The 54,400-nt window shown below is 72.4% G+C and carries 50 protein-coding genes, 1 tRNA gene and 2 pseudogenes; 24 read left to right on the plus strand and 29 right to left on the minus strand.

Translation table 11 applies throughout. The features are described from left to right. Positions 1 to 592, minus strand: a 592-nt coding sequence (locus EAO73_RS30635; RefSeq protein WP_147975394.1) for a LysR family transcriptional regulator, incomplete at its 3' end; no start/stop codon positions are given. A 104-nt stretch (positions 593 to 696) separates the two neighbouring features. Between EAO73_RS30635 and EAO73_RS30640 the strand changes: the two genes are divergently transcribed. Next, positions 697 to 1,440: an SDR family oxidoreductase gene (locus EAO73_RS30640; RefSeq protein WP_147974771.1), complete on the plus strand. Its 744-nt coding sequence runs from the start codon at positions 697 to 699 to the stop codon at positions 1,438 to 1,440. A gap of 69 nt (positions 1,441 to 1,509) precedes the next feature. Here the strand turns inward: EAO73_RS30640 and EAO73_RS30645 are convergent, their stop codons facing one another. The 7 genes and pseudogenes from EAO73_RS30645 to EAO73_RS30675 form a co-directional block, all read right to left on the minus strand. Next, complete coding sequence (locus EAO73_RS30645) at positions 1,510 to 2,574, minus strand: CU044_5270 family protein (protein ID WP_147974772.1); 1,065 nt, start codon at positions 2,572 to 2,574, stop codon at positions 1,510 to 1,512. Next, positions 2,571 to 3,134, minus strand: coding sequence for an RNA polymerase sigma factor (locus EAO73_RS30650; RefSeq protein WP_147974773.1), 564 nt, complete (start codon positions 3,132 to 3,134; stop codon positions 2,571 to 2,573). Before EAO73_RS30650 ends, EAO73_RS30645 begins: the two co-directional genes overlap by 4 nt. Positions 3,135 to 3,252: 118 nt before the next feature. Beyond that, on the minus strand, positions 3,253 to 4,029 hold the full coding sequence (locus tag EAO73_RS30655; protein ID WP_147974774.1) for an SDR family NAD(P)-dependent oxidoreductase: 777 nt from the start codon (positions 4,027 to 4,029) through the stop codon (positions 3,253 to 3,255). A 75-nt stretch (positions 4,030 to 4,104) separates the two neighbouring features. Beyond that, positions 4,105 to 5,265 (minus strand): serine hydrolase domain-containing protein, encoded by a 1,161-nt coding sequence (locus EAO73_RS30660; RefSeq protein WP_147975395.1) that lies wholly within the window; start codon positions 5,263 to 5,265, stop codon positions 4,105 to 4,107. 105 nt (positions 5,266 to 5,370) lie between these two features. Next, the gene (locus EAO73_RS30665; RefSeq protein ID WP_147974775.1) at positions 5,371 to 6,144 is read right to left on the minus strand and encodes an energy-coupling factor ABC transporter ATP-binding protein; all 774 of its coding nucleotides are present in this window, start codon (positions 6,142 to 6,144) and stop codon (positions 5,371 to 5,373) included. After that, positions 6,141 to 6,902 carry a cobalt ECF transporter T component CbiQ gene (gene cbiQ, locus EAO73_RS30670; protein WP_147974776.1) on the minus strand — a complete coding sequence of 254 codons (762 nt, stop codon included), beginning with the start codon at positions 6,900 to 6,902 and terminating at the stop codon, positions 6,141 to 6,143. The genes EAO73_RS30665 and cbiQ overlap by 4 nt, the downstream gene beginning before the upstream one ends. 1 nt (position 6,903) lies before the next feature. Then, positions 6,904 to 8,014, minus strand: a pseudogene (locus EAO73_RS30675) (energy-coupling factor ABC transporter permease). A 198-nt stretch (positions 8,015 to 8,212) separates the two neighbouring features. Here EAO73_RS30675 and EAO73_RS30680 point away from each other — a divergent pair. Further along, positions 8,213 to 8,566 carry an SsgA family sporulation/cell division regulator gene (locus EAO73_RS30680; RefSeq protein WP_147974777.1) on the plus strand — a complete coding sequence of 118 codons (354 nt, stop codon included), beginning with the start codon at positions 8,213 to 8,215 and terminating at the stop codon, positions 8,564 to 8,566. A gap of 127 nt (positions 8,567 to 8,693) precedes the next feature. Here the strand turns inward: EAO73_RS30680 and EAO73_RS30685 are convergent, their stop codons facing one another. Together EAO73_RS30685 and EAO73_RS30690 are read right to left on the minus strand one after the other, a co-directional pair. Next, the gene (locus tag EAO73_RS30685; RefSeq protein ID WP_147974778.1) at positions 8,694 to 10,922 is read right to left on the minus strand and encodes an MMPL family transporter; all 2,229 of its coding nucleotides are present in this window, start codon (positions 10,920 to 10,922) and stop codon (positions 8,694 to 8,696) included. Positions 10,923 to 11,046: 124 nt separating this feature from the next. Then, positions 11,047 to 11,619, minus strand: a complete 573-nt coding sequence (locus tag EAO73_RS30690; RefSeq protein WP_018524847.1) for a TetR/AcrR family transcriptional regulator — start codon at positions 11,617 to 11,619, stop codon at positions 11,047 to 11,049. Positions 11,620 to 11,813: 194 nt separating this feature from the next. On the opposite strand from EAO73_RS30690, the gene EAO73_RS30695 reads away from it, so the two are divergent. Then, the gene (locus EAO73_RS30695; RefSeq protein WP_147974779.1) at positions 11,814 to 15,098 is read left to right on the plus strand and encodes a S41 family peptidase; all 3,285 of its coding nucleotides are present in this window, start codon (positions 11,814 to 11,816) and stop codon (positions 15,096 to 15,098) included. Between the two features lie 12 nt (positions 15,099 to 15,110). On the opposite strand, the gene EAO73_RS30700 is transcribed toward EAO73_RS30695, so the two are convergent. Continuing rightward, on the minus strand, positions 15,111 to 16,817 hold the full coding sequence (locus EAO73_RS30700) for a sel1 repeat family protein (RefSeq protein ID WP_147974780.1): 1,707 nt from the start codon (positions 16,815 to 16,817) through the stop codon (positions 15,111 to 15,113). A 141-nt stretch (positions 16,818 to 16,958) separates the two neighbouring features. On the opposite strand from EAO73_RS30700, the gene EAO73_RS30705 reads away from it, so the two are divergent. From EAO73_RS30705 to EAO73_RS30715, 3 genes are all read left to right on the plus strand, one after another. Further along, positions 16,959 to 17,846: a MerR family transcriptional regulator gene (locus tag EAO73_RS30705; RefSeq protein ID WP_147975396.1), complete on the plus strand. Its 888-nt coding sequence runs from the start codon at positions 16,959 to 16,961 to the stop codon at positions 17,844 to 17,846. 99 nt (positions 17,847 to 17,945) lie between these two features. Continuing rightward, positions 17,946 to 18,419 (plus strand): carboxymuconolactone decarboxylase family protein, encoded by a 474-nt coding sequence (locus EAO73_RS30710; RefSeq protein WP_147974781.1) that lies wholly within the window; start codon positions 17,946 to 17,948, stop codon positions 18,417 to 18,419. A gap of 27 nt (positions 18,420 to 18,446) precedes the next feature. Beyond that, a complete protein-coding gene (locus EAO73_RS30715) occupies positions 18,447 to 19,370 on the plus strand; it encodes an RNA polymerase sigma-70 factor (protein WP_147974782.1) in 924 nt (307 codons plus the stop codon). A gap of 3 nt (positions 19,371 to 19,373) precedes the next feature. Here EAO73_RS30715 and EAO73_RS30720 read toward each other — a convergent pair whose 3' ends face one another. Next, complete coding sequence (locus tag EAO73_RS30720; RefSeq protein ID WP_147974783.1) at positions 19,374 to 19,958, minus strand: DinB family protein; 585 nt, start codon at positions 19,956 to 19,958, stop codon at positions 19,374 to 19,376. Between the two features lie 175 nt (positions 19,959 to 20,133). On the opposite strand from EAO73_RS30720, the gene EAO73_RS30725 reads away from it, so the two are divergent. From EAO73_RS30725 to EAO73_RS30740, 4 genes and pseudogenes are all read left to right on the plus strand, one after another. Beyond that, complete coding sequence (locus EAO73_RS30725; protein ID WP_147974784.1) at positions 20,134 to 20,916, plus strand: polysaccharide deacetylase family protein; 783 nt, start codon at positions 20,134 to 20,136, stop codon at positions 20,914 to 20,916. Between the two features lie 75 nt (positions 20,917 to 20,991). Further along, a complete protein-coding gene (locus EAO73_RS30730; RefSeq protein WP_147974785.1) occupies positions 20,992 to 21,600 on the plus strand; it encodes a dihydrofolate reductase family protein in 609 nt (202 codons plus the stop codon). A 32-nt stretch (positions 21,601 to 21,632) separates the two neighbouring features. Then, positions 21,633 to 22,205: a dihydrofolate reductase family protein gene (locus EAO73_RS30735; protein WP_147974786.1), complete on the plus strand. Its 573-nt coding sequence runs from the start codon at positions 21,633 to 21,635 to the stop codon at positions 22,203 to 22,205. 49 nt (positions 22,206 to 22,254) lie between these two features. Beyond that, positions 22,255 to 22,317 (plus strand): annotated as a pseudogene (locus EAO73_RS30740) (DUF397 domain-containing protein); the annotation flags it as partial. Here the strand turns inward: EAO73_RS30740 and EAO73_RS30745 are convergent. Continuing rightward, positions 22,304 to 22,744, minus strand: a complete 441-nt coding sequence (locus tag EAO73_RS30745) for a nucleoside deaminase (protein ID WP_147974787.1) — start codon at positions 22,742 to 22,744, stop codon at positions 22,304 to 22,306. The pseudogene EAO73_RS30740 and the gene EAO73_RS30745 overlap by 14 nt on opposite strands. Further along, positions 22,741 to 23,592: a TIGR03619 family F420-dependent LLM class oxidoreductase gene (locus tag EAO73_RS30750; protein ID WP_147974788.1), complete on the minus strand. Its 852-nt coding sequence runs from the start codon at positions 23,590 to 23,592 to the stop codon at positions 22,741 to 22,743. The genes EAO73_RS30745 and EAO73_RS30750 overlap by 4 nt, the downstream gene beginning before the upstream one ends. Positions 23,593 to 23,686: 94 nt before the next feature. Here EAO73_RS30750 and EAO73_RS30755 point away from each other — a divergent pair, with 94 nt between their 5' ends. Next, positions 23,687 to 24,151, plus strand: coding sequence for an Lrp/AsnC family transcriptional regulator (locus EAO73_RS30755; protein ID WP_147974789.1), 465 nt, complete (start codon positions 23,687 to 23,689; stop codon positions 24,149 to 24,151). Positions 24,152 to 24,218: 67 nt separating this feature from the next. On the opposite strand, the gene EAO73_RS30760 is transcribed toward EAO73_RS30755, so the two are convergent. The 4 genes from EAO73_RS30760 to EAO73_RS30775 form a co-directional block, all read right to left on the minus strand. After that, on the minus strand, positions 24,219 to 24,431 hold the full coding sequence (locus tag EAO73_RS30760; protein WP_147974790.1) for a hypothetical protein: 213 nt from the start codon (positions 24,429 to 24,431) through the stop codon (positions 24,219 to 24,221). 86 nt (positions 24,432 to 24,517) lie between these two features. Beyond that, positions 24,518 to 25,411 (minus strand): SDR family oxidoreductase, encoded by an 894-nt coding sequence (locus EAO73_RS30765; RefSeq protein WP_147974791.1) that lies wholly within the window; start codon positions 25,409 to 25,411, stop codon positions 24,518 to 24,520. Then, on the minus strand, positions 25,408 to 26,388 hold the full coding sequence (locus tag EAO73_RS30770) for an alpha/beta fold hydrolase (RefSeq protein ID WP_147974792.1): 981 nt from the start codon (positions 26,386 to 26,388) through the stop codon (positions 25,408 to 25,410). The genes EAO73_RS30765 and EAO73_RS30770 overlap by 4 nt, the downstream gene beginning before the upstream one ends. Further along, positions 26,385 to 27,911 carry a flavin-containing monooxygenase gene (locus EAO73_RS30775; RefSeq protein ID WP_147974793.1) on the minus strand — a complete coding sequence of 509 codons (1,527 nt, stop codon included), beginning with the start codon at positions 27,909 to 27,911 and terminating at the stop codon, positions 26,385 to 26,387. Before EAO73_RS30775 ends, EAO73_RS30770 begins: the two co-directional genes overlap by 4 nt. A 194-nt stretch (positions 27,912 to 28,105) precedes the next feature. Between EAO73_RS30775 and EAO73_RS30780 the strand changes: the two genes are divergently transcribed. Then, positions 28,106 to 28,750 (plus strand): MerR family transcriptional regulator, encoded by a 645-nt coding sequence (locus EAO73_RS30780; RefSeq protein WP_147975397.1) that lies wholly within the window; start codon positions 28,106 to 28,108, stop codon positions 28,748 to 28,750. A gap of 271 nt (positions 28,751 to 29,021) precedes the next feature. Next, positions 29,022 to 29,438 (plus strand): hypothetical protein, encoded by a 417-nt coding sequence (locus EAO73_RS30785; RefSeq protein WP_147974794.1) that lies wholly within the window; start codon positions 29,022 to 29,024, stop codon positions 29,436 to 29,438. A gap of 67 nt (positions 29,439 to 29,505) precedes the next feature. Here the strand turns inward: EAO73_RS30785 and EAO73_RS30790 are convergent, their stop codons facing one another. Together EAO73_RS30790 and EAO73_RS30795 are read right to left on the minus strand one after the other, a co-directional pair. Then, entirely contained in the window at positions 29,506 to 32,544 is a 3,039-nt protein-coding gene (locus EAO73_RS30790; protein WP_147974795.1) for an AfsR/SARP family transcriptional regulator, read from the minus strand. A 208-nt stretch (positions 32,545 to 32,752) separates the two neighbouring features. Then, the gene (locus tag EAO73_RS30795) at positions 32,753 to 33,568 is read right to left on the minus strand and encodes an exodeoxyribonuclease III (protein ID WP_147974796.1); all 816 of its coding nucleotides are present in this window, start codon (positions 33,566 to 33,568) and stop codon (positions 32,753 to 32,755) included. 50 nt (positions 33,569 to 33,618) lie between these two features. Here EAO73_RS30795 and EAO73_RS30800 point away from each other — a divergent pair, with 50 nt between their 5' ends. Continuing rightward, the gene (locus EAO73_RS30800; RefSeq protein WP_147974797.1) at positions 33,619 to 34,113 is read left to right on the plus strand and encodes a GNAT family N-acetyltransferase; all 495 of its coding nucleotides are present in this window, start codon (positions 33,619 to 33,621) and stop codon (positions 34,111 to 34,113) included. A gap of 13 nt (positions 34,114 to 34,126) precedes the next feature. On the opposite strand, the gene EAO73_RS30805 is transcribed toward EAO73_RS30800, so the two are convergent. After that, positions 34,127 to 34,543, minus strand: a complete 417-nt coding sequence (locus EAO73_RS30805) for a hypothetical protein (protein WP_147974798.1) — start codon at positions 34,541 to 34,543, stop codon at positions 34,127 to 34,129. A gap of 155 nt (positions 34,544 to 34,698) precedes the next feature. Here EAO73_RS30805 and EAO73_RS30810 point away from each other — a divergent pair, with 155 nt between their 5' ends. From EAO73_RS30810 to EAO73_RS30825, 4 genes are all read left to right on the plus strand, one after another. Further along, the gene (locus EAO73_RS30810) at positions 34,699 to 35,946 is read left to right on the plus strand and encodes a sensor histidine kinase (protein WP_147974799.1); all 1,248 of its coding nucleotides are present in this window, start codon (positions 34,699 to 34,701) and stop codon (positions 35,944 to 35,946) included. Further along, complete coding sequence (locus EAO73_RS30815; protein ID WP_147974800.1) at positions 35,931 to 36,578, plus strand: response regulator transcription factor; 648 nt, start codon at positions 35,931 to 35,933, stop codon at positions 36,576 to 36,578. Before EAO73_RS30810 ends, EAO73_RS30815 begins: the two co-directional genes overlap by 16 nt. A 171-nt stretch (positions 36,579 to 36,749) precedes the next feature. Then, positions 36,750 to 38,864 (plus strand): FUSC family protein, encoded by a 2,115-nt coding sequence (locus EAO73_RS30820; protein ID WP_147975398.1) that lies wholly within the window; start codon positions 36,750 to 36,752, stop codon positions 38,862 to 38,864. Continuing rightward, the gene (locus tag EAO73_RS30825) at positions 38,851 to 39,975 is read left to right on the plus strand and encodes a PP2C family protein-serine/threonine phosphatase (RefSeq protein ID WP_147974801.1); all 1,125 of its coding nucleotides are present in this window, start codon (positions 38,851 to 38,853) and stop codon (positions 39,973 to 39,975) included. The genes EAO73_RS30820 and EAO73_RS30825 overlap by 14 nt, the downstream gene beginning before the upstream one ends. A gap of 61 nt (positions 39,976 to 40,036) precedes the next feature. Here the strand turns inward: EAO73_RS30825 and EAO73_RS30830 are convergent. The 7 genes from EAO73_RS30830 to galU all read right to left on the minus strand — a co-directional run bounded on the left by EAO73_RS30830 (position 40,037) and on the right by galU (position 45,445). Beyond that, positions 40,037 to 40,110: transfer RNA gene (locus tag EAO73_RS30830), tRNA-Ala, on the minus strand. Between the two features lie 97 nt (positions 40,111 to 40,207). Continuing rightward, entirely contained in the window at positions 40,208 to 41,332 is a 1,125-nt protein-coding gene (gene glpR / locus EAO73_RS30835) for a gephyrin-like molybdotransferase receptor GlpR (protein ID WP_147974802.1), read from the minus strand. Positions 41,333 to 41,469: 137 nt separating this feature from the next. Then, the gene (locus EAO73_RS30840; RefSeq protein ID WP_147974803.1) at positions 41,470 to 42,081 is read right to left on the minus strand and encodes a GNAT family N-acetyltransferase; all 612 of its coding nucleotides are present in this window, start codon (positions 42,079 to 42,081) and stop codon (positions 41,470 to 41,472) included. Between the two features lie 17 nt (positions 42,082 to 42,098). Next, on the minus strand, positions 42,099 to 42,608 hold the full coding sequence (locus EAO73_RS30845) for a molybdenum cofactor biosynthesis protein B (RefSeq protein ID WP_147974804.1): 510 nt from the start codon (positions 42,606 to 42,608) through the stop codon (positions 42,099 to 42,101). After that, positions 42,605 to 43,105, minus strand: coding sequence for a cyclic pyranopterin monophosphate synthase MoaC (moaC, locus tag EAO73_RS30850; protein WP_147974805.1), 501 nt, complete (start codon positions 43,103 to 43,105; stop codon positions 42,605 to 42,607). The genes EAO73_RS30845 and moaC overlap by 4 nt, the downstream gene beginning before the upstream one ends. Positions 43,106 to 43,227: 122 nt before the next feature. Beyond that, the gene (gene glp, locus EAO73_RS30855) at positions 43,228 to 44,538 is read right to left on the minus strand and encodes a gephyrin-like molybdotransferase Glp (protein WP_147974806.1); all 1,311 of its coding nucleotides are present in this window, start codon (positions 44,536 to 44,538) and stop codon (positions 43,228 to 43,230) included. Positions 44,539 to 44,542: 4 nt separating this feature from the next. After that, the gene (gene galU, locus EAO73_RS30860) at positions 44,543 to 45,445 is read right to left on the minus strand and encodes a UTP--glucose-1-phosphate uridylyltransferase GalU (RefSeq protein WP_147974807.1); all 903 of its coding nucleotides are present in this window, start codon (positions 45,443 to 45,445) and stop codon (positions 44,543 to 44,545) included. 107 nt (positions 45,446 to 45,552) lie between these two features. Between galU and EAO73_RS30865 the strand changes: the two genes are divergently transcribed. Continuing rightward, positions 45,553 to 46,158: a 5-formyltetrahydrofolate cyclo-ligase gene (locus EAO73_RS30865; protein ID WP_191134289.1), complete on the plus strand. Its 606-nt coding sequence runs from the start codon at positions 45,553 to 45,555 to the stop codon at positions 46,156 to 46,158. Between the two features lie 4 nt (positions 46,159 to 46,162). Here the strand turns inward: EAO73_RS30865 and EAO73_RS30870 are convergent, their stop codons facing one another. Then, complete coding sequence (locus EAO73_RS30870) at positions 46,163 to 48,916, minus strand: penicillin acylase family protein (RefSeq protein ID WP_147974809.1); 2,754 nt, start codon at positions 48,914 to 48,916, stop codon at positions 46,163 to 46,165. 242 nt (positions 48,917 to 49,158) lie between these two features. Between EAO73_RS30870 and EAO73_RS30875 the strand changes: the two genes are divergently transcribed. From EAO73_RS30875 to EAO73_RS30895, 5 genes are all read left to right on the plus strand, one after another. After that, positions 49,159 to 50,802, plus strand: coding sequence for a potassium/proton antiporter (locus tag EAO73_RS30875; RefSeq protein ID WP_263576323.1), 1,644 nt, complete (start codon positions 49,159 to 49,161; stop codon positions 50,800 to 50,802). 316 nt (positions 50,803 to 51,118) lie between these two features. Beyond that, positions 51,119 to 52,402, plus strand: a complete 1,284-nt coding sequence (locus tag EAO73_RS30880; RefSeq protein ID WP_147974811.1) for an MFS transporter — start codon at positions 51,119 to 51,121, stop codon at positions 52,400 to 52,402. Between the two features lie 67 nt (positions 52,403 to 52,469). Next, positions 52,470 to 52,820 (plus strand): FmdB family zinc ribbon protein, encoded by a 351-nt coding sequence (locus tag EAO73_RS30885; RefSeq protein ID WP_147974812.1) that lies wholly within the window; start codon positions 52,470 to 52,472, stop codon positions 52,818 to 52,820. A gap of 109 nt (positions 52,821 to 52,929) precedes the next feature. Continuing rightward, positions 52,930 to 53,763 (plus strand): S-methyl-5'-thioadenosine phosphorylase, encoded by an 834-nt coding sequence (locus EAO73_RS30890; protein ID WP_147974813.1) that lies wholly within the window; start codon positions 52,930 to 52,932, stop codon positions 53,761 to 53,763. Between the two features lie 172 nt (positions 53,764 to 53,935). Beyond that, positions 53,936 to 54,400, plus strand: a 465-nt coding sequence (locus EAO73_RS30895; RefSeq protein ID WP_412075619.1) for a hypothetical protein, incomplete at its 3' end; no start/stop codon positions are given.

Raw genomic sequence — 54,400 nt, forward strand, 5'->3', positions numbered from 1 at the left:
GGAGGGGGAGGTCGGGGAGGTCGGTGACCTCGGCGAGGCTCAGGTGGGGGCGGAGGCTGAGGGGGTGGCCCGCCGGGAGGACCGCGACCTGGCCCTCGGTGTGCAAGTCCTCGGTGTCGAAGCCGGCCAGGTCGTCGAACGGCCGGTGCAGCAGGGCCACGTCGGCCCGGCCGTCCCGCAGCACCCCCGCCTGCTCGCCCGGCCCGCACAGCAGGACGTCCACGGTGACGGCACCGGGCTCGGCGGCGTACGCGTCGAGGAGCTTGGCCAGCAGTTCGCCGGAGGCGCCCGCCTTCGCGGCGAGGACCACGGTGGGCTGACCGGCCGCGGTGAGAGCGGCCCGGCGGGTACGGCGCTCGGCGGCCTCGACGGCGTCCAGCGCCGCCCGTGCCTCCCGCAGCAGCACCGCCCCGGCCGGGGTCAGGGTGATACCCCGGCTGCCGCGTTCCAGGAGCAGCGCGCCCAGTCGCCGTTCGAGTCCGCCGATCGCCCGCGACAGCGGGGGCTGGGCGATCCCGAGCCGTTGTGCGGCCCGGCCGAAGTGCAGCTCCTCGGCGACCGCGACGAAGTACCGCAGTTCACGTGTCTCCACCCCGCCAGCGTAACCGGGCCGGCCAGGGGCGATACCCCAGCGGTATCGCCGCCCACCCGGTCGGTCTTGGACGCCCCGCCCGGTGCGGGAGAAGTATCGGAGTCATGACTGAGACGAACACCATGAACCACCCCAAGGTCGCGCTGGTGACCGGGGCCAACAAGGGCATCGGATACGAGATCGCCGCCGGACTCGGCGCGCTCGGCTGGACCGTCGGCGTCGGCGCCCGGGACGAGGAGCGGCGCGAGGCCGCCGTGGCCAAGCTGCGCGCGGCCGGGGCCGACGTGTTCGGCGTACCCCTGGACGTGACCGACGACGCGAGCGTGACCGCGGCGGCCCGGCTGGTGGAGGAGCGGACCGGGCGGCTCGACGCGCTCGTCAACAACGCGGCGATCACCGGCGGCCACCCCCAGGAGCCCACCACGGTCGACGTGGACCGGGTGCGGGCAACCGTGGAGACCAACGTGATCGGCGTCATCCGCGTCACCAACGCCCTGCTCCCGCTGCTGCGCCGCTCCCCCTCGCCGCGGATCGTGAACGTGTCCAGCAGCGTCGGCTCCCTCACGCTCCAGACCACTCCGGGCGCCGAGACCGGCCCGATCTCCATCGCCTACGCGCCGTCCAAGAGCTTCCTCAACGCCGTCACCGTGCAGTACGCCAAGGAGCTGGCCGACACGAACATCCTGATCAACGCCGTCTGCCCCGGCTACACCGCGACCGACCTCAACGGCTTCCGCGGGACGCGCACCCCGCAGCAGGGTGCGACCTCCGCGATCCAGTTGGCCACCGTGGAGGACGGCGGCCCGACCGGCCGCTTCTTCAGCGACGAGGGGGAGATCCCCTGGTAACGCGCTTCCGGTGCACGATGTCATGGAACGCGCCGAGCGACGCTGAAGCCCGTTGGCGAGCGGGCCCTCTCAGCCCGTGGTCTTCGCCGGGCCGACGCTCAGATACGTCTCACGCTGCACGACGTGGCCGGGGTCGTCGTCCGGGTCGCTGTTGACCTCCAGGACACGCCCGTCGGACGGGGAGACGATCCAGTTCGAGCGGAGGGTCGGGGCGGACTCCAGCTTGAATCCGGTGGGTGCGTCCTCGCCCTTGGGGCTGCCCGCGTCCTCGGGGCTGTCCACGTAGTAGTTCGGCCAGAAGCCCCAGTCCTTCGGCTTCTGTTCGTTGAAGTGCTTGGCCCATTTCCAGGAGATGCGGGTGCCGGAACGGCCCTTCGCGTCCTTCGCACCCTCCTTCACCGTGGCCCCGGGTGTCTTCGCCAGGACGCGGAAGATCGCGGCGCGCAGCTCGGGGGACAGCGGGGCGTCGGTCAGCAGTTGGCCGGCCTGCTGGACGGTCTGCTCGGCTGCGTCGTCGGCCCCGTGGGAACCCTCTGCCAGTTTGCGTCGCAGTGCGTCGGGCTCGGTGGGCAGGTCGTCGAGACCTTCCCAGGTCACCGACCCCTTGCCGACCGGCCAACTGGCGCGTCCGGGGATCCTCTTGGTGAAGGTCCGGCCGTCCGCGGTCTTGATGGTCACCGAGTCATGACTCAGGTAGCGGGTGTCCGTGCGGGGCTTCTGGCCATCGATCCACGTCTCCACCGTGCTCTTCCAGTACGCCGACGACCTGATCTGCCCGGTGATCATCCCGCCGTGGGCGCCCTTGGCGACCGTCAGGTGGTCCGCCATGCTCGTGAACACCTCTGACGCCGACGCGCTCGCCGCCGGGCCGTCGCCTCCGACGTCGGTGACCGGGACGATCGCCGCGCCCACCGCGATGGCCGCGACCGCCGCCGCGAGGGCGAACACCCGGCGGCGTCCGAAGCGGGGCCGCACGACGGGGGCCGGAGCGGCGTCCGCCGCGATCGCGTCCAGGATCAGCGCGTGTGCGCGGGCCTGGACCGCCGGGTCGAGCGGTTCGGTGCGGCCGGCGCGCTCCAGGGCGGCGGCGCCGGGGAAGTCGAGTACGTCGGTGTGCTGGTTCTCGTGCGTCATGCGAAGTCTCCCGTCAGGGTCGTACGGGTGGGGCCGGTCAGTCCGTCGCGCAGGCGGGCGCGGGCCCGGTGCAGGCGGGAACGGGCGGTTCCGGCGGGTATGCCGACGGCGGCGGCCGCCTCGGCGGGGGTCAGCTGCTCCCAGGCCACGAGCAGCAGCAACTCGCGCTCGGTCGAAGGGAGTTCCGCGAGTTTGCGGCGCAGCTCGGGTGCGACGGACGCGGCGTCCAGCCGCTGGTCGACCGCCTGCCAGGGGTCGGCCGTCGTGGCGTCGGGCTCCGGCTCGGTGCGGGCCGCGGCGCGCGCCGTGGTCTGCCGGTGGCGGGACAGTACGTTGCGGGCGACGCCGAACAGCCAGCCCCGGGCGGAGCCGCGCGCGGCGTCGAACGTGCCGCGATGGGCGTACGCCTGGAGCCACACCTCGGAGAGCAGGTCGTCGGCGGCGGCCGGGGCGCGGCGTACGAGGTAGCCGTGCAGGGCCGCCGAGTGCCGGGCCACCAGCGGCTCGAAGGCCGTGGGTTCACGTGCGGAACGGGCGAGCAGGTCCTCGTCCGGGTCCATGAAGTCTCCTGTCCGAGGCCGCCGGGGCGGCGGTCTCACCCCGTACTTGCACACGGGCGGGGCGAGCGTTCGCGGAGGAGGGGAGCCGGGGCGTGGGCCGTCCGGCCGGCCCGCCGCGCTACTCCGAAACCGCCGCCCGGAACCCCGTGTTCACCGCCGTGAGCCCCCCGTCCACGCACAGAGACGTGCCCGTGATCCACTCCGCGTCCGACGACGCGAGGAAGGCGACGGCCTTCGCGATGTCCTCCGGCTCCCCGACCCGGCCCAGCGGGTACAGCGCGCTGACCCGGTCCAGTTCCGCCTCGCGGCCCGCCCAGGCGTCGGTGCGGATCGTGCCGGGGACGACGAGGTTGGCGCGGACGCCGCGCGGGCCCGCGTGGCCGGCGAGGGTGCGGGTGAGGCTCGCCAGGCCCGCCTTCGCGGCGCTGTAGGCGTGGTTGCCGAAGTCCTGCATGCCGTTGACGGAGCCGATGGAGACGATCGCGCCCCGGCCGGACGCGGCGAGGTGCGGCATCGCGGCGCGCGCGCAGCGGTAGGCGCCGCCCAGGCTGATGTCCAGGTCGCGGTGCCAGGTCTCGTCCGGCTCGTCCTCGAAGAGCGTGCTGTCCAGGCTGCACGCGTACGCGTTGTTGACGAGGACGTCGAGCCCGCCGAAGGTCTCCACGGCGTACGCCACGGCCGCCTCGACGGCGGCCCGGTCCGCCACATCGCAGACCTGTGCATCGGCCGTGAAGCCGGCCGCACGGATCTCCGCCGCCACGGTCTTGGCCCGGTCGCCGTCCAGGTCGGTGACGAGCACGCGGGCGCCCTCGGCGGCGAGCAGGCGGGCGGTGGCGGCACCGATGCCCCGGCCCGCACCGGTGATGAGGACGCCGTATCCATCGAAGCGAGTCATAGCGCCGACCGTACCGCGCGGATCAGGGCCTGGGCCCGGGGCAGCCGGCGGCAACTCCCCCGAAGCACACAGCGGTCACAGCACCGACCGCACCGCCCGCACCAGGGCCTGGGCCCTGGGGTCGGCGGTGACTCCCTTCTGGAGGCCGTTGGTCACGTATCCGAAGGCGATCCCGGACTCGGGGTCCGCGAAGCCCAGCGAACCGCCGCGGCCCGGGTGCCCGAAGGAGCCGGGGGCGAGCAGCGGGCTGGCCGGGCCGTGGAGCATGTAGCCCAGGCCGAAGCGGGTGCTGACGACGAGGACCCGGTCCGGGCCCGCCGACTCCTCGGTACGGGCGAGCGTCAGGGTGGCCGGGGCGAACAGCCGGTGGCCGTCGACCGGGCCGATCATCGCGGCGTAGCAGCGGGCCAGGCCGCGCGCGGTCGCGGTGCCGTTGGAGGCGGGGAGTTCCGCGGCCCGGTATCCCCCGTCGTTCTCGTCGGGCAGCGGGTCGATCGCACCGAACGCCCGCCGGGTCAGCGACTCCGGGTCGCGGTAGGCGTCGACGACCGACCGCTTGGGCCGCACCCGCAGCGCGCCGGTGTTCTCGGCGGCCGGTGCCTCCACGGGCCCGATGCGGCCGACCCGGTGGGCCTCGTCGTCCGGGATGCCGAACCAGAAGTCGAGGCCGAGCGGGCGGGCGATCTCCTCGGCGACCCAGCGGCCGACGGTGCGCCCGGTGACGCGGCGCACGAGTTCGCCGATGAGCCAGCTGTAGGTCTGCGCGTGGTAGCCGTGCGCGGTGCCGGGCTCCCAGGCCGGGCGCTGGGCGGCGACGGCCCGCGGCCCGCTCACCCCGTCCGCGGCCTCCTTTGGGGTCAGCGGCCGGTCGAGGGCCGGGACGCCGGCCCGGTGGGCGAGGAGGTGGCGGACGAGGACGCGTTCCTTGCCGTTCGCCTTGAACTCCGGCCAGTACGTGCCGACCGGGGCGTGCAGATCGATCTGGCCGCGCTGGTGGAGCAGCAGGGGGACGGCGGCGGCGATGCCCTTGCCGGCGGAGCGGACGACCTGGACGGTGTCGACGGCCCAGGGTTCCCTGCCGTCCACGTCTCTGGTGCCGGCCCACAGGTCGACGACCTTGCGCCCGTGCCGGTAGACGGTGACCGCCGCTCCCCGGTCCCCGCGCTGTTCGAAGTTACGGACGAAGGCGTCCCGGACCGCTTCGAATCCGGGCGCCGCCGTGCCGCGTACGTCCACCCCTGCTGCCGCACTCCCGCTCATGCCCCCATGGTGCACGGCGTCGCAGGCCGCGGGTGGGCCGGGTCACCTCACGTTCACGATGCCGGAACGCGGGGCGCCGTTTCACGGGGCCTGGACGGTCACCGAGCGCGGGTCGAAGCCGAAGGGGAGTTCCAGGCGGTGGGCGCGCATCAGGGCCTCGTCGCACAGGAGTTCCTGGGTGCGGTCGTCGGCGGCGATGACCCCGTCGCTGAGGATCACCGCGCGGCCGCACAGCTCCAGCGCGTACGGCAGGTCGTGCGTGACCATCAGGACGGTGACGTCCAGGGAGCGCAGGATGTCGGCGAGTTCGCGGCGGGAGGCCGGGTCCAGGTTGGAGGAGGGCTCGTCCAGGACCAGGATCTCGGGCCGCATGGCGAGGACCGTCGCGACGGCGACGCGGCGGCGCTGCCCGAAGGAGAGGTGGTGCGGCGGCCGGGCCGCGTACTCCTCCATCCCCACCTGCTTCAGCGCCTCCATGACCCGCTCCTCCAGCTCCGCGCCGCGCAGTCCGCCGGCGGCGGGTCCGAAGGCGACGTCCTCGCGGACGGTGGGCATGAAGAGCTGGTCGTCGGGGTCCTGGAAGACGATGCCGACGCGGCGGCGGATCTCGGCCATGTTCCGCTTGTCCACCGGCATCCCGGCCACGCGCACCGATCCGGCGCCCGCCTCCAGGATGCCGTTGAGGTGGAGGACGAGGGTGGTCTTGCCGGCGCCGTTCGGGCCGAGCAGCGCGACGCGCTCGCCGCGCCCGACGGTCAGGTCGACGCCGAAGAGCGCCTGGTGGCCGTCGGGGTACGCGTACGCCAGGCCGCGGACCTCCAGGGAGGGCGGTACGGGGGCGGGGTCGGTGCTCATACGGTCCATCCCACCAGACACACGGCGAGGGCGAGCAGCGGGAGGGCGGAGGCGTACGCCCATTGGGTGCGCGAGGCGGTCACCTCGTCGATGACGGGCATGGATCCCCGGTAGCCCCGGCTGACCATCGCGAGGTGGACGCGTTCGCCGCGTTCGTAGGAGCGGATGAACAGGGCCCCGGCCGACTTGGCGAGGACGCCCCAGTGCCGTACGCCGCTCGCCTCGAAGCCGCGCGAGCGGCGGGCGACGGACATGCGGCGCATCTCGTCGGTGATCACGTCGCCGTACCGGATCATGAAGGACGCGATCTGGACGAGCAGCGGCGGGAGCTTGAGGCGCTGGAGGCCGAGCAGCAGCTCGCGCAGCTCGGTGGTGGAGGCGAGGAGCACGGAGGCGGCGACGCCGAGGGTGCCCTTGGCCAGCACGTTCCAGGCGCCCCAGAGGCCGGGGACGCTGACGGAGAGGCCGAGGACGTGGGTCTGCTCGCCGGGCACGACGAACGGCATGAGCAGGGCGAACGCGACGAACGGCACCTCGATCAGCAGGCGCTTGAGCAGGAAGCCGGCCGGGATGCGGGCGAGCGCGGTGACGCCCGCGATGAGCAGCGCGTAGAGACCGAAGGCCCAGACGGCCTCGCGCGGGGTGGAGACGACGACCACGACGAAGCAGAAGACGGCGGCGAGCTTGCAGTGGGGCGGCAGGTCGTGGACCGGTGAATGCCCGTGCCGGTAGAGCTTGTGCGCGTGGCCGGCGCCCATGTCAGACCTTCTCGTCGGTGCGGCTGTCGGCTTCGTCCTGCGTACGGCGGCGGCGCGAGACCACGTAGAAGGCGCCGCTGCCCACGACGAGGGTGGCACCGACGCCGATGATGCCTGCGAGGCCGCCGGAGAGCCGGGCGTTGGAGACGTCCTTGACGCCGTAGTCGGCGAGCGGGGAGTCCTTCGCGGCGTGCTCCTTGGCCTCCTTGTCGATGCCCTTGTCCGTGGCGACCTTCTCCAGGCCGTCCGGGTTGGCGGAGGCGTAGAAGGAGACGAACCCGGCGAGCACGAGGGCGGTGACCAGGCCGGTGGCCCAGAGGCCGCGGGTGGGGCGGTGGGGGTCGGTCTCCGTACCGGCCGCCGCCTGCGCCTTCACGCTGATGTACTGGATCGGCGGGACCACCGACATCCCGATCGGCAAGGTCTTCACCGCCATGGTCGGCGTCCACGTCCTCATCGGCATCGGCGAGGCCCTTCGCGCCGTGGACCAGGTCCGGGCGGACGGCGAGGACGGCGCCGACGGTGAGCGCGGTGATCACGGCCTCGCCGATGCCGATGAGGACGTGGACGCCGACCATGGCGGTGAAGACCTTGCCGATCGGGATGTCGGTGGTCCCGCCGATCCAGTACATCAGCGTGAAGGCGCAGGCGGCGGCCGGTACGGAGACCAGCGCGGCGACGAACGAGGCGGCGGTCATCGAGCGGCGGGTGCGCGGCAGCACGCCGACCAGACCGCGGAAGAGGGCGTACGCGACGACGGTGGTGACGATGCCCATGTCGAGGACGTTGACGCCGAGCGCGGTGAGGCCGCCGTCGGCGAAGAGGATGCCCTGCATCAGCAGGACGACGGATATGCAGAGCACGCCTGTGTAGGGCCCGACGAGTATCGCGGCCAGCGCCCCGCCGAGCAGGTGACCGCTGGTACCGGCGGCGACCGGGAAGTTCAGCATCTGCACGGCGAAGATGAAGGCGGCGACGAGCCCGGCCAGCGGCGCGGTGCGCTCGTTCAGTTCCCGGCGGGCACCCCGGAGGCTGACGGCCACGGCACCGGCGGCGACGACGCCCGCGACGGCGGAGACAGGTGGGTTGATGAATCCGTCGGGTACATGCATGGGGGAGGCTCCGCTTCCTGCGTTCTCGCGTTGCTGCGCCGGGTGCGCGGGGTCGTGAACCTCTCGATGATACGGGCCTCCTGCGAAGGGTTCGCAAGAGCGGTGCAGGCTCAACTACACAGGGTTCCCATAATGCCGTTTACATAAAATATGGGACATTGGATAACAAAGTTGCATAAACAGGAGGAGAGTCGGCCCATGTCCCCCGTGATCCATGAACATGCCCGAGCCCGGCTCGTCACCGACGCCCGTGACCTCCCCGTCGTCCCGGTCGAGCTGCGGTTCGACGGCGCGGACAGCCCCGCCACCGTCCGCGTCGCCTATCCCGGGGGAACCGAGTGGGCCGTCGACCGCGAACTGCTGGAACGGGGTCTGCGCTACCCGGTCGAGCAGGACGGCTGGCGGATATGGCCGTGCGGCCGGGTCCAGGTGGTCGTGGAACGGCACGACGCGGCGGGCGTGGACGTGGTGCAGTTCGACTGCGCCCCGCTGGTCCGCTTCCTGCGGCGTACGCACCAGGAGACGCCGAAGCCCGAGGCCGCCCGCGCGTGACATGCCGAGAGCCCCCGTGCGCATGCACGGGGGCTCTCGTCGCCCCGGCCCCCCGTCCCCACAGGTAACCCGGGCTCCCGGGGCCGCGCTCCGCTCAGACGCGGCCCCGGAGTTCAGTCCGCGCGGTTCACACGCGGATCAGTTCGCGCTCGTCGCCGGACTCCGGGCCGCCGTCACCGGCGGCGGGCTCGTCCAGTTCCTTGCGCAGGCCCTCGCCCTCGACGTCCACGTTGGGCAGCGCGCGGTCCAGCCAGCGCGGCAGCCACCAGGCGCGCTTGCCGAGCAGCGCCAGGACGGCGGGCACGATCGCCATGCGGACGACGAACGCGTCGAAGAAGACGGCGATGGCGAGCGAGAAGCCGATCATCTTGATCATCTGCTCGCTGGAGCCGATGAACCCGGAGAACACCGCGATCATGATCACGGCCGCGGCCGTGACGACCCGCGCCCCGTGCTTGAAGCCGGTGACGATGGCCTGGCCGGGCTTCTCGCCGTGGACGTACGCCTCACGCATCCGCGTGACGAGGAAGACCTCGTAGTCCATCGCGAGGCCGAAGACCACGCCCACCATGAAGATCGGCATCATCGACATGATCGGACCGGTCTGCTCCACCCCGAAGAGCGAGCCGAGCCAGCCCCACTGGAAGACCGCGACGACCGCGCCCAGGGCCGCGACGACCGAGAGCAGGAAGCCGAGCGCCGCCTTGAGCGGCACCAGCACCGACCGGAAGACCACCATCAGCAGCAGGAAGGCGAGGCCGACCACGAGCGCCAGGTAGGGCAGCAGCGCGTCGTTCATCTTCTGCGAGAAGTCGATGTTCATCGCGGTGGCACCGGTGACCAGCACCTCGGCGCCGGTGTCGGACTTGATGTCCTTGCCCGCGTCGCGGATCGCGTGGACCACGTTCTCCGTCTCGACGGAGCTGGGGCGGTCCTTCGGGACGACGGTGATCATCGCCGCGTCGCCGGCCTTGTTGAAGGTGGCCGGGGTGACGGCGACGACGCCCTTCATGCCGGAGATCTGATCGCCGACCTGCTTGGCCGCGGCCTTGCCGTCGGAGCTGTTCTCGGTGTCGACGACGACGAGCAGCGGCCCGTTGAAGCCGGGGCCGAAGCCGTCCGAGAGCAGGTCGTAGGCGCGGCGCTGGGTGGTGCTGGTGGGCTGGGAGCCGTCGTCCGGCAGGCCCATCTCCAGCGAGGCGGCCGGTACGGCGATGGCGCCGAGGCCCAGGACGCCGACGAGCAGCACCCAGACCGGCTTGCGCAGCACGAACCGGGCCCAGCGGGTGCCCATGTTCGGCTTCGCCTCGGGCTTGTTCTCCGCCTCGGCGGCCTTGCGCGCCTTGCGTCCCACGATCCGCTTGCCGACGAAGCCCAGCATGGCGGGGACGAGGGTGAGCGCGATGAGGACGGCGATGGCGACCGTGCCGGCCGCGGCGAAGCCCATCTTGGAGAGCATCGGGATGTTGACGACGGCCAGGCCGACGAGGGCGATGACCACGGTGAGGCCGGCGAAGACGACCGCGGACCCGGCGGTGCCGACCGCGCGGCCCGCCGCCTCCTCGCGTTCCCGGCCCTCGGCCAGTTCGGCGCGGTAGCGGGAGACGATGAACAGCGCGTAGTCGATGCCGACGGCGAGGCCGATCATCATCGCGAGCGTGGAGGTGGTGGAGCCCAGGTCGAGCACGTTGGCCAGGGCGGTGATCGTGGAGACACCGATGCCGACGCCGATCAGGGCGGTGAGCAGCGGCAGCCCGGCCGCGATGAGCGAGCCGAAGGTGATGACGAGCACCACGGCGGCCAGCGCGATGCCGATGACCTCGGTGGCGCCGGTCTCCGGCATCACCTGGAGCGCGTCACCGCCGATCTCGACGGTCATCCCGCTCTTCTGGGCGTGGGTGCCCGCGTCCTCCAGCGCGTCCCGGGTCCCGTCGGTCAGCTCCATCGAGTTGACCTTGTACGACACCGAGATGTACGCGGTGGAACCGTTCTTGGAGACGGCGTTGCCGGTGTACGGGTCGGTGACCGAGGCGATCTGGTCGGAGCCGTCCTTCAGCTCCCGGGTGATCTTCTTGACCTCGGCCTTGTTGGCCGGGTCCGTCATCTTCTCGTGCGCGGGGGCCTTGAAGACGACGCGCGCGGTGGCGCCGTCCGCACTGGCGGCCGGGAAGCGCTGTTCCAGCAGGTCGAAGGCCTTCTGGGCCTCCGTACCGGGGATGGAGAAGGAGCTGGAGGTCGCGGTGGCTGCGGAGGACGCGCCGAACCCGGCGAGCGCCAGCAGTGCCACCCAGATCAGGGCGACATAGCGGCGGCGCCGGAAGGCGAGCCGTCCGAGCTTGTAGAGGAATGTGGCCACGGGGGCGTACTCCCGGTCAGGTCGTTGAGTGGAAATGGGCGTGAGGAACCAGCCCGACGACGAGAGCGGCGTGTCAGGTGGGGCTTGGGGAGGGGGCCGTGCGGGAAAGCGCGGGGACCTGAGGTCAGACGCCGAGAGCGGGGAGGATCACGGAGTCGACGTAGTCGAGAAGGAATGCCTGGTCGACGGGGCGGTCCTCGACCAGCTGCCGAGTGGCGAAGGCGCCGATCAGCATGTGCGGTACGTATCTGAGCGCCGGGTTGTCCGGGCTCACCTCTCCCCGGTCCACGGCCCGGCGCAGCAGCGTGTCGAGACCGGTCATCTCCGGTTCGACGAGCAGTTCGCGCAGGGCCTGGAGCAGGTCGGGGTTGTTGTGGACGGCATGGCTCAGACCCCGCATCAGCGCGGCGTCCTTCTCCATCTGACAGTCGTCACTGCGGCTCAGTACGGCATGGAAGTCACCGCGCAGCGAGCCGGTGTCGACGTCGCCGAGGGTGCCGGGTTTGTTGTGCCGCAGGGCCGTGACGACCAGCGCCGGCTTGCTCCCCCACTGGCGGTAGAGGGTGGCCTTGCTGGAATGCGTACGCGCGGCGACGGCGTCCATCGTCAGGGCGTCGTAGCCGACCTCGCGGAGCAGGTCGAGCACGGCGGCGTACAGCTCGCTCTCACGCTCGGGCGTGAGCCGTGTGCGTGCCATGGGTCGACCTCCTGTTCCCGTGGGCCCGGCCTGCCGCGCATAAGCTGCGCATAAGCAAATCGAACGAAACTGTTTCGTACAGCAGAACGGTACCCCGCCCACCTAGCGAAACGAAACAGTTTCGCTTGTGTCCCGCACCACAAAAGCCGTCCCTCTGAGTTGCCGGGCCCCCTTCGCGCGGAAAGCATTGGGGGGTGAGTGACGACGTCTCGTATCTCCGGTTCCCGCACCTCCACGAGGATCTGCTCTGCTTCGTGGCCGAGGACGATCTCTGGGTCGCCCCGCTCGCCGCCGAGGGGGAGCGCCCCGGACGGGCCTGGCGGGTGACCGTCGACCGCACCAGAGCCGGCCATCCGCGCTTCTCCCCCGACGGGACCCGGATCGCCTACACGTCCTGGCGCAGCCTCGACCCCGAGATCCACCTCGCCCCGGTCTCCGGCGGACCGTCCCGCCGGCTCACCCACTGGGGCTCCACCGACACCCGGGTCTGCGGCTGGACGCCCGACCCCGGCGACGCGGCGCAGATCCTCGCCGTCTCCTCGCACAACCAGCCGTTCTCGTACTTCTCCTGGGCCTACAGCGTCCCCACCGACGGCGGCCCCGGCGGCAAGCTCCCCTGGGGCCCGGTCTCCGACATCGCCGTCGCCGACATCGACGGCGAGCGCCGCACCCTGCTGCTCACCGGCACCCCGCCGCACGAACCGGCCGCCTGGAAGCGCTACCGGGGCGGGGCCATGGGCCGGCTGTGGCTGCACGGCGAGCGGCTGCTCCCGGACATCGACGGGCACCTGGACTGCCCGATGTTCGTCGGCGGCCGGATCGCGTTCCTCTCCGACCACGAGGGCGTCGGCAACCTCTACTCCTGCCGGCCCGACGGCACGGACCTGCGGCGGCACACCGACCACGACGCGTTCTACGCCCGGCACGCGGCGAGCGACGGGCGCCGCGTCGTCTACCAGTGCGCGGGCGAGCTGTGGCTCGTGGACGACCTGGAGACGCCGGACGCCGTGCCCCGCAGGCTGGAGGTCCGGCTCGGCGGCCCGCGCGCCGGGCGGCGGTCGTACCAGGTGCCCGCGTCGAGCAACGTGGACGCGCTGTCCGTGGACGAGACCGGCCGGGCGAGCGCCGTGTCGGTACGCGGCAGTCTGTACTGGCTCACGCACCGCGACGGGCCCGCCCGCACCATCTCGGACACCCCGGGCGTACGGGTGCGGCTGCCGGAGATGCTGGGCAGCGGGGGCCAGGTCGCGTACGTCACCGACGCGGAGGGCGAGGACGCGGTCGAGATCGCCCAGCTGCCGCGCGCCAGCGGCGACCGCCCGGTCCGCCGGCTCGCCTCGGGCCTGATCGGCCGGGTCCAGGAAATGGTCGCCGACCCGGACGGCGAACGCCTCGCCCTCGCCTCGCACGACGGCCGCCTGCTGCTCCTGGACACCGACGAGGAGACGGCCACCGGCGAGCCGGTCGAGCTGATCCGCTCCGTCAACGGCCCGGTCCGCGATCTGGCGTTCTCCCCCGACGGCGCCTGGCTGACCTGGTCGCACCCGGGCATCGGCCGCTCGCTGCGCAAGATCAAGCTGGCCCGGATCGGCGGTCCCGGCGAGCCCGCGATCGTGGACGTCACCAACGGCCGCTTCGAGGACGAGAACCCGGTCTTCACGGGCGACGGCCGCTATCTGGCGTTCCTGTCCTGGCGCGGCTTCGACCCGGTGTACGACGTGCACACCGGCGACCTGTCCTTCCCGCTCGGCTGCCGCCCGTACCTGGTGCCGCTCTCCTCGGCGACCCCGTCCCCCTTCGCCCTGCTCCCCGACGGGCGCCCGGCGGCGGGCGGCCTGGACCCGGTCGACACCGCCGAGGCGGGGATGACGGAGGGGTCGACGGTCACCGTCGAGTTCGAGGGCCTGGAGAGCCGGGTCACGCCGTTCCCGGTCTCCGCCTCCAAGTACTCCGCGCTGGCGCCGGTGAGCGGCGGCGGTCTGGTGTGGCTGCGCTGGCCGATCTCCGGGGCGCTCGGCGAGACCTTCGCCAACCCGGCGGACATGTCGGGCCGGCCGACCCTGGAGCACTTCAGCATCGCCAAGGCGAAGAAGACCGAACTCGTCGGCCATCTCGACTGGTTCGAGGTCAGCGGCGACGCCTCGCGCCTGGTCGTGATGGACGACGGCGAACTGCGCGCGGTCCCCGCCACCGAACCCGGCGACAACGACTCCACGGTCTACCTCGATCTGCGCCGCATCCTGCACGAGGTGGACCCGGCGGCGGAGTGGCGGGGCGCGTACGACGAGGCGGGCCGCATCATCCGCTCCTACTTCTGGGAGCCGGACATGTGCGGCATCGACTGGCCCGGGGTCCTGGACCAGTACCGCCCCCTGGTCGAACACGTCGCCACCCCGGACGAGTTCGCCGACCTGCTGCGCGAGGTGCTGGGCGAGCTGGGCACCTCGCACGCCTACGTGTCGCCCGCGCGCCGCAACGAGGGCCCGCCGCACTACCAGCGCGCGATCGGCCTGCTCGGCGCCAACTTCGCGTGCCGGGACGGCGACTGGACCCTGCTGCGGATCCTGCCCGGCGACTCGTCGGACTCCAAGGCCCGCTCCCCGCTGGCCGGTACGGGCATCCGCGAGGGCGCGGTGCTGACCCATGTCGACGGCCGCCCGGTCGACCCGGTCACCGGCCCCTACCCGCTGCTGGCGGCGGCGGGCGGCACCACGGTGGAGCTGACGTTCCGCCCGGCGGAGGGCGAGGGCCGCCCGCGCCGCATCGCGATCGTCCCCCTCGTCGACGAACGCCCCCTGCGCTACCAGGACTGGGTCGCCAAGCGCCGCGAGGTGGTCCGGGAACTGAGCGGCGGGCGGTGCGGCTACCTCCACATCCCCGACATGGGCGGCTCCGGCTGGGCCCAGTTCAACCGCGACCTGCGCATGGAGGTCTCCCGCCCCGCGCTGATCGTGGACGTACGCGGCAACGCCGGCGGCCACATCAGCGAGCTGGTCGTGGAGAAGCTCACCCGCACGATCCTGGGCTGGGACCTGACCCGCAACGCCCAGCCCGTCTCGTACGCCTCCAACGCCCCCCGGGGCCCGGTCGTCGCCCTGGCCGACGAGGCGACCTCCTCCGACGGCGACATGATCACCGCCGCGTTCCGCCTGCTGAAGCTGGGCCCGGTCGTCGGCCAGCGCACCTGGGGCGGCGTCGTCGGCATGACCGGCCGCCACCGCCTGGGCGACGGCACGGTGATCACGGTGCCGATGAACGCGGCCTGGTTCGACACGTACGGCTGGTCGGTCGAGAACCACGGCGTCGAACCGGACCTGGAGGCGCTGCGGACCCCGCTGGACTGGGCGGAGGGACGCTACGCGGTGCTGGACGACGCGGTCCGCGTGGCGCTGGACCTCCTGGCGGCGCATCCCCCGGCGACCCCGCCGACGTACGACTCGGCCCCGGACCGCAGGAGGCCGCCGCTGCCGCCGAGGTAGCCGGGAGGGGGCTCACTCCTCCTCGTCGTCGTCCTCCTCCGACTCCGCGTCCAACTGCTCGTCCAGCGCGTCCAGTTCCTTCTGCGGGTCGATCATCCGGGCCAGGACGTCCAGGTCGTCCGTGTCGTAGAGGCGGAGGACGTCGCGCCAGCCCTCGACGGCGGTCGTCAGGAGGGTCATGGCCTCGGCGAGGCGGTCGAGGTGGCGCAGGGCGGTGCCGTAGTAGCCGGCGGTCTCCGTGCGGAAGGCGTCGTTGTCGTCGCCCTCCTCCCAGGCTCGGCGGAGGTACGGTTCGGCCTCCGCGTACGCCCCGCGCTGGACCATCAGCTTGCCCGCGAGCATGGAGTCCAGGCGGGAACCGAGACCGGCCGCGCGGGCGTACCAGCGCTCGGACTCCTGGTAGTCGTGGTGGTGGTCGGAGAGCCAGCCCATGTGGTGGCAGGAGTGGCGGTCGCCCCTCTCGGCGGCCACCCGGTGCCACTTGTCGCGGTCCGTGAAGCGGCGCAGCTTCGCGCACAGCTGCGCCAGGTCGTACGCCGCCTCCGGGTCCCCGGCGCGGGCGGCGGGCTCCAACCAGGGGATCAGGTAGCGGGCGTTCTTGCCGCCCCAGTCGTTGAGCATGTCGGCGTACTCGTACCCGGCCCGTACGTCCCCGGCCTCCGCCCGCTCGCGCAGTACGGGCAGCAGCCGGTAGTCGGGCTCGTCGGCGGCGCGGGGGCCGCCCTCGCGGAGCGCGGCGATCCGGGCGAGCTGCTGAACGGCGTCCCGGTCGTCGTCGCCGAACTCCCGGAACCAGCGCTCGGCCTCGTCGTACCGGCCGAACCGCAGGCACAGCATCCCGAGGTTCCACTTGGGCGCCTCCTCGCCCGCCTCGACGGCCAGGAGGTGGGCGCGCTCGGCCTCCGCCATCTCGCCGCGCTGCTCGCACTTGTTGCCGAGGAGGGCTGCGGCCTGCGGGACGCCCTCCTCACGGGCCCGGAGCAGCAGCTCGATGGCCTCGGGCCAGGACTCCTCACCGGTCTCGGTGAGGAACATCGCGTAGTACATCCCCGCCTCGGCGCTGAGCGCGGAGCCCCGGCGGTAGAGCGCGTCGGCGCGGGGGGCGAGCCCCGGGTAGTCCGCGAAGTGCGCGTCCAGCTCGAAGAGTTCGCGCACCGCCGCCAGGGCGGCAGCGCCGTCCTCGTCGGCCTCGGCGGTGTCGAGGGCAGCGGCGACCCGGTCGAAGACCTCCACGAACGAGTCGAAGAGCTGTGACCAGCGGAAGACCGCGATGTCTCCCAGCTCGGTGTCGCTCATCAGGAACGCGGAGGCCTCGGCGGGCTGCCCCTCTGCGGCCATGAGCTTCCCCAGCTCGATCTTGCAGTCGAGGTGCCGCCCGTTCTCCCACCCCCGCCGGAACCACTCGGCGGCCTCCTCGGTGTTCCCGTCCTCGCGCAGCAGCACCCCGAGCCCGTACGCACACCCCGCGTCGAACTCCGCCACGGCCCGGTACAGCGCGTCCGCCGCGTCCCGGTCGCCCCGGATCTTCCGGTACCGGGCCAGCGTGTAGTGCGACCAGATGTCCCCGGCCTCGACGGCCCGCTCCCAATGGGGGATGCCCTCGTCGATGTGTCTGCCGAACACGAAGAAGTCCGTGTGGCGGTGGGCGGCTTTGGCATCCTTGGCCAGAGCGGCGGCGACAAGCGCCTCGCCCCGGGCCTGTATGTCCTGGATGGTCATGGGCGCATGGTGCCAGGCGGCGTCATGTGCGGTCGTGCGGGGTCCTGTTGTCCGGGCGCTCCCGCGCCGGAGCGTACGGTCCCGGCCCCTCCGGCTTGAGTCTCCCGTGGCGGGAGACCCCAAGCTGGACCCATGGACGGCATGGACGGCAACACGCACTACTCGATCGGGGAGCTGGCCCGGCTGACCGGGCTCAGTGTGAAGACGATCCGGTACTACTCCGATCGCGGGATCGTGACGCCGGCCGGCCGTACCTCCGCCGGATACCGCCGTTACGGCACCGACTGCGTCGCCCGCCTCGGCCTCGTACGGACCCTGCGGGAGCTGGGGCTCGGTCTCGGGACCGTACGCGCGGTCGTCGACCGGGAGGTCCCGCTGCCCGAGGTCGCCGCCGCGCACGCGGAGGCGCTGGAGGTGCAGATCCGCGTACTGCGTTTGCGACAGGCGCTGTTGGCCGCGGTGGCCGAGCGCCGGCTCACCCCTGAGGAGACCGATCTCATGCATCAGCTCGCCCGGCTCACCGACGACGAACGCCGCCGCCTCGTCGACGACTTCCTCCACGCGGTCTTCGGCGGCCTCGCGCTCGACGGTGTCGCCCGGACGATGACGCCGGAGCTGTCCGGCGAGCCCGACGCCGCGCAGACCCGCGCCTGGGCGGAGTGGGCCGCGCTGGCCCAGGACCCCGGATTCCGCGCCGATCTCCGGGAAACGGTCCGGGAAGTCGCCGCCGAAAGCCCCCAAAACGGCCTCCCCCGCCGCAACTTCACCGCCGCCGTCCGCGACCTCGTCGCCCCCGCCCTGGCCGCCGGCCTCGCCCCCGCCTCACGCGAGGCCGACCCGATCGTCGCCGCCGTCACGGCGGAGCACACCGGCCCCGAAGAGCTCCTCCCCCGGCTCCGGCGCCTCAACGACGCGCGCCGGGAACGGTACGTACACCTGCTCGCCGTGATCAACGGCTGGCCGGCCCCCGAAAGCCCGGCCCCCGCACTCGACTGGGCCGCCGAGGCCGTACGCGTACGGACGGCGTAGCGCGAGACGTACGTCACACACCGCGTCCGATGTCACAGCCGCGCCCCCCGTCTCGTCCAGGGAATGAACGCACCCGACGACCAGCCCGAGGAGCACCCCATGAACGCTCGCCTCAACTACTTCGCCAACCCGGCCGCCGGCAGGGCGCTGAAGCACTTCATGGCGTTCGGCCGGGAGATGAAGGCGCTGCCGCTGCCCGCCGTGACGCAGGAGCTCGTCGCACTGCGGGTCAGCCAGATCAACGGCTGCGCGGCCTGCCTCGACATGCACACCAAGGAAGCGGCCGCGGCCGGTGAGAGCGCGGTGCGGCTGCATCTGGTCGCGGCCTGGCGGGAAGCCACCGTCTTCACCGACGCCGAGCGCGCCGCCCTCGCGCTCGCCGAGCAGGGCACCCGTACCGCCGACGCGGGGACGGGGGTCGACGACGACACCTGGGCGTACGCCGCCAAGTTCTACGACGAGGAGCAGCTGACCGCACTCGTCATGCTGGTCTCGTTCATGAACGCGGTGAACCGGCTGAACATCATCACGCAGCAGCCGGCGGGCGACTATCAGCCCGGACAGTTCCACTGAGTCGAAGCAGCACGGGAGGAGACCGGCATGGGCAAGGCCGAGGAGTTCGAGGAGCTGCGGGCGCTGCTGTTCTCGATCGCGTACCGCGTCCTGGGCAGCGTCACCGAGGCGGAGGACGCCGTCCAGGAGACCTGGCTGCGTTACGACGCCTCGGCCACCCGGCCCGATTCGGTCAAGGCGTTCCTGTCCACCACGGTGACCCGGATCGCGATCGACGTCCTGCGGTCCGCCCGGTTGCGGCGCGAGGAATACGTGGGGCCGTGGCTGCCGGAGCCGCTGCTCGACGACCCGTACGCCGACCCGGCGCGGGCCGCCGAGCTGGCGGACTCGGTGTCGATGGCCTCGCTGCTCCTCCTGGAACGGCTCAGCCCGCTGGAGCGCTCGGTGTTCGTGCTGCGGGAGGTCTTCGCCTTCGGCTTCGACGACATCGCGGCGGCGGTGGGCCGCTCCGAGGCGGCGTGCCGGCAGCTGCTCGTACGGGCGCGCCGCCATATGCACGAGGGGCGGCCCCGGTTCGAGGCCGACCGCGCCGAACAGCGGGAGCTGGCGGGCCGGTTCTTCGACGCGCTGTCCCGGGGCGACGTGGACGGGCTGCGGAGCCTGCTGTCCGCCGACGTCCAGCTCGTCGGGGACGGCGGCGGCCGGGCACCGCAGCTGGCCAGGGAGATCGCCGGCGCGGACCACGTGGCCCGGCTGCTCGCCATGGTCTACCCGCTCATGGCCGAGGCCGGCATCACCTGCGAACCGCGCGAGGTCAACGGCCTGCCGGGCGCGGTCTTCCGGGTGCGCGACGGCGCCGTGCTTCACATCCTGGCCCTCGATGTGCTGGACGGCCAGGTGCAGACGGTCCGCTCGGTGATCAACCCCGACAAGCTCGGCCACCTGGGCCCGGTCGCGGACGCGTGGGCGGTGGACCGGGAGGTGAAGGCCCTGCGCAAGCGGGACCGCTGAGGGTTATGCGCCTTCGACCGCCTTCGCCGCACGTTCCACCTTCGCCCGGTGCGCCTCCCAGAACGCCGCGTCCTCCTGCTTCTCGGCGACCGCGGCAGACCTCCCCGTCGCGTGGTCGAGCTGTTCGCGGAGGATGTCGGCGTGGCCCGCGTGCCGGGCGGTCTCGCCGTGCATGTGGACCAGGATGTCGAACAGCCGGACCTCGGGCCGCCCCCACCACTCCACCCGGCCGGGCGCGTCCAGGGCGAGCGTGGCGATCGTCGCGTCCGAGTGCGCCCACACCCGGCGGTAGCGGCTGGTGATCTCCTCCCGTGTCTCGTCCTCGGCCGCCCACATCTCGGGCCCGCCGGGTTCGTTGTCCTGCCGGCGGGGAAGCGGCTCGGGGAACGGCCGCCCGAAGACCTCCCCGAAGTACCGGGCGTCCCAGAACGACAGGTGCTTGACCAGGCCCAGCAGATTGGTCCCGGTCCAGGTCAGGGGCCGCCGGATGTCGTACTCACCGAGCCCGTCGAGCTTCCAGAGAACCGCCTCGCGTGCGGTCCGCAGATTGTTGTGGAGGCGTTCCTTCGCGGCGTCTTCGTCGATCATGCGCACGACTCTGCCAGCCGAGGCGCCGGATGGGGAGGCCCCCTCCTTTGTCGCCGGTCTCCCGCAGATATGTCCGCGATCGGTAACAGAGGCAGCCTCCGAGCGCACCCGCCTGTCCTGATGGGAGCAGGGCGGACACGGCATCGGCGGCAGCGGGCAAAGGGGCGGGGCGGACATGGCGAAGCACAGGGAACGCACGTGGCACAGTCGGCTCATCGCGGCGGCTCTCGGGGTCACCGCGCTGGCCGCGGCCACTTCGGTGTGGACCGCGCAGGCCGGCACCACCGACGGGCAGGGGGCGGCGGCCGTCTCGGCGAAGTCCGCCCCGCAGCATGACCGGTCCGTGCCCGAAGCGGTCGCGCAGGAGATCGCCCACGCGTCGGACAAGGGCCCCAAGGGCGTCAACATCACCATCGACGACGGCCCGGACCCGACCTGGACGCCCCAGGTGCTCCGGCTCCTCAAGGAGAACGGGGTCAAGGCCACGTTCTGCATGGTCGGCACGCAGGCCCAGGCCTACCCCGACCTGGTCAAGGCCGTCGTGGCGGGCGGGCACCGGCTGTGCGACCACACCGTCTCGCACGACGTGACCATGGACAAGAAGTCCGAGGCGTACCAGGCCAAGGAGATCCTCGACGCCGAACGGATGATCACCAAGGCGTCGGGCGGCGTCCACCCGCAGTACTACCGCGCCCCCGGCGGCGCGTTCACCCCGTACAGCCGGAAGCTCGCCGCCTCGCACGGGATGCGGCCGCTGGGCTGGAACGTCGACACCAAGGACTTCGAGCACCCCGGCGTGGACGCCATCGTCGCCACCGTCAAGGGCGAGATCGCCAACGGCCCGACCGTCCTCTTCCACGACGCGGGCGGCGACCGCTCCCAGACCCTGGCCGCACTGGGCCAGGTCCTGCCGTGGCTGCGGGAGCAGGGGTACGCGTACGGCTTCCCGGTGCGGTGAGGCCGGGGGCCACGCTCTCGCCGATGAGTTTCCGGCGCTCCCGACGTCTACCCCTTGACGAAAGGAGCGCACCCCATGCGCAAGATCATCGTTTCCACATTCCTGACCCTCGACGGCGTCATGCAGGCCCCCGGCGGCCCCGACGAGGACACCGAGAGCGGCTTCGCGCACGGGGGCTGGCAGAAGCCCACTTCCGACGACGAGGTGGGTGAGGCGATCGGCGGCTGGTACGAGGACACCGACGCGCTGCTCCTCGGCCGCAAGACGTACGACATCTTCGCCTCGTACTGGCCGACCGCCGACCCGGACAACCCGTTCACGGAGCGGATGAACTCCATGCACAAGTACGTGGCGTCCCGCACCCTGACCTCCGTGGACTGGCAGAACTCCACGCTCCTGGAGGGCGACACCGCCGAGGCGGTACGCCGCCTGAAGGCGACCGAGGGCCGCAACATCAACGTCGTCGGCAGCGGCGACCTCGCCCAGACCCTGATGCGCAACGACCTGGTCGACGAGTACCGCCTCACCATCCACCCGGTGATCATCGGCACCGGCAAGCGCCTCTTCGCGGACGGCGCGATCCCCACGGCCCTGGAACCGGTCAGCGTCACGGCGACCAAGGGCGGCACGGTCCTGGCGGTCTACCGCACGACGGGCAGGCCCACGTACGACAGCTACCAGTAGCCCCCGCCCGCCCCTCTCCAAGGACGTCACCCATGCGCACGCTCATCACCACCGCTTTCGTCTCCCTCGACGGCGTCGTCGAGGCCCCCGGCGGCGAACCGGGCTACCGGAACTCCGGCTGGACCTTCAAGGACATCGAGTTCCTTCCCGAGGCGTACGAGATCAAGGGCCGGGAACAGGAGGAGGCCGGGGCGCTCATGATGGGGCGCGCCAGCTACGAGGCGTTCAGCCCCGTGTGGCCCGGCATGGCGGAGTTCGCCGGCTACAAGGCGATGCCCAAGTACGTCGTCTCCACCACGCTCACCGAGGACGGACTCGCCTCCGACTGGGGCGAGACCCACATCCTGCGCTCCCTCGACGACGTCGCCGCCCTCAAGCAGACCGACGGCGCCCCGATCATCGTCCACGGCAGCGCGGCCCTCAACCGGTCCCTCTCCGACGCGGACCTCGTCGACCGCTACCACCTCCTCGTCTTCCCGCTCCTCCTCGGCGCCGGCAAGCGCCTGTTCAGCGGCTCGGACAAGGACACCCGGCACCTGAGGCTCGTCGAGCACGAGGCGTTCCCCAACGGCATCCAGAAGAACGTCTTCGACGTGGTCCGCTGAAGCCGTCACCTGGCGAGTCCCCGTCCGCGACTCCAAGCGCCCCGAAGGGCCCGCCCTTCTTCTCGGCGCCGCCGCATGGGCGCCCTTCATCGACGCCGTCAAGGCCGGCTGACGCCGTAGTACGGCTCCACCACCGCCCGTACCTCCTCCAGCAGCGCCGGGCCCTCCTGCGGTACGGGCGGGCGGTTGCTGCCCGGCCGGATGGTCAGCAGTTGTTCGCCGGAGAGGGCGAAGACCACGCGGCCCAGCCCCGCTTGCTGGATGACCGCCGCGCACATCGTGCAAGGCTCGCAGCTGGTGTACATCGTCGTGGCGGCGGCCGTCGCCGCGTCCAGCCGCGCCGCCGCCCAGCGGGCGAGCTTCAGTTCGGGGTGGGCGGTGATGTCGTGGTCGGTGAGGGTCGTGTTGCGGTCCTCCGCGAGGATCGTGCCGTCCGGGGCCGCGAGGAGCGATCCGTACGGCGGGTTGCCGGTCTCGCGGGCCTCGGCGGCGAGGGCGATGGCGCGCCGCAGGAGGGTGTGGTCGGCGGTCGTGGTCATGGCTGCTCCGTTGTCGAGAGGTGGGCGGCGACCGTGGCCAGGGCCTGGCGGGCGGGCTGCGGGCGGGAGGTCTCGCGGGGGTCGCCGTGGTACGGGTCGAGGACGACGGTGTCGGCGCCCAGCAGCCGCAACCGGTCCAGGTCCTCCATGATCTGGTCGATCGTGCCCTCGCCCGCGAGGCGTTCGGGCCCGTCGACGGGGGTCGGGGTGACCCGGAGGGCGATCCGGGGCGCGAACGCGGGGACGGGGAGGCCCTGTTCGGACGCGGAGGCCCGCAGCCGGTCCGCGCCCTCCCGGAGCCACGGCATCGTGCAGCGCAGGGGGTGCCAGGCGTCCCCGAACCGTACGGCCCGCCGCACGCCCGCGTCGCTGTTGCCGCCGATCCAGACGGGGATGCGCCGGTCGCCGTAGGAGGCGGTGTCGGCCCAGGCCTCCCGGAGGTCGCGCAGGACGCCGTCGGTGAGGCGTCCGCGCCGGTCGAAGGGGATGCCGAGGGCGGCGAACTCCTGCCGGGCCCAGCCCACTCCGACGCCGAGGACAAGCCGTCCGCCGCTGAGGGCGTCCAGGTTGGCCGCCATCCGGGCGGTCAGCAGGGCGTGCCGGTACGGGGCGATGAGCACCGTCGTGCCGAGGCGGACGCGGGTGGTGAGCCCGGCGAGCCAGGACAGGGTGGTGAAGGGCTCGTAGAAGGGGGCCGGGTAGCGCTCGGCGACGTCGGGCGTGATGGCCACGTGGTCGGAGAGCATCAGCAGGTCGAAACCCAGGCCCTCCACGGTCAGCGCCCAGTCGCGCAGGACGCCGGGGTCGGTGCCGGGGCCGAAATTGGGGACGTTCACGCCGATTTTCACGCCGCCGAGCCTAGCCAGGCAGACCCGCCTCCTTGAAGGGATTCCCGCCTGTGCAGGGGCCGTTGACCCGTGAATATCCCGGTAATCTGACCGGATGACCGGGAATCTCGACGCGACGGACTGGGCGATCCTGGACGAGCTCCAGCGGGACGGCCGGATCGCCTTCACGGAGCTGGCGCGGCGGGTGAACCTGAGCGCGTCGGCGGCGACCGAGCGGGTGCGGCGGCTGGAGACGGCCGGGATCATCACGGGATACCGGGCGGAGGTGGACCTGGAGCGGACCGGATACGTGGCGCTGGCGGTGGTCCGGCTGAAATATCCCGGCAGCCGGCACGAGCCGCTGCGCCGGATGCTCGCAGAGCGCCCGGAGATCCTGGAGTGCCTGCGTACCACCGGGGACGACTGCTACGTCCTGAAGGTGGCGGCCACCTCGATGGCACACCTGGAGGAGATCGTGGACGAGCTGGCCGAGTTCGGGAGCACGACGACCAACCTCGTGCTCAGCCGGACGCTGCCGTTCCGGGGTCCGGCCGAGCCCCGGGAGCGCCCGCGTCCCTGACTTCCGGCACGCGAAGGGGCGCACCCGGAAGAATCCGGGTGCGCCCCTCGGCGTCACCGCGCGACCGTTACCGGTCGAAGCGCTCGCGCACCTCGTCCGTCGCGCCCTGGGCGCGCTCGCGGCCCTGCTGCGAGGCCTGCTTGGCGCGGTCGCGGCCCTGCTGGGACGCGTCCTTCGCGCGGTCGCGGCCCTGGCCCTGGCGCTGGCGGTCCTGCGCCTGGTCCTGCGCCTGCCCGGCGAGGTCCTTGGCCTTGTCCTTGAACTGGTCGGCGATGCCCATGCTGTTCACTCCTATGTGGTGCGTGGGGGTCGGCCCCGGTGGGGCCTCGACCAGATTCACACGGCCGGCCACGCTCCGCATGTCGATCACTCACACTCCGTGCGCGCGGCGCGTTCGCCCTGGTCAGCGGCGCCCCCGGCACCGACGAGGCCCTTGCTCATGCCCTCCAGGCGGGGGGCGAACCGGCGCATCTCGCGCTGGCCGACGACGCCGATGAGGGAGGGCAGATAGCCGCGTACGGACTGCATGCCGCGCAGCCACCACTGGGCGTAGACGTGGGGCGAGCGGCGCTCGATGCCGGCGACGATGCGGTCGACGGCGGGGCCGAGCGGGTACGTACGGTTCGCGGGCCACGGCAGGCGCTGGCGGAGGTCGCGCATGACGTCGTCCTCGTCGGCGCCGCGCACCATGTCGGTGTCGGTCCACGAGAGGTAGCCGACGCCCACCTTCACGCCCCGGTAGCCGACTTCGGCGCGCAGGCTGTGTGCGAAGGCCTCGACGCCGGACTTGGAGGCGCAGTAGGCGCTCATCATCGGGGCCGGCGTTATGGCGGCGAGGGACGCGATCTGGAGGAAGTAGCCGCGGCTCTCCATGAGGACGGGCAGGAACGCGCGGGCGGTCACCGCGCCGCCGATGAGGTTGACCTCGATGACCCGGCGCCAGGCGACGGGGTCGGAGTCGACGAGGGGGCCGCCGGTGGCGACGCCGGCGTTGGCGACGACGATGTCGACCTTGCCGAAGCGAGCCTTGACCTCCTGGGCGACGCGGGCCATGGCCTCGTGGTCGGTGACGTCGGCGTGCCAGTGGTCGCTCTCGCCGTGGAGGCGGGCGGAGACCTTCTTCAGCTCGTCGGGTTCGAGACCGACGAGGGCGAGGACCGCGCCGCGGGCGGAGAGTTTGCGGGCGAGCAGTTCACCGACACCGCGGGCGGCGCCGGTGACGACGACGACCTGTCCTTCGAGACTTCCCCTGCCGCTCATGCGACCTCCTCCTTGCCCTCGGCGTTGTCCTCGACGTGTCCGACGTCCGTCGGGCCCGCTGTGTTCCGGTCCGGGACGACCGGCAGGTAGGTGGTCACCAGTTCGCGTATCCTCGCCGTGACCACCTCCGGCGCCTCCACCGGAGTCATGTGCCCCATGCCCGTCAGCTCGGTGAGCCCCAGACAGTCGGGCAGCGCCGCCGCTATGGCGCGGGCGTGGACGGGCGGCGTGAGCCGGTCCTCCGTACCCGCGATGACGGCGGTGGGCACTCGCAACTCCCGTACGCCCGCGTCGAGGTCCAGCTCCGCGAGGACCTGACCCCAGGCGACGCGCGGCAGCCGGGGGCAGGCGTGCACGATACGGGCGCAGGTGTCGACCTTGTCCGGGGCCGAACCGGGGCCCATCGTCCCGTACTTCAGTATCCGCCGCGAAACCGGCGTGACCGGGCCGAGCGGGGCGCGGGCGCCGAGTACGGCGCGGGTGAGCCGCGTGCGTACGGCTCCGGCGCGCATCGGCACGACCAGCGACTCGGCCAGGAGCCGGGAACTGCCGGTGCTGCAGAGCAGGACGGCGGCGGTGTGCTCGCGCAGCTTGGCGCGGCGGGAGGCGGACATGATGGTCATGCCGCCCATGGAGTGCCCGGCGAGGACGGCCTTCTCGCCGGGGGCGAGGGTCGCGGCGAGGACCGCTTCGAGGTCGTCGGCCAGCGCGTCGGTGCTGTAGCCGTCGCGGGCGGCGGCGGGTGAGGTGCCGTGGCCGCGCTGGTCGTAGGCGATGACGCGGTGGTCGACGGCGAGGTCCCGTATCTGGGCGTCCCAGAAGCTGGTGTTGCAGGTCCAGCCGTGGGAGAGGACGACGGCGGGCGCGCCGTCCTGGCCGTGGATCTCGACGTGTATGCGGGAGCCGTCGGCGGAGACGGCGAGGAGTTCGCGGGCGGCGACGGGCCGGCGCCCGGCGACGGGCAGCGGACGGCTCATCGGACGGCCTCCTCGGAGACGGTCTCGCCGGGGGTGCGCTGGGCCGGGAGGGCCGGGCGCAGGACCTGGTACTCGGAGACGTCGACGGTCCGGGTGGCCTTGCGGAACTCGGCGGTGGTGCCGGGCCAGACAGTGGTGTTGCGGCCGTTGGCGTCGAGGTACCAGCTGTTGCAGCCGCCGGTGTTCCAGACGGTGCGCTTCATGCGCTCCTGGACGCGGCGGTTCCAGGCGCCGACGGCGGAGGGGCGGGCGTCGAGGGCGACCTTGCCGCCGAGGACGTCCAACTGCCGCAGGTAGTCGGCCATGTAGTTCAGCTGGGACTCGATCATGAGGATCATCGAGGAGTTCCCGAGCCCGGTGTTGGGGCCGATGATGGTCATCCAGTTCGGGAAGCCGGCCGCGCTGGCGCCGCGCAGCGCCTGCATGCCGTCCTTCCAGGACTCCGTGAGCGTGATCCCGTCGGCGCCGACGACGCGTTCGGCGATCGGCATGTCGGTGACGTGGAAGCCGGTGCCGAAGATGATCGCGTCGACCTCGGCCTCGGTGCCGTCCGATGCGACGACGGTGGAGCCGCGGACCTCGGCGAGGCCGGAGGCGACGACGTCGACATTGGGCTGGGCGAGGGCTGGGTAGTACGTACTCGACAGCAGGATGCGCTTGCAGCCGATGCGGTACGAGGGGGTCAGCTTGGCGCGCAGGGCGGGGTCCTTGATGGACCGGGCCATGTTGGACTTGGCTATCCGCTCGACCAGGCCGAGCTGGTCGGGGTGCTTGGTGAAGGCGCTGACCTGCAACTCCCGGATACCCCACAGGAGTCCGCGGCGCGCGGTGCCGGTGGCGGGCAGGGCGCGGTGCAGCCATCGCTCGGCGCCGCTGATCTTCCGGTCCATGCGGGGCATGACCCAGGGTGGGGTGCGCTGGAAGAGGGTGAGCTTGCCGGCCTTGGGCTGGATCGCGGGCACGATCTGGATGGCGGAGGCGCCGGTGCCGATCATCGCGACGCGCTTGCCGGTGAGGTCGGCGTCGTGGTCCCAGCGGGCGGAGTGGAAGACCTTGCCGGGGAAGTCGGCGAGCCCTGGGATGTCGGGCATCTTCGGGTCGGAGAGCGGCCCGGTCGCGGAGACGACGACGTCGGCGACGATCGTGGTGCCGTTGGCGCTGTCGATGACCCAGTGCAATTCGTCGTTGTCCCAGCGCATCTGCTTCACCTCGTGGTTGAGGCGCAGGTGCGGACGGAGCCCGAAGGTGTCGGCGACGTGCTCCAGGTAGGCGCGGATGTGCTCCTGCCCGGAGAAGGTGCGCGGCCACTCGGGGTTGGGGGCGAACGAGAAGGAGTACAGGTGGGACGGTACGTCGCAGGCGCAGCCCGGGTAGCTGTTGTCGCGCCAGGTGCCGCCGACGGAACCGGCGCGCTCCAGGACCACGAAATCGGTGATGCCTTCGCGTCGCAGCCGGACCGCGGCCCCGAGGCCCCCGAATCCGGATCCGATCACCGCCACGCGTACATGCTCGTGCTGGGCCATGCTGCCGCCTCCCGCGGTACGTCACACGACTCTGCCAGCAATCACTGGCATTGTTGGGAGGGTAGAGCAGCTTCGTACCGATGGGTAGGGGGCGGGCGAAGGAAAGTTACCCGCGGTACAACCTGGGGCCCCGGCGCCGGGGAGGCGGATAGGGTGCGGGGGTGGCAGAGGGACGCGAGCACCGCGAGTACCGCATGGAGGAGCTGGCCAAGGAGGCCGGCATCCCCGTCCGGACCGTGCGCTTCTACCGGGAGCGCGGCCTGATCTCACCGCCCCGCCGCGAGGGCCGCATCGCCTGGTACGACGACCACCACCTGGCCCGCCTGCGCACGATCACCGGTCTCCTGGAACGCGGCCACACCCTCACCGGCATCGCCGACCTCGCCCGCACCTTCGAGAGCGGGCGCGACGTCGCGGAGGTGCTGGGCCTGGGCGAACCGTCCGAGGAGACCCCGGTCCGCCTCACACCGGAGCAGCTCGCGGACTACTTCGGGGGCGAGTCCACGCCGGAGAACCTGGCGCTGGCGATGGAGCTGGGCTACCTGGGGACGGACGGCGCGGCGATCGTCCACATCAGCCGCCGCCTGCTGGACGTGTCGGCGGAGCTGGTCCGCGAGGGCGTCCCCCTCGCCTCGGTCCTCGCCACCGGCCGCCGGGTCCGTGAACACGCGGAGGCGCTGGCGGACCTGTTCGTGTCGGTCCTCCAGGAGTACGGCGCGGAGACGGACCCGGAACCGCCCCAACTCCGGCCGCTGGCCCGCGCGGTGATGGACGCGGAGTTGTCGATGGCGCTGGACCGGCGGCTGCGGCGGGAGAAACCGGAGCCGGAGGAGCAGTAAGCGGCCCCGCGCCCGGTCTGCAGGCGTTCTGCAGGATTTTTGCAGCAGGACGCTGGCAGTGTCCCGGGGAGCGGGCGGTCGTCAGGGCCACATGCCACACGGTGTCCAGAGCCCGTGCGGTGAGGCACGTGCCGTCGCCCGAGTCGATCAGTGCGGAGGGGATCCCGTGACCCGGGGTCGGCCCGGCACGTCCGGCGTCCCCCCACCGCTTTCCGTGCGGCACGCGGCACAGCCCGCTCCGCACGGTTTCTCTCGCAGAAGGAGCCACCCTGTGAAGCCTCGTATCGGGCGGATACTCGCCGGCGCGACCGCGCTGGCCGCCGCCGCCCTCATGATGAGCGGCGCCACCGCCTCCGCCCAGACCGAGCCCGGCATCGACTGGGACCACATCTTCAATCCCTACAGCCCCAACCCCAGCTCCGGCGCGCGCGTGTACGTCGAGGAGTACGGCGACATCATCTCGGTGTGCGACACCGCGAAGGACGGGAAGTCCGCCACCGTCGAGGTCAGCGAGGACGGTTACACCGACGCCGGGTACACCATGACCGTCAGCAGCGGTTACGGCACGTGCAAGACGCACCGGGCCAGCGACGGCGGAAAGTACAACCTCGACGAGAAGAACTACGTCTTCCTCAGGTTCTGGGCCAAGGGCGACGACAGCTACGGCGACTTCTACAACGATCACTGAGCCGTCGTCGCTGTTCATGAGCAGTTGAACGAGGGCCGGGGTGAGGCGAGGCACGGGGGTTCCCGCCTCACCCCGGCCCTCGGGCAGCGGCCAGGATGGTGCGGGCGCGGTCTGCCACCGGTCGCAGACCCAGTTCCCCGGCGGCCGCCAGGGCGGCTTCCGCCAGCTCCGCGGCGGCCTCGGCGTTGCCCTCCGCATACCGCACCCGGGCGAGGCCGGTACGGGCGTCCGCCTCCTGGTGCCGGAAGCCCGAGCGGCCGGCGATCTCCAGCGCTTCCTCCAGGTGCGCCGCCGCCTGCGGCAACTCGCCACCGAGGCGCGACACTTCGCCGAGATTGAGCAGGCAGTCACTCAGCGCGGTGGGATCCGCCGTCTCACGGGCGAACGCCAGCGCCTTCTCCGCGAGCGGGCGGGCCAGGTCGAGGCGGCCGGTGTCCCGGTGCGTGCGCGCCAGAATCTCTTGGGCATCCGCCTCGTTGCGGCGCTTGCGGTGCTCCTGGGACAGGCGCAGGGCCAGGGTTCCGTCGGCCAGCGCCGCCTCGTAGTCGCCCCGGCCGTGGTGGGCTATGGCCCGGTTGACGAGCGGGCTGATGGTGCCCATCGTCTGCCCGTGACTCCGGGAGAGTTCGATGGCCTCACTCCCCCGCTCGACGGCCTGCTCCCACTCGCCGAGGTAGGAGTGGATCAGGGACACGACGTTGAGGGCGATACCGAGGAGTACCGGGCGGTCGAGGCCGCGGAGCAGTTCCACACCGCGTTCCTGCCATTCCCCTGCCTGACGCATCTGACCGCGACGCCCGTAGTAGACGGCCAGGTTGGACATGACGCTCGCCTGGCCGGGGACGAATCCGGCGGTGCGGTAGCCCTCCAGGGCGCCGAGGAAGTGGTCCAGATTGCGCCCCTGGTCCTCGGTGTGATGGCCCAGCACTCCGAGGCTCTGGAGCATCGCCGCCCGCGCGAGGGGGTCACCCGCGGCCTCGGCGGCGCGCAGGCCGGCGGTGGCCATCGCCTTCCATTCGACCCGGTGGTGCCGGTAGTACACGTACATGCGCAGCTGGTCGGCGAGCTGCCAGGCGATGTGACGCGGGCCCGTCGCGGCAGCGCGGCCGACCACGGCGACCAGGTTCGCGAGTTCCTGGTCGAGCCACCCCAGGGCCTGCTTCCGGTCGGCGAACCGTCCGGAGGCGGCGCGCTCCCGGGGCAGTTGCGCGACGCCCGTGTACTCGAAGGCGGTGGCGGCCTCGGCGGTGGCGAGATACCAGTCGCACAGCCTCTGCCACGCCGCCTCGTGCGCGGGCTGCGCCGCGGCGTGCTCCGCCGCGTACAGCCGCAGCAGGTCGTGGAAGAGGAAGCGGTCTGCCGCACTGCGCTGCAACAGGCTCGCGTCGGCCAGCACGTCGAGCAGCTCCTCGGCCACGGCCGGTTCGTCCCCCAGCAGAGCCGCAGCGGCCTCCGCGCCGAAGTCCGGTCCGGGGTGCAGGCCGAGCAGGGCGAACAGCCGGACCGCGGACGGGTCCAGGAACGCGAGGGAGTCGTCGAAGGCGGTACGGACCGCGGCCCGGCGGTCACCGGCGATGGACAGTTTCGCCAGGCGCCCGTCGCTGTCCAGGTCGGCGGCGTAGGCCTCCAGCGACCGTCCGGGCCGGGCCGCGAGATTGGCGGCGGCGATCCGCAGGGCCAGCGGAAGCCGCGCGCACTGCTCGGCGAGGCGTCGGGACGCCTCCGGCTCCGCGGCCACCCGGTCCTCGCCGAGAACGCCGGACAGCAGGGTGTGCGCCTCTTCCCGGTCCAGCACCTGGAGCCGGACGGCGTGCGCGGCATGGCTGACGCCGAGACCGCGCAGCTCGAAACGGCTGGTGACCAGCACGGCCACCCCCGCGGTGCCGGGCAGCAACGGCCTGACCTGTTCGGCGTCCGCCGCGTCGTCGAGCACGATGAGGACCCGGCGGCCGGTGAGCCGGCCACGGAAGACCGCGGCCCGGTCCTCCAACGGCTCCGGAATGGTGGCCACGTCCAGACCGGAGGCCTGCAACAGAGCCGCCAGGACCTCGGACGGATCGCGGGGGCGGTCGCCCGCGCCCAGCAACCGCACGTACCACTGCCCGTCGGGGAAGGCCTGCCGCAGACGATGACCGAGGTGCACCGCCAGCGCCGTCTTGCCGACACCGGGCGTGCCGGTGATGACGACGGGTGCGGTGGTCTCCCCCCGCGCCGCCGCCGTGAACAGGGTCTCCAGTTCTTGTATCGCCCCACTCCGGCCCACGAACCCCGGGACGGCGAAGGGGAGTTGGCACTGCACGGTCCAGTCGCCCGGTATGCCGTCCGACGTGGCCCGCGGCGGCTTCCGGGGCCGGGCAGGTGCCCCGCCCAGCTCCGGGGCGTCGCGCAGGACCGCCTCGTGCAGATGCCGCAGGGCCGCACCGGGATCGACGCCGAACTCCTGCGCCAGGCTGCGCCGGAACGCTTCGTAGTGAGCGAGCGCCTCCACCTGCCTGCCGGAGCGGAACAGCACGGTCATGAGCTGCGCGGCGATCCGCTCGTCCCACGGGTGTTCGGCGGCGAGGCCCCGTACCTGCTCGGTGAGACCGGCCGGCCCGCCCGCGGCAAGCCGGTGGTCGATACGGTCGAGCAGAGCGGCCAGCCGTTCCTGCTCCAGGCCCGCGCGTACGGATTCGGCCCAGTCGCCGGCGATGCCGGAAAGCGCGTCACCGTGCCACAGGCCGAGCGCCTCGTCCAGAGTTCGCTCCGCCTCCGCGTCGCTGCCGGCGTCGCGGGCCCGCACGGTCAGGCTCCGGAAGCGGTGCAGGTCGATGTCGGCGGCAGAGGCCGTGAGCAGGTAGCCGCCGGCCCGGCGCTCTATCGCCGCCGTGTCGGCGCCCTGCGGGGGCAGGGCGCCCCGCAGACGTGTCAGGTAGCTCTGGAGCGTGCCTCGTGCGGTGGGGGGCGGGGAGTGGCCCCATACGCACTGGATCAGATGATCGACGGAGAGCGGGACCCCCGGGGCCAGCAGGAACGCGGCGAGGACGCATCGCTGCTTCGGCGAGCCGAGGGATACCTGGCGGCCGTCGTGCGATACCCCCACGGGGCCCAGGAGCTGGAATTGCAAGCGGTGTCACCCGTCCGTAGATGTGCGGCAGGCACGGCATGCCATCGGCACCGCCGGGCCGGAACACGGGCCTGGCGCTGCCGGCCCCACGGCCGTCGCGCCGGAGGCCGCGGCAGGTGGCCCGATGCCGGGCCAACCTAGCGCGACCGCGCCCCCGCACCCGAAGAGGGGGCACCACCCCTCGGCCGGGGCGTTCCGCAGCCGCTCGCTACAGGTCGAAGACGGCGGTCACGGGCGCGTGGTCGCTCCACCGCTCGCCGTGGCTTGCCGCCCGCTCCACCCACGCCTTCACCGCGCGCCCGGCGAGCCCGGGGGTGGCCACCAGGTAGTCGATGCGCCAGCCCGTGTCGTTGTCGAACGCACGCCCCCGGTACGACCACCACGAGTACGGGCCCTCGACGTCCGGGTGCAGGGCGCGTACGACGTCGACGTACTCGGCCTCCGCGAAGACCCGGGTCAGCCACGCGCGCTCCTCGGGCAGAAAGCCGGAGTTCTTGCGGTTGGCGCGCCAGTTCTTGAGGTCGGCCTCCTGGTGGGCGATGTTCCAGTCACCGCAGACGACGACCTCGCGGCCCTCGGCGGCGGCGCGCGCCTTCAGCCCGACGAGGTAGGGCAGGAACGCGGCCATGAAGCGCTCCTTCTCGTCCTGCCGCTCGGTGCCGACCTCGCCGGAGGGCAGGTACAGGCTCGCGACCGTGACGCCGGGCAGGTCGATCTCGACGTACCGCCCGCTTGTGTCGAACTCCTCGCCCCCGTCCTGCCCGTGACCGCCGAACCCGGTCTGCACGCGCTCGGGGGCCCGCCGCGAGTAGAGGGAGACCCCGGCCCGCCCCTTGGCGGCAGCCGGCGCGTGGACGGTGTGCCAGCCCTCGGGCTCACGCACCTGAGCGGGCAGCTGCTCGGGCTCGGCGCGCACTTCCTGGAGGCAGATCACATCGGCGTCGGTCGCGGCCAGCCACTCGACGAAGCCCTTCTTGGCCGCGGCGCGGAGACCGTTTACATTCACGCTGGTCACAGTGAGCATTCCGGCACGATACCGACCCTTGACTGCCGCATACATGTACACTACTTCGCATGAATATCCAGGTCCGGGCCTTCGACCACCCCGATGCCGTCAAACTCAACGATCGCGTGCAGCTCGAATACGCCGAGCGCTACGGCGATGGGGGCGATGTCACACCGCTGGACGCCACGATGTTCGACCCGCCTCACGGCCTGTACCTGATCGCGTACGACGCGTCGGAGCAGCCCGTCGCCACCGGCGGCTGGCGCGCCCAGGAGCGCAACGACGAGGGCTACTCGGACGGTGACGCCGAGCTGAAGCGGATGTACGTCATACCGGAGGGCCGCGGCCAGGGCCTCGCCCGCCGCATCCTCGCCGCCCTGGAGGCCGATGCCCGTGCCGCCGGCCGCACCCGCATGGTCCTGGAGACCGGCGACCGCCAGCCGGAGGCCATCGCCCTGTACCTCTCCAGCGGCTACACCCCCTGCGGCAAGTTCGGCCACTACCGCACGTACGACAGCAGCCGCTGCTACGCGAAGCCGCTCCGGGAGGGCGGCGCGGTCTGAGACCGCCTTTCCCTCACCCCGTCTTCGGAAACGCCGTCCGCAGCGCCGCCCCGCGTGTCAGGAACGCCACCCGGATCACCGGCAGCATGCACAGCGCCTGGGCCGCCGCGTACCAGGGCGGGCAGACGCCCGGGATCAGGTCCACGCCGATGATCGCGATCGGCATGATCACCGCGAGAGTGCTCATCCGCTCGAACGCGCGGCGGGAGCCGTCGGCCGCGGCGGTCGTGATGCGCAGGAGTACGTACGCGATCACCGGCAGCAGGACCGCGCGGACCCACATGAAGGTGTTCACCGAGTGGCCGGTGGCCGCCACCGCGATCACCGCGAGCAGGGCCGCGCCGGAGAGTGCCCCGTAGAGCGTGATGCTCAGGCGGGCCGATGCGAGGGCCTTCAGGGCCCCGGGCTGGGTGTTCGTCTTCTTGGTCATGGTGACGACGCTACGAATGGCCGGTCCGGCGCGGTATGCGCCTGGACGTACGACGGGGTGGGTCCAGACCCACTCCTCCCCCGGACGGGGCCCGCGCGCCCTCCGCACGGTGCAGAGTGGGGCACCGGGACGAACGGGGAGAGGCGGCAGGCGACATGAGTGCGCGGGAATCGTGGCCGGCACGGGCCGGTACCGGCTTTGTACGGGCGTGCGCAGTCGCCGGCGTCACGCTGCTGATCCCGGCCGTGTGGGCGGGCGCGGTGGCGTGGGGCATCGCGTGGGGCGCGGCGAACCCGTGGTCGTGGGTGGGGCCCTCGGTGCTGGTGTGCGTGGGCACGCTCGCCCTGGCACGGCCGGTGTGCCGGGCGGTCCGCTTCCTGGTCGCCCGCTGGTCCGGGACCGTGATCCCGTCCGGCTACCGGCAGGCGCCGCCGGTGACGCGCATGGCCACCGGCTATTGGTGGAACGGCTTCGACTACCACCGCACCCGGCGCGACGCCCTGATGGACCAGCGGTGGCGGGTGCGCTGGAAGGACCCGGCCAACCGGCGCGACCTCCGGTTCACCGCGATCGCCCCGTTCACGGCGGGGATCGTCGCGTGCGTTCCACCCGCGGGGGTGGTTCTGGCGGCCGTCGGGCTGGGTACGGGCACGCCGGCCGCGCTCCTGGGCCTCCTGGTGGCCGTCGCCTCTTCCCCGTACGCCTGGCGGCCGGTCACCCCCGTCGCGGTCCACTTCCTGCGGCCGTCCGCCACGATGGCGCTGGCGGACCGGGTGGACGAACTCACCGGGCAGCGGGCGGACGCGACGGTGGCTCAGGCCGCCGAGATCCGCCGGATCGAGCGGGACCTGCACGACGGGGCGCAGGCCAGGCTCGTCGCGCTCGGGATGTCCCTGGCGACGGTGGAGAAGCTGATGGAGACCGACCCGGACCGGGCCAGGGCGCTGATGCGCGAGGCACGGGCGGGTGCCACGGCCTCGCTGGCCGAACTGCGCGACCTGGTCCACGGCATCAACCCGCCCGTCCTCAACGACCGGGGCCTCGTCGACGCCGTACGCGCGCTCGCCCTCGACAGCTCGCTCGAAACGGAGGTCGTCGCGAACGTGCCGGGGCGGCTGGACGCGCCCGTCGAGTCGGCGGTGTACTTCGGCGTCGCCGAGCTGCTCACCAACGCGGTCAAGCACGCCCGTGCGACCCGGATGCGGATCTCCCTCGCCCAGGACGAGACGGGTCTCGTCGTCGAGGTGGAGGACGACGGGTGCGGCGGAGCGGCCGTCCGGGACGGCGGCGGGCTCGCGGGGCTGCGACGGCGCCTCGCGGTCTTCGACGGGAGCCTGGACATCACGAGTCCGGCCGGCGGGCCGACCCGCGCGAGGATCATGGTGGCATGCGAATCGTTGTAGCCGAGGATCTGTATCTCCTGCGCGACGGCATGGTCCGTCTCATCGAGGCGTACGGACACGAGGTGGTGGGTACGGCCACGACCGGCCCCGAGACGCTGGCCGCCCTGCGCGAGTTCCGCCCCGACGTGGCGGTGGTGGACGTCCGCATGCCGCCGACGCAGACGGACGAAGGGCTGCGCGCGGCCCTCGCCGCCCGCGCCGAGATGCCGGGCCTGCCGGTGCTGATCCTGTCCCAGTACGTGGAGCAGCTGTACGCCCGCGAGTTGCTGGCCGACGGGTCGGGCGGGGTCGGCTACTTCCTGAAGGAGAGCGTCTTCGACGCCGACCAGTTCATCGACGCGCTGCAACGGGTCGCGGCCGGCGGTACGGCGATGGACCCGGCGGTCATCGCGAAGCTGCTGTCCAGCGGCTCGTCGCACCGCAGGCTGGGCGGTCTCACGGAGCGCGAGCACTCGGTGCTGGCGCTGATGGCGGAGGGCCTGTCCAACCAGGCGATCGCGGGGCGGCTGTTCCTGAGCGACAGCGCGATCAGCAAGTACACGACCTCCCTCTTCGGCAAGCTCGGCATCACCGACGACGGCTCGAACAACCGCCGCGTGCTGGCGGTGCTGGCGTACCTGAACAACCCCTGACCGCTCCGCCGACGCCGATCGTCCGCGAGCGCGACGGCCGGGCCTGTTCAACAATGTCGTGGGGGAAGGGACACGGTCCGGGCGGAGAAGGGAGCGTCGCGGGATGTGCGCACAGCCGCTGCCGGTACGCGACGCGCCGCGCCCGACCGACGGTGGCTGCCGGGCGCCGGGGTGAGCGTCGACAGCGGGTGGCCGGTCGTCGTCCGGCGGGGCGTCCGGGTGGCGCTCGCGGCGGGAGCGGGGTTCTACCCGTTGCTCTACGCCGCCGACCGGCCGGTCGCCGCGCTGTACGCGCTCTTCGCGCCCGTCGCCCTGGGCCTGCTCTCCGCCGTTCCGGGGTCGAGCCGTCAGAAGGCCTCCGTCCTGCTGCGCGCCCTCCCGCCGGGCCTCGTGCTGGCATCCCTGGGCACGTTGCTCGCCGTGAACACCTGGGCCGCGGCGGGCGGCATGCTGGTCATCGGGTTCCTGCTCGCCTTCACGGCCGTCGGGGGACCGCGCCCGGCGGGTACGGGGCCGGGCCTCCAGCTCTTCTACATCCTCGCCTGCTTCCCGCCGTACGCCCCCGGCACCCTGGGCGACCGGCTCCTCGGGCTGACCGCGGGGGTGCTGCTCCTCGTCGCGTGCGAGACCCTTCTGCTGCCCGAACCCGCCGTCCCCTCCTACCGCCGGCGCATGGCCGACGCGCTGCGGACCGCCGCGGACGAGGCGGCCTCGCCCGGCCGCGTACCCCCCGCGACGCTGCGCGCGGCCGGAGCGCGGCTGCGGCTGTCGTCGCTGCCTCCGGCCGAACAGCCCGCGAGCGCGGGGCGGACGGACCGTGCCCTGGACCAGGCCGGCCGCTCGGTGCGCCGGCTCCTGAACCAGCTGGCCACCCTCGCCGAGGAACCGCCGCACGTCGCCGACCCGGCCTCCGCCGAACTCCTGGACCGGGTCGCCGAGGTGTGCACCGGCTGCGCGCACTACCTGCGCACCGGAAAGCGGGCGCCCGTGGCCGGGACGCTCGAAGCGGCCATGCGGCACTTCAGGGCGGAGCGCGTCCGGCTCACCTCCGGGCCGCCGGCGCTCGTCCCCCCGATCGCCGTGCTCAGACGGCAGTCGCGGGTCATGGCACTGGCCGAGTCGGCCCGGATCGTGGAGGTCACGGCCGACATCGCCGCGCACGGCAGGCCCCTCGGCCCGGCCGTCCCGCACGACCAGTTCTGGTACGCGGAGCTGTCGTCGCCGAGGCTCTGGGCGCGCCGGGTCCTCGGCAACATCACCCTGCGGTCGGTGCTCTTCCAGAACGCGGTGCGCACCGCGCTCGGGCTCGCCGCCGCCCGGCTGGTGGCCGGCACCCTCGACCTGGCCCACGGATTCTGGGTCCTGCTGGCGGTGCTGACCCTGGGGCGTACGACGGTGGGCGCGACCTGGCAGGCGGTGCGGCGCGCCGTGGCCGGCAATGTCGTCGGCGCCCTCGCGGCGGGCGCGCTGGTGATCGGGCTCGGCACGCACACCGACGTGTACGCGGCCCTGCTCGCGCCGGCGATGCCGGTGGCGTTCTGCCTGGGCCCGCTGCTGGGGATCGCCTGGGCCCAGGCGGGGTTCACCCTGGTCGTGGCCACCGCGTTCGCCCAGATCGCCCCCGTCACCTGGCGGCTCTCGGAGGCGCGGATGATCGACGTGCTCACCGGCAGCGCGGTCGGCCTGCTGTGCGGGCTCCTCGCCTGGCCGGCCGGAGCCCGGCGCGAGGTCCGCCGCACCATGGCCGCGCTGCTGCACTCCTGCGGCGGCCTGGTCCCGGCCACCGCGCAGGCGCTGATGCACCCTTCGCCCGGCGCGCCCACCCCGGCGCCGACCCTCCCGAGCCTGCACCGGCTGCGCCTCGCCGAGGCGGCGTACGCCCAGTACCGCAGCGAGGCCCCCGCCCTCCGGGAAGGAACCGGAACCGACTGGCACGCGGTGCTCATCGTCGCGAGCCACACGATCCTCGGCGCCCACCGGCTGCCCCGTCTGAGCCTGCCCCAGACCGCCGAGCCGACCGGACCGCCCGCCGCCTGGGCCCGTACGACAGCGGAGGAGCTGGAAGCGGAGGCCGACCGGATCGCCGCCCTGGTCGGCGGCGGGAACCCGGGGCCCGCGCGAGCGCCCGCACCGGCACCGGCCGACTACGCCCCGGCCTCGCTCTCCGTCGACCTGGAGGTGTGGCTGACGAGCCTCGGCCGCCAGCTGGCGTGGATCGAGACCACGGCCCGGCGCGCTGCCGAACCGGCCGCAATCACCGGGAGGGGCGGACATGCCGACGCGTGAAGGGGCGCCCGACACCCGGCCGCCGGCCGGACGGGCCACCAAACTCGTGGTCCTGGGCACGGCCCTGGTCCTGTTGGTCCTGGTGGTGGTCCTCCAGCTCACCACCCCGCCCTCCTCGCACATCGCCTCCGTCCTCGTCGCGATCCCCGCCATCATGGCGTTCGCCTTCCGCCCGCCGATGATCATCGCTTCGGCGATCGTGGCGGCCGCGACCCGCTGGGTGCTCCTGCCGACCGAGCCGCAACGGATCGGTTCCGTGGCCGGAACCACGGTGGTGATCAGCGTCATCGCCGCACTGAGCTGTTTCGTGGTCCGCCGCGGCGAGCAGGACTACGCGCGGCTGCGGAAGGTGGTCTCCGTCGCCGAAACCGCGCAGCGGGCGGTGCTGCGCCCGCCGCCCGAGACCCTGGGCCGCTTCCGTACGGCCGCGAGCTATCTGGCGGCCGCCCAGTACGCCCGCATCGGCGGCGACCTCTACGCGGTGGCGGAGACCGACTTCGGCGTACGGGCCCTCATCGGCGATGTACGCGGCAAGGGGCTCGGCGCCGTGGCCACCGCCGCCGCGGTCCTGGGCTCCTTCCACGAGGCGGCCTACGAGGAGCCCACCCTCGGCCGCCTGGCCGGCCGGCTCGACACCGGGCTGAACCGCTTCCTGCCCGACGAGGAGGCTTTCGTCACCGCTCTCCTGATCGAGACCGCGCCCGACGGCCGCACCCACGCGTACTCCTGCGGCCACCCGCCCGCCCTCGTCCTGGGCGCCGGCACGGTCCGGGAACTCCCGGCCGCCCCCGGTCTCCCCCTGGGCCTGCGCGCCCTCGCGGCCGCACCCGCCCCGGCGGACGCCCCGCAGCCGGCCGGCATGCCGCTGCGCCCCGGCGACACCCTCCTGCTGTACACCGACGGAATCGCGGAGACCCGGAACAGGGCCGGAGTCTTCTACCCGCTCGCCGACCGCCTGACGGCCTATCAGCACGCGTATCCCCAGCCGGTCGACCCGCAGCACCTGCTCGCCTGGCTGCTCGACGACGCCCAGGCCTACAGCGCCGACGACACGTACGACGACGCGGCGCTGCTGGCGCTGACGTGGCTGCCGGATCCCGGCACCGAGTGAGCCCGGAAACGCCGAAGGCCCTGTCCGGTCTTCCGACCGGACAGGGCCTTCGTTGTTGCAGTGGACCTGTGGGGATTTGAACCCCAGACCCCCTCGATGCGAACGAGGTGCGCTACCAGACTGCGCCACAGGCCCTTGCGACGTGTGAAACTCTAGCACTCTCGACGGGGTGCTCGGAAATCCGTTCCGCGCTGGTCAGCCGTGGCGTGGCTCACGGCCGTCCGGCGAGGTGTCACTCGTTGGCCGCACGGGGGCGGTCGCCGTCCTCGTACTGGTCGAAGAGCGGCGTGCGGCCCCGGTCACGGGAGCGGCGGGACTGCGGGGAACGCTGGCGCGGCGCCGGGTCCACCGGGGGCGTCGCGGTCTCCGGGTGCGCGGGCTCGGCGGTGCTGGAGCGGGCCGCGCTCCAGGTCTCCGGGTTGCCGACCTCGACACCGCCCGTGGCGCGCGGGGCGACCGGAGCGGTGACGTAGGTGGGCAGGGGCACCGGGACCGGCTCCCAGCTGTCGCCCTGGACCCGGCCGCGGTCACGCTGCTGGTCGACCCACTCCGCATGGTCCGTCTGCTCGACCAGGGCGCGGCGGCCGGCCTCCTGCGGGGAGACCGTGGGGGCGGGTTCGGGGACCGGGTGGCGCGGCTCGGAGTCCTCGTCGGTGTCGGCCGGGGCCGTGGCGGCGGGCTGGTGGCGGCGGGGGCGGTTCTCGCGGAGCCGCTGGGCCGCCACCTCGGCGCGGCGCTGGTCCATGGTGAAGGCGAACCTGCGCCGCTCGTGCCGCCGCAGGTGCGCGATGTACGCGCTGAGCAGCACGGCCGGGACCGCGGGGGCCCACAGGAAGCGCAGGCCGCCGACCGCCGCGACGATCGCGCCGAGCGTGAAGGCGAGGAAGAGAACGACGGTGGTGCGCCGGCGCCGCGCGAGGACCTGGTGGCGCTGGGCGCGCCGGGCGCGTTCCGCGTCGATTCCGCCGGGGCGCGCGCGCCGGGCGGGGACGGGGGCCGCGGGTGTGGTGCCGCGCCGCTTGCGCCGGGCGCGTTCCGGCGGCCCGGCCGGGTCGTGCACCCGGGCCTCGGTGTGCGCCGGAGGCGCGGCGAAGGCCCGGACGTCCGCGGAGTCCCTTCGGTCCGCGCTCACGTCCGGGTCGGCGTCGGGCGCCGCCTCTTCCTCGGTGCGCTCCTGCAGCCCCTTGGCATACCGGCGCTCCATCGCCGCCCGGCCGGACAGCAGCCGGATGGCGGTGCTGAAGCGCTCCGTCGGACGCTCTTCGTTCAGCTCGTCCTGCCTGCGGAGCCACATCGGCACCAAGTAGGCGGCCCAGGCCCCGACGATGACTGCGTAGATGAGGCCGCTGCTGCTCACATCTCACACCGTAGAGGGGTTTGCGCGGAGGGATCCGCCAATTGGCGCGGTGTGTCGCACGATCCGGCCGATATCCCGGACTTTTTTTGTGATTGTTCAGATCAGCAGACCGAAATCGAATTCGAACATACTTGCTATTACGGGGAAGACTGAGGTCGGTCCGGGCGTGACCGGTGCCATCGGCGCAGCAGCCCGTCCGGTACCTCCTCGGCCGTGAGCGCGTAGATCAGGTGGTCCCGCCAGGCCCCGTCGATGTGCAGATAACGCGGGCGCAGCCCCTCCTCGCGGAATCCGAGTTTCTCCACGACCCGCCGGCTCGGCCCGTTCTCGGGACGAATGCACACCTCGATGCGGTGGAGTCCGACCACCTGGAAGCAGTGGTCGACGGCGAGCGCGACAGCGGTCGGCATCACCCCGCGTCCGGCCACCTCCCGGTCCACCCAGTAGCCGACGTGCCCCGAGCACATCGAACCCCAGGTCACCCCGGCGACGGTCAGCTGGCCGACGAGCCGGCCCCGGTACTCGATGGCGAACGGCAGCATCCGGCCGGCGTTGGCCTCGGAGCGCAGGTGCCTGATCATCTGGCGGTACGTGGGCCGCTGGGCGACCGGGCCGCCCGGGGCCGGCGGGGGGACCGTCGCCTCCCAGGGGCGCAGCCAGTCCCGGTTGCGGCGGTTGACCTCGCGCCACTCGCGCTGGTCGCGCAGCTTGATGGGCCGGAGGGCGACGTCGCCGTCCGCCAGGATCACCGGCCAGGTCGGGACGTTCAGCTCGGGCTCCCGGGTCGGGGGTGGTCGCCGCCGCGCAGCTGGTCCACGGCGTGCACGAGCAACCGGTCCAGGACGGCGAGCCCGTCGCGCACCCCGCCGGTCGAACCGGGGAGGTTGACGATCAGGGTGCGGCCGGCCACACCCGCCAGACCGCGCGAGAGCGCGGCGGTGGGGACCTTGTCGCGGCCCTCGGCCCGGATCGCCTCGGGGATGCCGGGGACCTCGTGGTCCAGGACGCGTCGGGTGGCCTCGGGGGTGCGGTCGGTGGGTGAGATGCCCGTACCGCCGGTGGTGACGACCACGTCGTACGCGGCGGCCACCCCGTCCCGCAGGGCCTGTTCGACCGGGTCCCCGTCGGGGACGACCCGGGGGCCGTCGACGGTGAAGCCGAGCCCGGTCAGCGCCTCGGCGATCAGCGGCCCGCCCTTGTCGGCGTAGACCCCGGCGGATGCCCGGTTCGACGCGGTGACGACAAGGGCGCGGTACGGGGGCTGTGTGGCGCTCACGCGTCGGCCCCGGTTCCGTGGGCGCGCACGTAGTCGCCGGACTTGCCGCCCGACTTGGCCTCGACCCGGACGTCGGTGATGACCGCTGCCTTGTCGACGGCCTTGACCATGTCGACGACGGTGAGCGCGGCGACGGAGACGGCGGTCAGGGCCTCCATCTCGACGCCCGTGCGGTCGGTGGTCTTCACGGTGGCGGTGATCTCCACGGCGTCGTCGGCCACACTCAGCTCGACCCCGACGCCGGAGACGGCGAGGGGGTGGCAGAGGGGGATCAGGTCCGGGGTGCGCTTGGCGCCCATGATTCCGGCGATCCGCGCGGTGGCGAGGGCGTCGCCCTTGGGAACCCCCTCGCCCCGGAGCAGTTCGACGACACGCGGCGACACGAGGACCCGGCCGCTGGCGCGGGCGACGCGCGCGGTGACGTCCTTCCCGGAGACGTCGACCATGCGGGCGGCGCCCGCCTCGTCGATGTGCGTCAGCCTGTTCTGCGTACTCAACTCACTCCGCCTAGCGGTAGGGCGCCGGATTCCCCGGTGCCGCACCGGGGCGCGGATCCGGGGGCCGGGGGGTGTCCCCCGGACGGCACAGCGGCAGACACCGTACCGCCACCGGGCCGCTGTCAGCGGAGCAGGACCACCTCGGTGTCGGTGCCGGGCTCGGCGGAGGTGACGTCCTCGCGCAGCACGATCAGCGCGTCCGCCCGCGCGAGCGCGGCGATCAGATGCGATCCGGAGCCGCCGACGGGTGTGACGGTGCCGGCCTCCGCGTCGTACGTACCGCGCAGGAACTGGCGCTTGCCGGCCGGCGAGGACAGGGCCTTGTCCGTGACGAGCACGGCCTTCACCGTGGGGCGGTCGACGGGGGGCAGCCCCATCAGGGCGCGGATCGCGGGGCGGACGAAAAGCTCGAAGGAGACATAGCTGGAGACCGGGTTCCCCGGCAGGGCGAGCAGCGGGGTGTGGTCGGGGCCGATGGAGCCGAAGCCCTGCGGTTTGCCCGGCTGCATGGCGAGCTTGCGGAAGTCGACCCCGGCGCCGGGCTCGTCCTCGTCGCCCACGGAGGACAGGGCCTCCTTGACCACGTCGTACGCGCCGACGCTGACGCCGCCCGTGGTGACGACGATGTCGGCGCGGATCAGCTGGTCCTCGATCGTGGAGCGCAGGGTCTCGGCGTCGTCGGCGACGGCACCGACGCGGTAGGCGATGGCCCCGGCGTCCCGGGCGGCGGCGGTGAGCGCGAAGCTGTTGGAGTCGTAGATCCGGCCGGCGGTCAGCTCGCCGCCCGGCTGCACGAGTTCGCTGCCGGTGGAGAGCACGACGACGCGGGGGCGGGGCCGGACCTTGACGGTGGAGCGGCCGATCGCGGCGAGCAGTCCGATCTGCGGCGGCCCGATCACCGTGCCCGCTTCGAGCGCCAGGTCGCCGGGGCGCACATCGCTGCCCCGGTCCCGGACATGGGCGCGGGCCTCGGCCGGGCGGTGGACCCGGACCTCGCCGCCGGCGCCCTCGGGGGCGTCGCTGTGGGCGCGCATCGCGGCGGCGGGTCCCTCGCCCGTACCGCCGTCGGTCCACTCGACTGGGACGACGGCCTCGGCGCCCTCCGGCAGCGGGGCGCCGGTCATGATGCGGGCGGCCTCGCCGGGGCCGACGCGCCGTCCGGCGCCGAGGCCGTCGTCGCCGGCCGCGACGTCACCGATGACGGTGAGGACGGCGGGGAACTCCTCGGTGGCGCCCTCGACATCGGCGACGCGCACCGCGTAACCGTCCATCGAGCTGTTGTCGAAGGGCGGCAGGGCGACCTCCACCACGACGTCCTCGACCAGGACGCAGCCCTGGGCCTCGGGCAGTTGCAGCTCGATGGGTTCGAGCGGCTTCACCGCGGCGAGGATGTCTTCCAGGTGCTCGTCCACCGACCAGATCGTGCTGCTCAACGTGCTACATCTCCTCGGTGACGTACCGGCGGAGCCAGCTGCGGAACTCCGGCCCCAGATCTTCACGTTCGCACGCGAGTCTGACAATGGCACGCAGATAGTCGCTGCGGTCGCCGGTGTCGTACCGGCGCCCCTTGAAAACGACGCCGTGCACGGGTCCGCCGGCCTTCTCGTCCTCGGCGAGCAGTTGCAGGGCGTCGGTCAGCTGGATCTCGTTGCCCCGGCCCGGCTCGGTCCGGCGCAGTATCCCGAACACCGCCGGGTCCAGCACATAGCGGCCGATCACGGCGAGGTTGCTGGGCGCGTCGGCGGGTTCCGGCTTCTCGACCAGGCCGGTGACGCGTACGACGTCGCCCTCACCGGTGGGCTCGACGGCCGCGCAGCCGTACTGGTGGATCATCGCGGACGGGACCTCCATGAGCGCGATGACGCTGCCGCCCTCGCGCTCCTGGACCTCGGTCATCCGGGACAGAAGCGGGTCGCGGGGGTCGATGAGGTCGTCGCCGAGGAGTACGGCGAAGGGCTCGTCGCCGATGTGCGGCGCGGCGCACAGCACGGCGTGGCCCAGGCCCCGGGGGTCGCCCTGGCGGACGTAGTGCATGGTGGCGAGGTCGCTGGACTCGCGGACCATGCGCAGCCGGTCGGCGTCGCCCTTGCGGGTCAGGGCGCTCTCCAGCTCGTAGTTCCGGTCGAAGTGGTCCTCCAGGGGACGCTTGTTGCGGCCGGTGACCATCAGGACGTCGTGCAGCCCGGCGGCCACCGCTTCCTCGACGACGTACTGGATGGCAGGCTTGTCGACGACCGGCAGCATCTCCTTGGGGGTGGCCTTGGTGGCCGGCAGGAAGCGGGTGCCGAGGCCCGCCGCCGGGATGACGGCCTTGCTGATCCTGGAGTTCGACTGGGTCATGCGCTGAACCTTAACGGGGCCACATGGGCGGAAGATGAGCCTCCGGTTAACTTTGTCCTCATATAGACGTGTACGAGAGGCCGGTAGGTACCCCGTTGAACACCGACATGTCCGCAAAGGCGCTGCTGCGGCGTGAACTGCTCGCCGCGCGTCGGCTCCTGACGGATCATGACGTCGAACGGGCCGCCGCGGTTCTCGCCCGTCACGCGCTGGCCCTCCCGGAGCTGAGCGGGGCCCGTACCGTCGCCGCGTACGTCTCGGTGGGGCGCGAACCGGGCACCCGCGCGCTGCTGGACGCGCTGCGCACGCGGGGCGTACGGGTGCTGCTGCCTGTCCTCCTGGCCGACAACGACCTGGACTGGGCGGTGTACGAGGGTGCCGAAGGCCTGGTGAAGGCGGGGCGCGGGCTGCTCGAACCGGTCGGTGAGCGGCTGGGTCCCGGTGCCGTGCTGGAGGCGGACGCGGTGCTGCTGCCCGGTCTCGCGGTGGACGCCCGCGGCATGCGTCTCGGACGCGGCGGCGGCAGTTACGACCGGGTGCTGGCCCGCCTGACGGCCGCCGGGGCCGTACCCGCGCTGATCGTCCTGCTGTACGCGGACGAGGTGACCGAGCGGGTCCCGGCGGAGCCGCACGACTTCCCCGTGCACGCGGTGGTCACACCACAAGGCCCCCGGCGCTTCGGCGTGAGCCGAAGCACCGGGGGCCCGCGGTGAGCGCCTACGGCTTCAGGGTCAGCGTGTCCGTCGTCGACCCGGCCACGGCGTTCGTGCCGTAGGACCAGGGCAGCAGCTCGCCGTTGACCCACTTGTCGGTCTGGTCCGTGTAGTGCGCGCTGAACGCGTGCCCGGAGGCGCCGGTGAGGTTGATCCAGCGGGACTTGTCCCAGTCCCCCACGTTGACGACCATCCGCATCGACGGCACCCAGACCACCTCGTAGCCGCCGGCCGCGTTCCAGCCGGTGGCGTCCACCGCGGCCTCGCCGCCGCCGAGGTTCCAGGGGCCGCGGTTCAGGACCCTCTGGAGGAGTCCGGGGCCCTCGGTGCCGAGGGTCTGGTTCTTCAGGGTCAGCTGGTGCAGCCGGCCCCAGTTCCAGGTGGTGATGTCCTTGCCGAGCTTGGCCGTCAGCTCCCAGCGCGCGTCCTCCATGGCGCGGGCGAACAGCTCGTCGCGGGTCTCGGTCGCCTTGTCCTTGCGGCCCTTGGGCGACTTCCACCAGTCGCTGTCCGGCTTGTCCATGAGGTTCGCGACGACCTGGTACCAGCGGTCGCCGCCGTCCGGCTGCGCGGAGTCCGGGGAGCGCTGGCCGCACTCGCGCACCAGCCGGTCCTGCTCGTCGACCGGGCCGGAGCTCTTGGCCGGGCGGACGTTCAGGCACTCGCCCTCGACGCGCATCTCCTTGGGCAGCTTGTCGCCGAAGGCCAGCTTGAGGATGTTGCGCCAGACGCCGTTGAAGTACGCGGCGGCGGCCGAGTCGGCCTCCTGGGTGTAGTCCCAGCCCTCCAGCAGCTTCTGCGCCTGGCGGACGTCCTTGTCGGAGACGTTGATCTTCAGCAGCTCGGGCACCAGCAGCGCGGCGATCTCGCTGGTGTTGTCCATCTGCATCTTCTGCATGTCTTCGGTCGAGATCTTGCCGCCGCCCTTGATCTTCGACTGGATGAGGTCGTTGATCCGCTGGCTGCGGCTGCCGTAGCCCCAGTCCTTGGTGAGCAGGTACGGGTAGTCGTCCTCGTCGATCACGGCCTGGTTGGCGGTGACGATGTAGCCGCGCTTCGGGTTGTACTCGTAGGGCAGCTCGTCGAACGGGATCGGGTCCTTCCTCCAGCCGTACGCCGAGGACCAGCCGGGGCTGGGCGTCGTGCCGTCGCCCTGCTTGCGGACCGGGATCTTTCCGGGGGCCTGGTAGCCGATATTGCCCTTGGTGTCGGCATAGATGAGGTTCTGCGAGGGAACCTCGAAGTGCTCGGACGCCTTGCGGAAGGTCGTGAAGTCCTTGGCGCGGTTCAGCTCGAAGACGGCGTCCATGGAGTGGCCGGGCTCCAGCGCGGTCCACTTCAGGGCGACGGCGTAACCGTCGGCGCGGTCCGGGGCGGAGTTGGCGACGGGAGCCTTCTGGCCGACCTTCTCCAGTTCGGCGCTGCGGTCGGAGACCAGCGGGCCGTTGTTGGTCTCGCGGACGGTGATGTGCCGGTCCTTGCCGCCGGCGACCTTGATGGTCTCCTCACGGGTGGTGAACGGCTTGGTCTTCCCGTCGTACAGGTAGCCGTCGCCGGAGACCTTCTCCAGGAAGAGGTCGGTGACGTCGGCGCCCAGGTTGGTGAAGCCCCAGGCGATGTCCTGGTTGTGGCCGATGATCACACCGGGCATGCCGGAGAAGGTGTAGCCGGCGGTGTCGTACTTGCAGGTTTCGGAGACCTGCCGGCAGTGAAGGCCCATCTGGTACCAGAGGGACGGCAGCATCGGCGCCAGGTGCGGGTCGTTGGCGAGCAGTGGCTTGTTGGTGGTCGTGTACTTGCCGGCGACCACCCAGGAGTTCGAGCCGATGCCGGTGCCGTTCGGGCCGAGCAGCGCGGGGATCTCGTCGAGGGTGTCGGAGAGCGCGCCGAGCTGCGTGTTCAGGCCCTCGGTGGCACCCGCCACGGTGTTCGCGCCGCTGCCGTCGGAGTCGGTCGCCGCGGGATCGAACTTGCCGGTGACCGAGGAGATCGCGCCCTCGGTGACGATCGGCTGATGCTTGTCGTACGGGTACTCCGGGTAGAGCTGCTCGATCTGGCCGGCGTCGAGCCGGCTCGTCATCAGCGAGCGGTCGATCTCGTCCTGCATGTTGCCGCGCAGGTCCCAGGCCATCGCCTTCAGCCAGGCCACCGAGTCGACCGGGGTCCACTCCGACGGCTTGTAGTCGTTGGTGAAGCCGAGGGCGGCGTACTCGACGGAGATGTCCTTGCCGTCGCGCCCCTTGAGGTAGGCGTTCACGCCGTCCGCGTACGCCTGGAGGTTCTTCTTCGTCTCGTCGGACAGGACGGTGTCGTACTCCTCCTGTGCGACCTTGCGCCAGCCGAGCGTGCGCAGGAAGGAGTCCGTCTCGACCTGGCCGGAGCCGAACATCTCGGAGAGCCGGCCGGCCGTCAGGTGGCGGCGGACGTCCATCTCCCAGAATCGGTCCTGCGCCTGGACGAAGCCCTGGGCGCGGAACAGGTCGGCGTCGGAGTCCGCGTAGATCTGCGGGATTCCGTAGCCGTCGCGCTTGACCTCGACGTTGCCGGAGAGGCCGTCGATGTGGATGGTCCCGTTCGTCTGCGGGTAGGAGGCGCGCACGGTGGATACGGACCAGTACGTTCCGTAACCGATACCCGCGACGAGCGCCAGCACCAGGACGATCAGGAGCAGGCGGGCGCGGCGCCCCTTCTTCTTCTTGCGCGGCCCGCCACCGGCGGTACCGGTGGATCCGGAAGAGGCGGTTGTTGTGGCGGGCATCGCTGTCCTTCGAGGGCAGGGCGGTCCTGGGAGTGCAGGAGCAACCATAGGCGCAGCGCGCAGGACACTCGGACGCGGTATCAGGATGGCTCGAATTGCGTAGCGATCGTACGAATACTCGAACGCATCAAGAAAACGTTAAAGATTAGGTAAGGTAACGAAGTACCGGCCGCCGGAAGACGATCCGGCAGGCGTACGCAGGGAAGGACCGGCCACTGACTGTCCACACGCTCAACGAACTCCTGCTCGTCTGCTCGCTCGTCCTGCTCGTCGCCGTCGCGGCGGTACGCATCTCGTCCCGCAGCGGGCTCCCCAGCCTGCTCCTGTACCTGGGCATCGGCATCGCCCTGGGCCAGGACGGCTTCTTCGACGTCAAGTTCGACAACGCGGAACTGACGCAGGTCATCGGCTACGCGGCGCTCGTCGTGATCCTCGCCGAGGGCGGCCTCGGCACGAAGTGGAAAGAGATCAAGCCCGCGCTGCCCGCGGCCATCATGCTGTCGCTGGTCGGCGTCGGCATCAGCGTGGGCGTGACCGCGGCCGGGGCACACTACCTGGTCGGCCTGGAATGGCGGCAGGCGCTCATCATCGGCGCGGTCGTCTCCTCGACGGACGCCGCAGCCGTCTTCTCCGTGCTGCGCAAGGTCCCGCTGCCCGCCCGCGTCACCGGTGTCCTGGAGGCCGAATCCGGCTTCAACGACGCCCCCGTCGTCATCCTCGTGGTCGCCTTCTCGACGGTGGGCGAGGTCGACAGCTGGTACGTGCTGATCGGCGAGATAGCCCTGGAGCTGGCCATCGGCGCCGCCGTCGGCATTGCCGTGGGCTGGCTCGGCTCGTACGGGTTGCGTCATGTGGCCCTGCCCGCGTCCGGTCTCTACCCGATCGCCGTCATGGCCATCGCGGTGTCCGCGTACGCGGCCGGCGCCATGCTCCACGGCAGCGGGTTCCTCGCCGTCTACCTCGCCTCGATGATCCTCGGCAACGCCAAACTGCCGCACTGGCCGGCGACCCGGGGCTTCGCGGACGGGCTCGGCTGGCTCGCCCAGATCGGCATGTTCGTCCTGCTCGGTCTGCTGGTCACCCCGCACGACCTGCTCGACGACTTCTGGCCCGCCGTCGTCGTCGGCCTGGTGCTGACCGTGGTGGCACGGCCGCTGGAGGTCTTCATCTCTCTGCTGCCGTTCCGATTGCCCTGGCAGGAGAAGGCCCTGATGTCCTGGGCCGGGCTGCGCGGCGCCGTACCCATCATCCTGGCGACCATTCCCATGGTGTCCGGAATCGAGGGCTCCACCCGGGTCTTCAACATCGTCTTCGTCCTGGTCATCGTCTACACCCTCATCCAGGGCCCGACGCTGCCCTGGCTCGCCAAGGCCCTCGACATCAAGGACGACCCGTCCGAGGCCTCCGACCTGGGCATCGAATCGGCCCCCCTGGAACGCCTGCGCGGGCACCTGCTGTCGGTGGCCATCCCCGCGAAGTCGAAAATGCACGGCGTCGAGGTCGGCGAACTGCGCATGCCCGCGGGCGCTGCCGTCACCCTCGTGGTGCGCGACGGCAAGAGCTTTGTACCCGCCCCGTCGACCGTGCTGCGGCGCGGCGACGAACTGCTCGTCGTGGCCACCGATCCGGTGCGCGACGCGGCCGAGGCACGGCTGCGCGCGGTCGGCGAGGGCGGCAAGCTGGCCGGCTGGCTCGGCACCCCCGGCGGGCATCCCGCAGGCCACGAGGACCTCACCGGGCCCCATGTGGCCGGGGCGCTCAAGGCGGTGAAGAAGCTCGGCAGGGCGGACGAGGCGAAGAAACGCGACTCCGCCAAACGCGTCGCCGCCAAACGCGAGGCCGCCGAACAGGAGGCACGCGCACACGACGCGAAGGCCCACCACTGAGCCCACGCCGCGTTCACAGGCGGAGAAGGGCGGTGCGCGCACAATCACAGGAGCGCCGCCCTTCCTGCCTGTAGCATGAAGGAAACCCAGTACCACCGATTGATCGACCAACTCTGCCTGACGCAGAGCTGGCGCGACCGTATGGCGGTCGTGGCGTCCTCCGTACCGGCTGTGCACAGCACACCGGTTTCGAACGCCCGGCATCTACCGCAGTTCCGCGCGAAGAGGACAGCTCTCGGCAGCCCCCGCCCGGCCCCGCACGCACGTGCCGGCCGCCCCGGGAGCACGGCCACCAGGCGGCAGAAAGGCAAGGACCGTGGCGTCCACGGTCTCCGACCGCCCCGGATACGGGCAGTTGCTGCGCACCCCCGGTGCGTGGACCTTCCTCCTTCCCGGCTTCGCCGCACGGCAGCCCTTCGCGATGCTGACGATCGGCATCGTGCTGCTGGTCCAGCACACCACCGGCTCGTACGGCAGCGCGGGCGCCGTCGCGGCCGTCACCGGGGTCTCCATGGCCCTGTTCGCCCCGCAGACCGGCAAACTCGCCGACCGCTTCGGCCAGCGGGCCGTGCTGCTGCCCGGTGTGCTGGTCCACTCCGCCGCCGTCTCGCTCCTGGTGACGCTCGCGCTGGCCGACGCGCCCCTGTGGGCCCTGTTCGTGGCGGCCGTCCCGACCGGCGCCTCCGTCCCGCAGATCGGCCCCATGGTGCGGGCCCGCTGGGCCGCCGTACTGGGGGCGGCGCCCGGACGCGAGGCGTCGCCGCTGCTGGCGACGGCCGCCGCGTTCGAGTCGGTGACGGACGAGTTCACCTTCGTCATCGGCCCCGTCCTCGCCACCGCGCTGTGCACGGGCGTGCACCCCGCGGCCGGCCTGATCGCGGAAGCCGCGCTCACCCTGGTGGGCGGCCTGCTGTTCGCCGCGCGGCGCGCCACTCAGCCGCCCGTCCGCGACCGCGCCCTGCCCGGCGGCGAACGGCACGTCTCCGCCCTGTCCATCCCCGGCGTGCGCGTGCTCGCGGTCGCCTTCCTCGGCATCGGCTCGGTCTTCGGCGGCATGCAGGTCTCCCTGACCGCGTTCGCCGAGGAGATCGGCAACCCGGGCGCGAACGGTGTGCTGTACGGGATCTTCGCCGCCGGCAACATGCTCGCCGGGATCGCCTGCGGGGCCATCGCCTGGAAGTCCGGGCCGCGCCGCCGCCTGATCACCGGCTACACGGCCCTGGCGCTGACGGCGTCGGGCCTGTGGGCGATGCATTCCGTCCCGCTGCTCGCCGCGCTCGGCCTGCTGGTCGGCCTCTGCATCGCTCCGGCCCTGATCAGCGGCTACACGCTGGTCGAGGCGCTGGTGCCGGGCTCCGCGCGGACCGAGGCGTTCACCTGGCTGACGGGCGCGGTCGCGCTGGGCCAGGCGGCCGCGGTGACGGTGGCCGGCCGGCTCGCGGACGGACACGGCGCGAGCGCCGGATTCCTGGTGCCGCTGGTGGGTACGGTGCTGGCGCTGGTGACCCTGTTGACGCTGCGTTCGAGGCTCCTGCCGACGGGCGTGGGACGGACCGTGGCGCGTGGTATCGGTCACCGCGGGCCGGTCACGGTGGACTGATCCAGCGGAATACGTCACTATGGAGCGTCGTTAGCACTCATCGAGTCAGAGTGCCAGGAGGAACAAAGTGCCGACCTACCAGTACCAGTGCACCGAGTGTGGCGAGGGCCTCGAAGCGGTGCAGAAGTTCACCGATGACGCCCTCACGGTGTGCCCGAACTGCGACGGACGCCTGAAGAAGGTGTTCTCGGCGGTCGGCATCGTCTTCAAGGGTTCCGGCTTCTACCGGAACGACAGCCGCGGCTCCTCGTCGAGCAGCACCCCGGCTTCCTCCGCCTCGAAGACCTCCGGTTCCGGATCGTCCTCGACCAGCTCCTCGACGTCGTCGGAGACCAAGTCGTCGGCCGCCCCGGCGTCCACGTCGTCCGCCTCCTCGTCGTCGTCCTCTTCCTCGACGAGCGGTTCGTCGGCCGCCTGAGCTGCCGGCCCCCCAGCTTTTCCGAAGACCCCGCCGACCTGCTCGGCGGGGTCTTCGCGCGCTCGCGCCCGCCGGACGCGGCTTCGCGGACACGGCCTAGGGTGACCGCATGGCGAACGCAGAGATCGGCGTGATCGGCGGCTCGGGGCTGTACTCCTTCCTGGAGGACGTCACCGAGGTCCGCGTGGAAACCCCCTACGGAGAGCCCAGCGACTCCGTCTTCATCGGCGAGACGGGCGGCCGCCGGGTCGCCTTCCTCCCCCGGCACGGCCGCGGCCACCACGTGCCCCCGCACCGCATCAACTACCGCGCCAACCTGTGGGCGCTGCGCTCGGTCGGCGTACGCCAGGTGCTCGCCCCGTGCGCGGTGGGCGGCCTGCGCCCGGAGTACGGGCCGGGCACGCTGATCGTGCCGGACCAGCTGGTGGACCGCACGAAGACCCGCGTCCAGACCTATTACGACGGTGAGACCCCGGTCGACGGGCTCCTGCCGAACGTGGTGCACCTGGGGTTCGCGGACCCGTACTGCCCCACGGGCCGCAAGGTGGCGCTGGCCGCCGCGCGGGGACGGGACTGGGAGGCCGTGGACGGCGGCACTCTGGTGGTCGTCGAGGGGCCGCGCTTCTCGACCCGCGCCGAATCGCGCTGGCATGCCGCGATGGGCTGGTCCGTGGTCGGCATGACGGGGCACCCGGAGGCGGTTCTCGCGCGCGAACTGGGCCTCTGCTACACCACGATGACGCTGGTCACGGACCTGGACGCGGGCGCGGAGGCCGGTGAGGGTGTCTCCCACGAAGAGGTGCTGAAGGTGTTCGCGGCCAACGTGGACCGGCTGCGCTCGGTCCTCTTCGACGCGGTGGCCGGGCTGCCGCCGGAGGCGGACCGGGCGTGCCCGTGCGGGCACGCGCTGGACGGGATCGACACCGGGATCACGCTGCCGTAGGGAGCTGGTCGTACCCGCGGCGGGTGGCGGAGTTTTCCACATCCGGTGGACGGTCCACAGGCTCCGGCGGGAATCGGGCGGCTCGTGGATCGTGGGGGTTGTCCGGCGGCCGAACCCACGGGTTCCGGCGGCCGGACCGGCCCAACGACTCCCGACGCAGGCGGTGTTCGCGATGCGCACGTCCGGTTTCCCCTTCTCCCTCTCCGAGGCCCGCCCCGCCACTCCTTTCGCGGGTGCGCCGCCGGGACCGTTGCCCGCTCCCCCGCCGTGCGGGGTGCCCGCGTTCCCGCCGCTGCGGGTGCGCGGAGGCGCCGGTCAGCGGCTGCGCCGGGCGGTGTGGCGGCAGCGCCGCTCCATGGCCGCGGGGCTGGCGCTGACGGCGGCCGCGCTGGCCGTCTCCGGGTTCGCCGGGGGCGGTGGCGGCGGCCACGGGGGCGGTACGGCGCAGGGGGCGGCCCGGGAGCGGGCCTCGCCGCCGGTGCGCCTGGTGTCGGCGCCGGTCCGGATCGCGGACGCGGAGACCGTGCGGCTGCTGCGGCCGGGCGACCGGGTTGATGTGGTCGCGGCGGGGGATGCCGGGGCGCGGGCCCGGGTGCTGGCCAGGGGCCGGGGCGCGGGCCCGGGTGCTGGCCAGGGG

This window comes from Streptomyces sp. col6, from assembly GCF_008042035.1.
In the GTDB taxonomy this organism is placed as follows: domain Bacteria; phylum Actinomycetota; class Actinomycetes; order Streptomycetales; family Streptomycetaceae; genus Streptomyces.

Bases quoted from the DNA above. Each gene is read 5' to 3' on its own strand.
- EAO73_RS30655 (WP_147974774.1), bottom strand. From the start codon at position 4,029: ATGACTCGCTTCGATGGATACGGCGTCCTCATCACCGGTGCGGGCCGG.
- EAO73_RS30890 (WP_147974813.1), top strand. From the start codon at position 52,930: ATGGCGAACGCAGAGATCGGCGTGATCGGCGGCTCGGGGCTGTACTCC.
- EAO73_RS30710 (WP_147974781.1), top strand. From the start codon at position 17,946: ATGAACGCTCGCCTCAACTACTTCGCCAACCCGGCCGCCGGCAGGGCG.
- EAO73_RS30650 (WP_147974773.1), bottom strand. From the start codon at position 3,134: ATGGACCCGGACGAGGACCTGCTCGCCCGTTCCGCACGTGAACCCACG.
- EAO73_RS30865 (WP_191134289.1), top strand. From the start codon at position 45,553: ATGTCCGCAAAGGCGCTGCTGCGGCGTGAACTGCTCGCCGCGCGTCGG.
- EAO73_RS30755 (WP_147974789.1), top strand. From the start codon at position 23,687: ATGACCGGGAATCTCGACGCGACGGACTGGGCGATCCTGGACGAGCTC.
- EAO73_RS30800 (WP_147974797.1), top strand. From the start codon at position 33,619: ATGAATATCCAGGTCCGGGCCTTCGACCACCCCGATGCCGTCAAACTC.
- EAO73_RS30760 (WP_147974790.1), bottom strand. From the start codon at position 24,431: ATGGGCATCGCCGACCAGTTCAAGGACAAGGCCAAGGACCTCGCCGGG.
- EAO73_RS30640 (WP_147974771.1), top strand. From the start codon at position 697: ATGACTGAGACGAACACCATGAACCACCCCAAGGTCGCGCTGGTGACC.
- EAO73_RS30745 (WP_147974787.1), bottom strand. From the start codon at position 22,744: ATGACCACGACCGCCGACCACACCCTCCTGCGGCGCGCCATCGCCCTC.
- EAO73_RS30805 (WP_147974798.1), bottom strand. From the start codon at position 34,543: ATGACCAAGAAGACGAACACCCAGCCCGGGGCCCTGAAGGCCCTCGCA.
- EAO73_RS30705 (WP_147975396.1), top strand. From the start codon at position 16,959: ATGGACGGCAACACGCACTACTCGATCGGGGAGCTGGCCCGGCTGACC.
- EAO73_RS30665 (WP_147974775.1), bottom strand. From the start codon at position 6,144: ATGAGCACCGACCCCGCCCCCGTACCGCCCTCCCTGGAGGTCCGCGGC.
- EAO73_RS30770 (WP_147974792.1), bottom strand. From the start codon at position 26,388: ATGAGCCGTCCGCTGCCCGTCGCCGGGCGCCGGCCCGTCGCCGCCCGC.
- EAO73_RS30715 (WP_147974782.1), top strand. From the start codon at position 18,447: ATGGGCAAGGCCGAGGAGTTCGAGGAGCTGCGGGCGCTGCTGTTCTCG.
- EAO73_RS30645 (WP_147974772.1), bottom strand. From the start codon at position 2,574: ATGACGCACGAGAACCAGCACACCGACGTACTCGACTTCCCCGGCGCC.
- EAO73_RS30735 (WP_147974786.1), top strand. From the start codon at position 21,633: ATGCGCACGCTCATCACCACCGCTTTCGTCTCCCTCGACGGCGTCGTC.
- EAO73_RS30765 (WP_147974791.1), bottom strand. From the start codon at position 25,411: ATGAGCGGCAGGGGAAGTCTCGAAGGACAGGTCGTCGTCGTCACCGGC.
- EAO73_RS30870 (WP_147974809.1), bottom strand. From the start codon at position 48,916: ATGCCCGCCACAACAACCGCCTCTTCCGGATCCACCGGTACCGCCGGT.
- EAO73_RS30780 (WP_147975397.1), top strand. From the start codon at position 28,106: ATGGAGGAGCTGGCCAAGGAGGCCGGCATCCCCGTCCGGACCGTGCGC.
- EAO73_RS30815 (WP_147974800.1), top strand. From the start codon at position 35,931: ATGCGAATCGTTGTAGCCGAGGATCTGTATCTCCTGCGCGACGGCATG.
- EAO73_RS30795 (WP_147974796.1), bottom strand. From the start codon at position 33,568: ATGCTCACTGTGACCAGCGTGAATGTAAACGGTCTCCGCGCCGCGGCC.
- EAO73_RS30810 (WP_147974799.1), top strand. From the start codon at position 34,699: ATGAGTGCGCGGGAATCGTGGCCGGCACGGGCCGGTACCGGCTTTGTA.
- EAO73_RS30690 (WP_018524847.1), bottom strand. From the start codon at position 11,619: ATGGCACGCACACGGCTCACGCCCGAGCGTGAGAGCGAGCTGTACGCC.
- EAO73_RS30730 (WP_147974785.1), top strand. From the start codon at position 20,992: ATGCGCAAGATCATCGTTTCCACATTCCTGACCCTCGACGGCGTCATG.
- cbiQ (WP_147974776.1), bottom strand. From the start codon at position 6,902: ATGGGCGCCGGCCACGCGCACAAGCTCTACCGGCACGGGCATTCACCG.
- galU (WP_147974807.1), bottom strand. From the start codon at position 45,445: ATGACCCAGTCGAACTCCAGGATCAGCAAGGCCGTCATCCCGGCGGCG.
- EAO73_RS30825 (WP_147974801.1), top strand. From the start codon at position 38,851: ATGCCGACGCGTGAAGGGGCGCCCGACACCCGGCCGCCGGCCGGACGG.
- EAO73_RS30775 (WP_147974793.1), bottom strand. From the start codon at position 27,911: ATGGCCCAGCACGAGCATGTACGCGTGGCGGTGATCGGATCCGGATTC.
- EAO73_RS30680 (WP_147974777.1), top strand. From the start codon at position 8,213: ATGTCCCCCGTGATCCATGAACATGCCCGAGCCCGGCTCGTCACCGAC.
- EAO73_RS30720 (WP_147974783.1), bottom strand. From the start codon at position 19,958: ATGATCGACGAAGACGCCGCGAAGGAACGCCTCCACAACAATCTGCGG.
- EAO73_RS30700 (WP_147974780.1), bottom strand. From the start codon at position 16,817: ATGACCATCCAGGACATACAGGCCCGGGGCGAGGCGCTTGTCGCCGCC.
- EAO73_RS30725 (WP_147974784.1), top strand. From the start codon at position 20,134: ATGGCGAAGCACAGGGAACGCACGTGGCACAGTCGGCTCATCGCGGCG.